The organism is Pseudonocardia halophobica (assembly GCF_027922425.1).
GTDB lineage: Bacteria > Actinomycetota > Actinomycetes > Mycobacteriales > Pseudonocardiaceae > Pseudonocardia > Pseudonocardia halophobica.
This window is the reverse complement of sequence record NZ_BSFQ01000006.1, coordinates 1-55,993: the sequence shown is the minus strand read 5'-3', so window position 1 is coordinate 55,993 and position 55,993 is coordinate 1. Positions and strand designations below refer to the sequence as shown.

Below are 55,993 nucleotides of genomic sequence, written 5' to 3'. Positions count from 1 at the left end.
CCGCTTCCCGATCTCGGAGATCCTGGCCCAGACGCCGCCGATCCCGTCGGGCGCGCAGTGGGGCATCTTCCTGCGCAACCACGACGAGCTCACGCTCGAGATGGTCAGCGACGAAGAGCGCGACTACATGTACGCGGAGTACGCCAAGGACCCGCGAATGAAGGCGAACATCGGCATCCGCCGCCGGCTCGCCCCGCTGCTGGAGAACGACCGCAACCAGCTCGAGCTGTTCACCGCGCTGCTGCTGTCGCTGCCCGGCTCGCCGGTCCTGTACTACGGCGACGAGATCGGCATGGGCGACAACATCTGGCTCGGCGACCGGGACGCCGTGCGCAGCCCGATGCAGTGGACCCCGGACCGCAACGCCGGGTTCTCCATGGCCGACCCGGGCCGGCTGTACCTGCCGGTGATCATGGACCCGGTGTACGGCTACCAGGCGGTGAACGTCGAGGCGCAGTCGAACTCGTCGACCTCGCTGCTGCACTGGACCCGGCACATGATCGAGGTCCGCAAGCGCCACCACGCCTTCGGCCTCGGCGACTTCCACGAGCTGGGCGGGTCGAACCCGTCGGTGCTGGCCTACACCCGCACGCACGGCGACGACACGGTCCTGTGCGTGAACAACATGAGCCGCTTCCCGCAGCCGGTCGAGCTCGACCTCTCGGCCTGGGAGGGGCACGTGCCGCACGAGCTCACCGGCGGGGTGCCGTTCCCGCGCATCGGCCAGCTGCCGTACCTGCTCACCCTGCCCGGGCACGGCTTCTACTGGTTCTCGATCAAGCCCGCGGAGGACACTGCATGACGGCGCTCGCCGAGGAGCTCCCGGCCCATCTGCCCGACTACCTGGCGCGCCAGCGCTGGTTCCCGGCGAAGGGCCGGCCCGTCGAGTCCGTCGCGGTCGCCGGCTCCACCCCGTTGATCGGCGAGGGCGAGCTGCTCCTCGACCTGTGCCTGCTCCGGGTGACCTTCGCCGACGGCAGCGCGCCGGAGCACTACCAGCTGCTGGCCGGGCGGCGCCACCAGCCGACGCCGGACCTGGAGTACGCCACGATCGGCGCGGTCGGCGACCGGATCGCGTACGACGCGATGTGGGACCACGAGGCCACGGCCTTCCTGCTCGACTCGATTCGGGAGGGCCGCACGTACGGGGACATCCGGTTCGTGCCCGAGCCCGGTGTCGAGATCCCGTCCGGCGTCTCCGGCCGGATCCTCGGGGTGGAGCAGTCGAACACCTCCGTCGCCTACGGGGACAAGAGCATCTTCAAGCTGTTCCGGCGGGTCGCGCCCGGGCTCAACCCGGACCTCGAGCTGCACCGCGCGCTGCGCGGGGAGGGCAGCGAGCAGGTGGCGTCGCTGCAGGGCGCGGTCGAGGGCACCCTCGACGGGCAGCCCGCCACGCTCGGCATGCTGCAGGACTTCGCGTCGAACTCCGCCGAGGGCTGGGCGATGGCGCTGACCAGCGTGCGGGACCTGTTCGCCGAGGGCGACCTGTACGCCAACGAGGTCGGCGGGGACTTCGCCGGCGAGGCGCGGCGGCTCGGCGAGACCGTCGCGGTGGTGCACAAGGAGCTGGCCGCGGCGCTGGGCACGGGCTCGCGGGACGCGGACGAGCTGCGGGCCGCGCTCACCGCCCGGCTGACCGAGGCCGCCTCGCAGGTGCCGGCGCTGGGCGAGCACGTCGACGGCATCCGCGCGGTGTACGACGCGCTGACCGGCGAGATCCCCACCCAACGCGTGCACGGCGACCTGCACCTCGGCCAGACGCTCCGCACGCCGCGCGGCTGGCTGCTCATCGACTTCGAGGGCGAGCCCGCGGCGCCGCTCACCGAGCGAACCCGGATGGACTCGCCGCTGCGGGACGTCGCCGGCATGCTGCGGTCCTTCGACTACGCCGTCTACCACCAGGTCACGCTGGCGGACGCGGACGAGCACGAGGAACAGCAGCTCTTCCGCCGCGCCGACGAGTGGGCCGTGCGCAACCGCTCCGCGTTCTGCGACGGCTACGCGTTCGGCGCCGGGCGGGACCCGCGGGCCGAGGCCGCGGTGCTGCGCGCCTACGAGCTGGACAAGGCGGTGTACGAAGTGGTCTACGAGACCCGCTCCCGTCCCACGTGGGCCAGCATCCCGCTCACCTCGATCGCGCGGCTGGTCGAGGAGGCGCAGGACAAGGGCGTCGACACCGCGGACCCGGAGTCCGACCCGCACATCTCGCTCTAGGATCGGCCGCATGGAGGCGGACGCGGAGCTGGTCGAGCGTCTCCGTGCGGCGTGCGCGGAGATCCTGCCCGGCCTGCCCGTGCGGGTGGCCTACCTCTACGGCTCCCGCGTCACCGGGCGTCCGCGTCCCGACAGCGACGTGGACGTCGGACTCCTCCTCGACCGCCCCTCGGCAGGCATCGAGTCCCACGTGGCCGACGCCCTGACGGCTGCGTCGGGTGTGGGCGGGATCGAGGTGACGGTCCTCGACGGCGCACCCCTCCGCTTCCTCGGCCGTGTCCTCCGCGGCCGCGTGGTGCTCTACAGCCGGGACGAGCCGTTCCGGGTCGAGTGGGAGTCGGTGACCGGGCGGATGGCCGACGACGTCGAGATCTGGGCCGCACCGCTCGACCGCGAGTTGGTCGCTCGGGCCGCCGAGGGACGGGGTTGAGCGTGGTCGACCTGCTTCGCGTCCAGACGATGCTCCACCGTCTGGGCCTCGAGATCGAGGCCCTCCGCAGGCTCTCCGGGAGGTCGGCCGACGAGCTCCTCGGGGACGAGGACCTCCTCGCGGCGGTCAAGTACCGGTTCGTCGTCGCGATCGAGGTCTGCGTCGACCTGGGGCGGCACATCGTGGCCTCCGAGGGGCTGCGCGCTCCGCTGGACTACGCCGACGTCTTCTCCGCACTGGCCGAGGCCGGCCTCCTTCCCGCCGCGACCGCGGCCACGCTCCGCGACACGGCGCGCTTCCGGAACCTGCTCGTCCACGGGTACGCGACGATCGACGACTCCCGGGTGGTGGAGATCCTCAAGACCCGGGTGGACGACCTCGCCGGGTTCCGATCCGCGCTCGCCCGGGCGGCGGCCGGCTGACCCGCCGTCCCCGTCGAGAAGTCCGGCCGAAGAGGTTTGATCTAGGGCCACAACCCGTTCGGCGGACCACAGTGGGCGCGTCCGAGCGGTCCGCAATAGGGTTTCGGGGTGGCACACGAGGACACCCGCACGATCGACCCCTGCCCCCCGGACCAGGCGACGACCGACCGGCTCCTGGGTGGTGCCCACCACAACCCCCACGGGGTGCTGGGCGCGCACCCGACGGCCGGCGGCGGCACCGTCGTCCGCGTGCTGCGCCCGCACGCCGACGAGGTGTGGGTGCTGCGCGGCGGCGACCCGGACGACGCGCACCCGCTCGTCAAGGTGCACGACGCCGGCCTGTTCTCCGGCGTCGTCGACGGGCCGGGTGGGGACTACAAGATCCGCGTCCGCTACGGCGACCGCGTCGACGTCACGGACGACCCGTACCGCTGGCTCCCGACCCTCGGCGAGGTCGACCTCCACCTGATCGGCGAGGGCCGCCACGAGCGGCTCTGGGACGTGCTCGGTGCGCACGTGCGCACCTACGACACCGCCCACGGCCAGGTCATCGGCACCAGCTTCGCCGTCTGGGCGCCCAACGCCCAGGGCGTGCGCGTGACCGGCGACTTCGACGGCTGGGCGGGCTGGGCGCACCCGATGCGCTCGCTCGGCAGCGCCGGCGTCTGGGAGATCTTCGTGCCCGACGTGGGCGTCGGGACGCGGTACAAGTACCGGATCCTGGGCCGCGACGGCGTGTGGCGTGACAAGGCGGACCCGCTGGCGTTCGCCACCGAGGTCCCGCCCGCGACGGCGTCCGTGGTCACCGCCGCCACCCATGAGTGGGGCGACGAGGAGTGGATGGCCGCACGCGCCGTCCGCCAGCCGCACGCCGAGCCCATGAGCGTCTACGAGCTGCACATCGGCTCGTGGCGGCAGGGCAACGGCTACCGCGAGATCGCCGACCAGCTCGTCGAGTACCTGGACGAGACCGGCTTCACCCACGTCGAGCTGCTCCCGGTGGCGGAGCACCCGTTCGGCGGCTCCTGGGGCTACCAGGTCTCCGGCTACTACGCCCCGACCTCCCGCTTCGGCACCCCGGACGACTTCCGGTACTTCGTCGACACGCTGCACCGGCACGGCTACGGCGTGATCGTCGACTGGGTGCCCGCGCACTTCCCGCGGGACGAGTGGGCGCTGGCCCGCTTCGACGGCTCGCCGCTGTACGAGCACGCCGACCCGCGCCGCGGCGAGCAGCCGGACTGGGGCACGCTCGTGTTCGACTTCGGCCGTCGCGAGGTGCGCAACTTCCTGGTCGCCAACGCGCTGTACTGGCTCGAGGAGTTCCACATCGACGGGCTGCGGGTGGACGCCGTGGCCTCGATGCTCTACCTCGACTACTCGCGGCCGGACGGGCAGTGGCTGCCCAACCAGTACGGCGGCCGGGAGAACCTCGAGGCCGTCTCCTTCCTGCAGGAGATGAACGCGACGGTCTACCGGGAGCACCCCGGCGTCGTCACGATCGCCGAGGAGTCCACGGCGTGGCCGGGCGTCACGCGGCCCACCTACATGGGCGGGCTCGGCTTCGGGTTCAAGTGGAACATGGGCTGGATGCACGACACGCTCGACTACATCGGGCGCGACCCCGTGCACCGCAGCTACCACCACAACCAGATGACCTTCTCGCTGATGTACGCGTTCAGCGAGAACTACGTCCTGCCGATCAGCCACGACGAGGTCGTGCACGGCAAGGGCTCGCTGTGGACCCGGATGCCGGGCGACGACTGGAACAAGGCCGCCAACGTCCGCGCGCTGCTCGCGTTCATGTGGGCGCACCCGGGCAAGCAGCTGCTGTTCATGGGCCAGGAGTTCGGCCAGGTCCGCGAGTGGTCGGAGGAGCGCTCGCTCGACTGGGACCTGCTCGGCAACCGGCTGCACGGCGGCATCAAGACCCTCGTCGGCGACCTCAACCGCACCTACCGGGACCACCCGGCGCTGTGGACCGCGGACCACTCGCCCGAGGGCTTCTCGTGGATCGACGCCAACGACGCCGCGGGCAACGTGCTGAGCTTCCTGCGGCAGGGCACCGACCACGACGGCCGCCCGGCGGTCCTGGCCTGCATCGCGAACTTCTCCGGCCAGCCGAAGGAGAACTACCGCGTGGGGCTGCCCTTCGCGGGCAAGTGGCGCGAGCTGGTCAACACGGACGCCGAGAACTACGGCGGCTCCGGCGTGGGCAACCTGGGCGGGGTCGAGGCCGAGCGGGCCGCGTGGCACGGGCGTCCGGCGTCGGCCGTCCTGCGGCTGCCCCCGGCGGGCGTGCTCTGGCTGGTGCCGGAGGAGACGGGCGGCCCGGTGCACCCGAAGCGGCCCGTCCAGTCCGCCGCCACCGAGCCGGCCGTCGAGGCACCGCCCGCCGGCGCCGCCCACACCCCGGACCTGGTGCGGGGCGTCCAGCCCGAGGTCGGCCCCGCCGACGAGGATTCCCGCGACGTCTGACCGGCGGCAGTATGGTTCCCTAACGCTTGCCACAGACCGCCATGTCGGCGTTATGGAACCATACTGCTGCTCGCCCGCGTCCTTTTCGGCGTTATGGAACCGTACTGCGGAAACAGCGTCCGAAAATGCGCGTTATGGTTCCATAGTGCGGTCAGCGTTGCGGAGCAGCGTGACCCAGTAGGCCAGAAGGATCGCGCAGTAGAGGCTGCGGCCGAGCGGCGTCCACGGGTCGTCCGGCGTCCACAGCTCGCCCCAGGAGACGGGGACCAGCGGCAACGCCAGCAGCGCGGCCACCCACGCCCGGCGCACGCTGCCCGCCGCCGACGCCGCCACCACGGCGAGCACGCCCGGCCACAGCAGCAGCAGGTAGTTGTGCCAGGAGATGGGCGACATCAGCAGGCCCGCCGCGATCACCGCCCACGGTGCCGTGCCGCCCGGGTCCACCGTGCCGGTGCGGGAGCGGCGCGCGAGCCAGACCAGGGTGCCGACCAGCGCGACGAGCCCCAGCACCGTCCCGACGCCCGACGGCAGTCCCAGGCGCAGCGCCTCGCCGGGCAGGGCGGCGTTGTCCAGGACGTCGGGCACCGGCTCGCCGAACCCGATCCGCAGCCACTCCAGGGCGCTCGACGGCCCCGCGGCCAGCGCACCCACGAGGGTCGCGACGACGGCGCCGCCGACCCCCGCAAAAAACGGCCGCCACCGCTGCTGCACGGCGGGGAGCAGCAGGACCGGGGCGAGCGAGGGCTTGAGCGCGACCGTGACGCCGTAGAGCACGCCGGCGAGCAGCGGGTGCCCGCGGCGCTCGGCGATCCAGCCCGCGACCAGCCCGACCAGCAGCAGCCCGTAGATCTGGCCGAGGTAGAGCGTGCCGTGCAGGGGCGAGGACGCGAGCATCGCCAGCGTGGCGCCCGCCGTCCACCACCACGGCAACCGCAGCTCCCGGCACACCAGCAGCACCGCGCCGGCGATCAGCAGCAGGGTGACCGCGGCGAACACCCGGTACGCGACGACCACGTCGAGACCCGCGAGCGGGGCCAGCAGCAGGCTGAGCAGCGGCGGGTTGAGGTTGCGCAGCTTCGCCGGCGTCTCGTAGATGTCGCCGCCCTGGGTGAGCGCGACGGCGGAATGCCAGAACGTGTCGAAGTCCGCGTGCAGCTCCCGCATGTCCGTCGACGACAGGCCGAGGACCAGCAGGTTGTGGTGCGTGGCGTGCAGCACGGCGGTCAGCGCGAGCGCCGCCACCGCGAGCACGGCCGCGCCGACGCGGGCGGCCGTCCACCGCCGGGCCGGGGGCCGCGGCGGATCGGCGACGGGCTGCGGGCTGGTCGTCGACACGGCTGCCGACCGTAGTCGGCCGGGATCCCTCCCGGCCGCGCGCCCCGCGCTCAGAACAGCGCGCGGGCCAGGGCGCGACGGGCGGTGCTCACCCGCGGGTCGTCCGCCGGGAACAGCTCGAACAGCCCGACGAGGTGGCTGCGGACCTTCTCCCGGTCGTCCCCGAAGGTCCGGCCGACCGCGGCGACCAGGCGCCCGAAGGCCGACTCGGCCCGGTCCTGGGCGACCTCGGCGTCCGCCGCGGCGAGCTGGGCGTCGACGTCGTCGGGTGCGGCGTCGGCCCGGGCGATCGCCGACGGGTCCGCCTGCTCGGCCCGGGCCAGGAAGCGCACCTGCGAGAGCGCGGCCAGCGCCATCTCGTTGGCCGGCTCCTGGTCGAGGATCCGCTGGTAGGCGGCCTCGGCCTCGGCGTAGTCACCGCGCTCGAGCGCGTCCTCGGCCTCGGTGAAGCGCGGGTCCTCCGGCTCCTCCTCGGGCGCGGCCGTGCCGCCCGCGGCCGCCCGGCGCTCGCCCTCGGCGATCGCGGGCATGCGGTCGCGCAGGGCGTCGAGGATCCGGGCGATCCAGTCCTTGACCTGCGGCTCGGGCAGGGCGCCCTGGAACGCGTCGACCGGCTGACCCGCGACGACCGCGACCACCATCGGGATCGACTGCACGCCGAAGGCCTGCGCGATCCGCTGGTTGGCGTCGACGTCGACCTTCGCGAGGAGCCAGGCGCCGCCGCTCGCGTTCGCGAGGCGCTCCAGGACCGGCGAGAGCTGCTTGCAGGGCTCGCACCAGGTGGCCCAGAGGTCGACGATCACCGGCACCTGCAGGGACGCCTCGAGCACGTCCCGCTGGAAGCTCTGCTCGGTGACGTCGATGACGTACCCGCCACCGCCGCCACCGTCGGGGGAGGCCGCCGGGGCCCCGCCCTGGGCGCCGCCCGCCGCCTGCTGGCGGGCCGCGGCCTCCGAACGGGCCTTCAGCGCGGAGAGATCGACGGCGCCCGCCAACGCGGACGACAGGGCCGCCGTCTGGGCTGCCTGACGAGGATCGGGTCGCGACACGCCGTCCATCCTGGCACGATCGCCACCCGGCCCGCCCGTCGCCCGTCCCCTCGGGTGCCGGCGGATCAGCCGGGGCCGGCCGCCACGAGCGGGCGCATGCCCATCGGGTTCTGCGGCAGGAAGTCGCCCGCGGCGAGGACCCGCTCCACCAGGGGTCCCGCCAGCCCGACCAGACGCTCGGCCCGGGCGTCGCCGAGGGCGCGCCAGGCCTGGTCGGCGAGCGCGTCCGTGCGGGCCTCGACCTCGGCGCAGAGCTCCCGCCCCGCGTCGGTGAGCACGGTGTCGGTCACGGTCTCCCCGGCGTTCGGTTCGACGAGGCCCCGGTCGCTGAGCCGGGCCCGCGCGGCCTCCCACTCCTCGACGGTCCAGCCGCGCCGCTCGCGCAGCCAGTCGCCCGGCAGGCCCTGGGCGCCCGCGAACACCACCAGCGCCTCCACGGGGTCGACGCCCGCGCTCACCAGGGCGGCGACGTGCCCGTCTCCCCGCTGCTCGCGCAGGACCGTCTGGGCCTGCCAGAGGACGAGGTGCGGCGCGTCCGGCCACGGCAGGGCGGCGTTGGCGGCGGCGAGCGCCCGCCCGGCCGTCGACACGGAGGTCGCGGCCGTGCGCGCCAGCTCGGCCGCCTCGGCGACGTCGGCGGACCCGGTGAGCTCGCCGAGCGCGCGGCGCAGGGCGGCGTCGACGGCCGCCAGCCGGGCGTCGAGCAGCTGCGCGGGCGTGGCGACCGACCAGACCTCGGGCACCGAGCGGGCGACGAACCCGGGCGCGAAGTTGTAGAACAGCGCGGTCACGACCTCGGCCGGAACCGGCCCGAGCGGTGCGGCGCGCTGCCCGAAGTAGCCGCGCCAGAAGCCCCGCAGGCCCAGCGACTCCCCCGCCGAGCGCGCCTCCGGCGCGAAGTAGGTCACCGCGTGCAACGGCTCCAGCGCGCGCCACAGCCGGCGCGCCCGGTGCTCCTCGCCGGCGGCGTCCGTGCTGGTCGCAGCGGTGGTCCCGGTCGTCATGGCGCCTCCCGTCCTCGTTCCCCCCACGACCGTAGGACGTCCGACCATCGTCGATCCAGCGCCCGGCGTTGCGCCGATCCGGTGGCGGCGCGCACCCGCGGTCCGCGGTCGCGGACGCGCCGATCACCGGACCGGCGGAGCACCAGCGGCGGCGTGCGCTCGTTGACCTCACGGAAGTGACGTCGCGTCACGTGCGTGCACGCCGGACGGATCCGCGCCGGGACCGTCCCCCTGACCGGAGGATCTGATGAGCCAGGAGAACACCGTCGCCGACCGCCTGCTGGCGGAGGCCCGCAGGAAGACCGCGCGCGAGCAGAACCCCGTGCTGGGCAAGGTCGCGCTGATCATCGGCATCGTCGCGCTGGTCGCCAGCCCGATCTCGATCGTCGGCTGGGTCGGCGGGCTCGCGGCCCTCGGTGTCGGCGTCGCCGCGGTCCGCAACCCGGACACCGCGAAGCTCGCCAAGATCGCGATGGGGCTGGGCTTCGCCGCGATCCTCGTCGGCGTCTTCTTCTTCACGCTCAACATCGCCTGACCGACCCCGCACGACGGCCGGCGGGGGCTCCCGCCGGTCGTGAGGGTGCGTCACAGGCCGACGAGCAGGTCGGCCAGCTCGGCCGGGCGGGTGAGCATCGGGAAGTGCCCACCGGGCAGCTCGCGGACCTCGAAGCCCAGGTCGGCGGCCAGCCGGCGGGAGGTCTCCGGGTTCACCACGCGGTCCTGCGCGCAGACGACCAACACCGTCCGCACCGCCGGCCACGCGGCCAGCGGCGTGACCTCCTTGCCGATCGCCCACGCCTGCGGGCGGAGGCCCGCGACCGCCTCCCGCACGAGGTCCGGCGCGCCCAGCTCCTGGGCCACCCCGGCGTACAGCGACGCCTCGGCGGCTTCTGCCGGCCAGCTCGTCGTGCCGCCCGGGCCGCGCTCCTGGCCGGGGCCGAACCCCGGGGCCATGATCGTGCGGTCCTCGCGGAGCAGGTCGTTGTGCGCCCGGCCGGGCGCCGGGAGCATCGCCGCGACCAGCACCAGGGCACGCGTCCGCGGGCCGAGCTCGGCGGCGACCAGCGGCGCGGTGAGTCCGCCGAGCGAGTGCCCGACGACCACGACCGGCCCCTCGGCCGGCGCCGCGGCGAGCGCCGCCGCGGCGTACTCGGCGGCGCCCGCCCCCGGCTCGTCGGCCGGCAGGTCCGGAGCCACCGAGCTGCGCCCCCGGGCCCGCAGCTCCTCCTGCAGCGGCGTCCAGCTCGACCCGCGGTGCCAGGCCCCGTGCAGGAGCAGGAACGCCGGGTCAGCCATCCGAGCCGAGCGCCTTCTCGATCCGCTCCACCTTCGCGCTGAGCTGGCCGGTGTACCCCGGGCGGATGTCGGCCTTGAGCACCAGGCTCACCCGCGGGGACCGGGCCTGCACGGCCTCGACCGCGCGGCCCACCACGGCCATCGCCTCGTCCCAGGTCTCGGCCTCGATGGTGGTGAACATGGACGTCGTCTCGTTGGGCAGCCCGGACTCCCGGACCACGCGGACGGCCTCGGCGACGGCGTCGCCCACGCTCCCGTCGTCGGAGGAGCTGCCGGACGGCGCGATGCTGAACGCTACGAGCATGCCGCCAGCCTGCCCCATGATCTCGGGCCGCGGGTGTCCGCCCTGCTAGCGTGCGTGGCCATGGCCTCGCGCGACCCGCTCCCCTTCGACCCGATCGACCGGGCGGCGGAGCTCTGGGCCGAGCGCATCGGCCCGTCGGACACCATGGCCGCCGTCACCAGCGTGATGCGCGTGCAGCAGATCCTGCTGTCGGCCGTCGACGCCGCGCTCAAGCCGCACAACCTCACCTTCGCCCGCTACGAGGCGCTGGTGCTGCTGAGCTTCTCGCGGGCCAAGAAGCTGCCGATGCGGGTGATGGGCGAGCGGCTGCAGCTGCACCCGACCAGCGTCACGAACATCGTCGACCGGCTGCAGGCGGACGGGCTGGTACGCCGGACCCCGCACCCCACGGACCGGCGGGCGACGCTGGTCGAGATCACGCCGGACGGGCTGGAGCGCCTGGAGCAGGCCACCAAGTCCGTCACCGCCGTCGACTTCGGGCTGGTGGGACTCGACGCGGAGGGCAAGGCCACGCTCTTCGACCTGCTCGGCCGCATCCGCTCGGCCTCCGGCGACTTCCGCTGACCCCTGTGAGTGGCGATAGTCGCCATGGCGACTATCGCCACTCACAGGGAGTCGAGGAGCTCGTCCGCCGCCGCGTAGGGGCTCAGCGTGCCGGCCACGACCTTCTCGGCCAGCGCCTCGAGGGCGGCCCCGCCGCGGACGTCGCCGAGCCGCGCGCGGACCTTCTCCAGCCCGATCGCCTCGATCTCGTTCTCCGCCCGCCGCCGGCGCCGCCGCGGACCCTCGCCGGAGGACTCCAGCCAGGCCCGGTGCTCGTCGATCGCCCCGGCGACCTCGTCGACGCCCTCGCCACGGGCCGCGACCGTCCGGCACACCGGTGGCTTCCAGGCGTCCCGCCGCTCACCGAGCGACATCATGTAGCGCAGGTCGCGGACGGTCTGGTCGGCGCCCTCGCGGTCCGCCTTGTTGACCACGAACACGTCCGCGATCTCGAGGATCCCGGCCTTGGCGGCCTGCACGCCGTCGCCCATCCCGGGCGCGAGCAACACGACCGTGGTGTCGGCGAGCGAGACGACGTCGACCTCGGACTGGCCGACCCCGACCGTCTCGACGAGCACGACGTCGCAGCCCGCGGCGTCGAGCACCCGCAGCGCCTGCGGGGTCGCCCAGGCCAGCCCGCCCAGGTGCCCCCGGGTCGCCATGGACCGGATGAACACGCCCTCGTCGATCGCGTGGTCGCCCATCCGGACCCGGTCGCCGAGCAGCGCGCCGCCGGAGAAGGGCGACGACGGGTCGACAGCGAGCACGCCGACCCGCTTGCCCTGCTCCCGGAACGCCGCGACCAGCGCGGACGTGGTGGTGGACTTGCCGACGCCCGGCGAGCCCGTCAGACCGACGACCTGCGCCCGCCCCGTGTGCGGGGCGAGCAGCGCGGCGACCTCCGGCAGGTCCTTCGACCCGCTCTCGACGAGCGAGATCAGCCGGGCGACCGCGCGCTGCTGGCCCTCCAGCGCGCGGTCGACCAACTCCTGCGGGGACTGCTGAGGCAAGGGATCAGGCCGGGACGCGGAGGATCAGCGCGTCGCCCTGGCCGCCGCCGCCGCACAGCGCGGCCACGCCGACACCGCCGCCGCGGCGCTTGAGCTCGAGCGCCAGGTGCAGCGTGATCCGTGCACCGGACATGCCGATCGGGTGGCCGAGCGCGATCGCGCCGCCGTTGACGTTGACCTTCTCCTCGTCGAGGCCCAGCTTGCGCGTGGACACGAGACCGACCGCGGCGAAGGCCTCGTTGATCTCGACCAGGTCGAGCTCCTTGGGGTCGAGGCCCTCCTTGGCGCACGCCTTGGCGATGGCGTTGGCCGGCTGCTCGTGCAGGCTCGTGTCCGGTCCGGCGACCACGCCGTGCGCGCCGATCTCGGCCAGCCAGGTCAGGCCCAGCTCCTCGGCCTTGGCCTTGCTCATCACCACGACCGCGCACGCGCCGTCGCTGATCTGCGACGACGAGCCCGCGGTGATCGTGCCGTCCGCGGCGAAGGCCGGGCGCAGCTTGGCGAGGCTCTCGCCGGTGGTGTCGCCGCGGACGCCCTCGTCGTGCGAGAAGACGACCGGGTCGCCCTTGCGCTGCGGGATCTCGACGGGGGTGATCTCGTCGTCGAACACCCCGTTCTTCACGGCGGCGGCGGCGAGCTGGTGCGACCGGGCCGCGAAGGCGTCCTGGTCCTCGCGGGTGACGTCGTAGCGGCTGTTGTGCTTCTCCGTCGACGCACCCATCGCGACCTGGTCGAAGGCACAGAACAGGCCGTCGTAGGACATGCTGTCGATCAGCGCGGTGTCGCCGAACTTCGTGCCCTCGCGGGACTTGGTCAGCAGGTGCGGTGCCTGGGTCATCGACTCCTGGCCGCCCGCGACCACGATGTCGAACTCACCGGCACGGATGAGCTGGTCGGCGAGGGCGATGGCGTCGATGCCGGACAGGCAGACCTTGTTGACGGTCAGCGCCGGGACGTCCATCGGGATGCCGGCGGCCGCGGCCGCCTGGCGGGCGGGGATCTGGCCGGCGCCCGCGGTGAGCACCTGCCCCATGATCACGTACTCGACCTGCTCGGGGGCCACCCCGGCCTTCTCCAGGGCGCCCTTGATCGCGAATCCGCCGAGCTGCGCGCCCGAGAACCCCTTGAGCGACCCGAGCAGCCGGCCGACCGGCGTACGGGAACCAGCGACGATCACGGACTGCGCCACGACGACCTCCAGCAACTGCGTTGGCACACGGGATTGGTTCCGGACCATACCCGTCGGTCACCTGCGAAGAGACGGCCCGAACGGACGGGTGAGCAGCCACACAGAGGGCCGGGCCCGGTACCGCGCATTAGATTCCCGGACCATGACGGCACAGACGGAATCGGCCCACGGCGCGCTCGGATCCCTGCTGACCCAGATCGACCACGTCGGCATCGCGGTGGCCGACCTCGACGAGGCGATCGCCTGGTACCACGACGTGTTCGGGCTGGTGAACACGCACGAGGAGGTCAACGAGGAGCAGGGCGTGCGCGAGGCGATGCTCGCCGCGCCCGGCGCCGACCCCGCCTCCAGCACGCGCATCCAGCTGCTGGCCCCGCTGCGCCCGGACTCCACGATCGCGAAGTTCCTCGACCGCAACGGCCCGGGCCTGCAGCAGCTCGCCTACCGGGTCACCGACATCGAGGCCGCGATGGAGGCGCTCAAGAACAAGGGCCTGCGCCTGCTCTACCCGGAGCCGCGGCGCGGCACGGCGGACTCGCGGATCAACTTCGTGCACCCGAAGGACGCCGGCGGCGTGCTCGTCGAGCTGGTGGAGCCGGCGGCCACCCCTCACTGACACCCGAACGAACGGCGCTCTTGTGCGGGAGGTCCGCACGCCAGGGCCGTTCGTGCAGCGTCCCGGCCCCTCCGATCAGGCGGTTTCCACCCGATCGGAGGGGCTGCTTCATTGATCCAGTCGGTGGGCTGCGTCACGATCGGCCCCATCGGCGGAGCGCGCAGCCACAATGCCTCGGGTACCATACTGATCGGTAACTGATCGGTATCCCAAGCAAGCCACACGACTCACGCCACCGGAGGCCAGGCCGTGCAGGAGATCCTCGACGCCATTCTCGCCGAGCGTTTCGACGCCGTGGGTGGGCTTCCCGTCCCGGACCACTACCAGGCGATGACGGTCCACGCGGACGAGACCGAGATGTTCGACGGGATCGCCACCCGCGACAAGGACCCGCGCAAGAGCCTGCACCTGGACACGGTGCCCACCCCCGAGCTCGGCCCGGGCGAGGCGATCGTGGCCGTGATGGCCAGCGCGATCAACTACAACACCGTGTGGACCTCGATCTTCGAGCCGGTGTCCACGTTCGGCTTCCTCAAGCGCTACGGGCGCGAGTCCGAGCTGGCCAAGCGGCACGACCTGCCGTACCACATCGTGGGCTCCGACCTGGCCGGCGTCGTGCTGCAGACGGGGCCCGGGGTCAACGCGTGGAAGCCCGGTGACCGGGTCGTCGCGCACTGCCTGTCCGTCGAGCTGGAGAGCCCGGACGGGCACGGCGACACGATGATGGACCCGCAGCAGCGGATCTGGGGCTTCGAGACCAACTTCGGCGGGCTCGCGCAGCTCGCCCTGGTCAAGTCCAACCAGCTGATGCCCAAGCCGGAGCACCTCACCTGGGAGGAGGCGGCCAGCCCCGGGCTGGTCAACTCCACCGCCTACCGCCAGCTCGTCTCGCGCAACGGCGCGGACATGAAGCAGGGCGACACGGTGCTCATCTGGGGCGCGAGCGGCGGGCTCGGCTCGTACGCCACCCAGTTCGCGCTCAACGGCGGCGCCACCCCGATCTGTGTCGTCTCCTCGCAGGAGAAGGCCGACATCTGCCGGGCCATGGGCGCGGAGCTGATCATCGACCGCAACGCCGAGGGCTACAAGTTCTGGAAGGACCCGCAGACCCAGGACCCGAAGGAGTGGAAGCGCTTCGGGGCCAGGATCCGCGAGCTGACCGGCGGTGACGACCCGGACATCGTGTTCGAGCACCCGGGCCGGGAGACCTTCGGCGCCTCGGTCTACTGCGCGCGCAAGGGCGGCACGATCGTGACCTGCGCGTCGACGTCGGGCTACATGCACGAGTACGACAACCGGTACCTGTGGATGAACCTCAAGCGGATCGTGGGCTCGCACTTCGCGAACTACCGCGAGGCGTGGGAGGCGAACCGGCTGATCGACAAGGGCCTGGTCCACCCGACCGTCTCCAAGGTCTACCCGCTGGCCGACACCGGCCAGGCGGCGTACGACGTCCACCAGAACGCCCACCAGGGCAAGGTCGGCGTGCTCGCGCTGGCCCCCGAGGAGGGCCTGGGCGTGACGAACCCGGAGAAGCGGGCCAAGCACCTCGACGCGATCAACCGCTTCCGCGGCGTCTGATCCACCCGCAGCACGGCTCCGCGACGCACCAGGCGACGCGCGCGTCACGGAGCCGTGCTGCGTTCTCCGCGGCCCGGTTCGAGCGGCACGGCCTTACTGCGAATGCTCCACGGGCCACACCCCGGATCGGCCCACGCCCGGACGGGTGACGGAGCGCACCCGGGGCCGCGCGTGACGCTCCGCGAATGCGGTAGCCCGGTACGGTGAAGTTCATGGTCGGTGAACCGGAGAACCCCCAGCCCACCGCCGGTGACCAGCCCACGGCCGGCTTCCGGGTCGTCCGCCGCGGCTACGACCAGGAGCAGGTCGACGGGCACCTGCACCGGATCGACGCGGACGTCCGGCTGCTCGCCGCGGACCGGGACGCCGCCGTCACGCAGGTGACCCGGCTGACCCGCGAGCTCGACGAGACGCGCGGCCGGCTGGAGTCGATGCGCCAGCAGGTGCGGCGGCTGTCGGGGCCGCCGGACAGCGTCCAGGGCCTCAGCGAGCGGATGCGCTCGATGCTCCGGCTGGCCGAGGACGAGGTCGCCGAGACGCGGGCCCGGGCGGACGCGGAGGTGACCCGGCTGCGGGCCGAGTGCGACCAGGAGCTGGCCGAGCGCCGCGCGGACACCGAGCGCCACCGGGAAGCGGTGCTCGCCGAGGCCCGGAACGAGGCGGAGCGGATCGTCGCCCGGGCGAAGGCCCTGCAGGCCCAGGCCGCCCAGGACAAGCTGGCGAACGACGAGGCGATCGCCCGGGTCCAGGCCGAGTCGGCCGCTGCGATCGCCGCGGCGAACTCCGCCGCCGCCGCCGAGCGCGAGCAGGTCGAGGAGGACTTCCGGATCGCGATGGACCAGCGGCGCACCGAGACCCTCGGGGCGCTGCAGGCCGAGCGTACGGCGACGCAGCAGGAGGTCGCGCGGCTCCGCGCCGAGGCGGACGAGTACTCCCGGACCACCCGTGCGGCGGCGGACGACTACGCCCGGACCACCCACGCGGCGGCGGACGACTACGCCCGGGCCACCCACGCGGCGGCCGACCAGCAGGCCGCCGGGATCGTCGCCGACGCCCGCGGCGAGGCCGAGCGCCTCGTCCGCGAGGCCGAACGCCGGGTCACCGAGCTCACCGACCTGCGCGGCCGGGTCGCCGAGCAGCTCGCGCACGCCCGCGCCGCGCTCGTCGCGGACCTGGCGGCCCTGGGCCCGCTGGCCGACGAGGGCGACCGCACGGACGGTGCGGTGCCCGAGCAGGCGAGCGAGCAGTCCCGCCGCCGTCCGCGCCCCCACCCGGCCACGGCCCGCGCCTGACCCCTCGCCGCGGGCGGCCCACGGAGGCCGGCCCGGACGACGGCAGGACCGCGCTCAGCGGGGACGGCGGAGGCCCGGCCGGCGGCGGCCACGCGCGTTCCAGCACGGCAGGTGCCAGTGCCGGCGGTCCTCCACCGAGCCCCACTCCCCCGTCGGCCACGTGACCACGTGCCCGACGCCGGCGGGGATCAGCTGGTCGCAGCCCGGGCAGCGATAGTCCTTCACCGACGATCCGCCGGGGACGTGCCGGACGGCCCACTCGCCGTCGGGCCCCGTCTCGGCGCGGGTCACGATCCCCGACGACAGGGGTGCGGGCACGGCGCGGCCCCGCCCCCGGTCCGAGGGGCGGGGCCGTCGACCGCGTGCCATGGATCCGACCGTAACCGCCCCGACGGCGCCGCGCGGGCGGCACCGGGACGGGTCACAGCTCAGCGGGAGGTGTAGTCCCGGAAGCCCTGCCCGGTCTTGCGGCCGAGCCGGCCCGCGGTGACCAGGTGCTCCAGCAGCGGGGCCGGGGCGAAGCCGGACTGGCGGAACTCGGAGAACAGCGACCGCTCGATGGCGAGCGACACGTCCAGGCCGACCACGTCGAGCAGCTCGAACGGCCCCATCGGCAGCGCACAGCCCGTCTTCATCGCCGCGTCGATGTCGTCCGCCGTGGCGTAGTGCGCCTCCAGCATCTTCACCGCGTCGTTCAGGTACGGGAACAGCAGCGCGTTGACGATGAACCCGGCGCGGTCGCCACAGGAGACCGGCACCTTCTTGATCTTCTGGCAGAGCGCCAGCGCGGTGGCCGCGACCTCCGGCGCGGTGCTGATCGTGGACACCACCTCGACGAGCTTCATCACCGGCGCCGGGTTGAAGAAGTGCAGCCCGATCACGTCGGCCGGGCGGGTGGTGGCCGCCGCGCACTCCACGACCGGCAGCGACGACGTCGTGGTCGCCAGGATCGCGCCCGGCTTGCAGATCTCGTCGAGCGCGCCGAACACGGCCCGCTTCACCTCGAGCTCCTCGGCGATGGCCTCGACGACGAGGTCGACGTCGGCGAAGTCCTCCAGCGAGGTGGTGCCGGTGATCCGCCCGAGCGTGGCGTCCCGCTCGTCCTCGGTGAGCTTGCCGCGCACCACGGCCTTGTCCAGCGCCTTGCGGATCCCGCCGACCGACGCCTCGACCTTGGAGTCGCTGCGGCCGCGGACCACGACGTCGAACCCGGCCTGCGCGAACACCTGCACGATCCCGCTGGCCATGGTGCCCGTGCCGACCACGCCGACCCGCTGGACGTCGCGCGTCGGGACGTCCTCGGGCACGACCGAGCCCGGGGTCAGGGCGTCGGGCACGACCTTGCTGCTGTGCGGCTTCTCGTAGGTGTAGAAGCCGCGGCCGCTCTTCCGGCCCAGCAGCCCGGCGGTGATCATCTGCTTGAACACCGGCGCCGGGGCGTGCATGAGGTTGCGCGACTGCGCGTACATCGTCTCGAGGATCTCGTACGCGGTGTCGAGGCCGATGAGGTCGAGCAGCGCCAGCGGGCCCATCGGGTAACCGCAGCCGTAGCGCATGGCGGCGTCGAGGTCCTCGCGGCTCGCGTAGCGGGACTCGTACATCCGCGCCGCGTGGTTGAGGTAGCCGAAGAGCAGTGCGTTCGCGATGAACCCGGCGCGGTCGCCGATCACGACCGGCACCTTGTCCAGCGTGGCGGCGAAGGCCTGGAGGTCCTCGACCACGTCCGGCTCGGTGACCACCGTGCGCACCAGCTCGACCAGCTTCTGCACCGGCGCCGGGTTGAAGAAGTGCATCCCGACGACCTTGCCCGGGCGCGCGGTCCGCACGGACAGCTCGGTGACCGACAGCGACGACGTGTTCGACGCCAGGATCGTCTCGGGGCCGACGTGCTTGTCCACCTCGGCGAACACGGACGCCTTGAGCTGCAGCGACTCCGGCACCGCCTCGACCACGAGGTCGCACGGGGCCAGGTCGGCCAGCGACGTGGTCGTGGTGATCCGGCCCAGCAGCTCGCCCGCCTGCTCCTCGGTGAGCTTGCCGCGCTCGATCGCCCGCCTCGTCGAGGTCTCCAGGTGCGCCTTCCCGCGCTCGACGGCGGCCGCGTCCACCTCGGCGGCGATCACGTCCAGGCCGTTGCGGGCGAACACCTCCACGATGCCCGCACCCATGGTGCCCAGGCCGACCACGCCGACCGTCCGGAACTCGCGTGCCACGCCGTTACCTCCCGCTGCCTCGAGGGTCTGTACCGAGCGGTAATCCTCTCATCCCCCGCTGCTTGGGAACCCACGCATGAGGCCGGGAACACCCCGTCCGGATGGCGGGTCTACCGGCCGTGACGTGCCCGGACGAGCCCGATCAGGGTGCTCATGTGCTTCGCTGTCCGGGTGAAGCTGGTGACGGGGACGGGCAGCGCGAACCGCTGCCGGGCCACCGCCTGCGGGCGGGTGAACTCGCGCAGGCCGTCCTCGCCGTGGATGCGCCCGAAGCCGGAGTCGCCGACCCCGCCGAACGGCAGCGACGGGATGCCCGCGAACGCGATCACGCCGTTGACGCTCACCATGCCGCAGCGCAGGCCCTCGGCGATCCGCTCGCCCTCCTTCGCCGAGCCGGTGAACACGCTGGCGCCCAGGCCGTAGCCGGTGCCGTTGGCGCGCCGGACCGCCTCGGCGACGTCCGGCACCCGGTTCACGACGATCAGCGGGCCGAACGTCTCCTCGGTGACGGCGGCGGAGTCCTCGGGCACGTCGACGATCACGACCGGCTCCACGAACGGCGGCTGCACGGAGTCCTCGCCGCCGACGACGGCCCGGCCGCCCTTCTCCAGCGCGTCGCGCACGTGCCGGCGGACGACCTCGGTCTGCGACGCCATCGTCATCGGGCCGAACTGGGTGCCGGCCCGCAGCCCGCGCGCCTTGGCCACGAGCGCCGCGGTGAACTCCTCGGCGACCGACTCGACGACGTACACGCGCTCCACCCCGACGCACGTCTGGCCGGCGTTGGACATCCCGCCCCAGACGGCGGCGTCGGCGGCGGCCTCGACGTCCGCTCCCGCGTCGACGATCAGCGCGTCCTTGCCGCCGCACTCGATGAGGACCGGGGTGAGGGTCTCGGCGCAGGAGGCCATGACCCGCTTGCCCGTGGCCGTCGACCCGGTGAAGGCGATCTTGCCGACGCCCGGGGCGCGGCAGAGCGCCGCACCCGTCTCGCCGAACCCGGTCACCACCTCGATCAGCGTCTTCTCCGGCACCGCGTCGGCCAGCGTGCGGGCGAGGATCTCGCCGACGCCCGGGGTGAGCTCGCTCGGCTTGAACACGACGGTGTTGCCCGCGGCGAGCGCGTAGGCGATCGAGCCCATCGGCGTGAAGACCGGGTAGTTCCACGGCCCGATCACGCCGACGACGCCGATCGGCGGGTAGCCGAGGGTCGCGGACTGGTTGGCGCCGAGCAGGCCCGGCGACACCTTCCGCCGGCCGAGCGTCTTCTTCGCGTGCTTCGCCGCCCAGTCGACGTGGTCGATCGCGAGGACCAGTTCGAGCCGGGCGTCGTCGAGCGGCTTGCCGGTCTCGGCGCAGACCACGCCCGCGACCTCGTCCAGCCGCGCGACCAGCGCCTTCTTCCACGCCAGCAGCCGCTCGCGGCGACCGTCGAAGCCCAGCCCGCGCCACCACCGGGCGGCCTCCTCGGCCCGGGCGACCGCGGCGAGCACGTCGGCCTCGCCGTGGACCGGGTGCGTCCCGACGACCTCACCGGTCCGTGGGTCGAGCGAGTCGAAGGTGTCGGTGCTGGTGCTGGCCGGAGCCTCGGTGCTGGCGGTCACGTCGGTCAGGGTAGGGCGGTCGCGAGGGCCCGCGTGTGCCTCCGGCGACCCGGGCGGACCACCTCGTTCCCGCCGGTCAGGGGGCGCGGACGGCGGGACGCGGCGCTGCACGGACCCCTCCTCCGCACAGGGCCGCGCCCCCGCTCCGCGCTCGGGACACGCGGTCCCGGTGAACCCGCGCGGACGGCGAACCTATAACGGGTTCCAGGTACTCCACAACGCGAATGAGCTGGGCTAACCTCCGTCGATGACCGAGAGGCGGCCCAGGCGGCGCGAGGAGCGCAACGCGGAGACGCGCTCGGCCATCCTCCGGGCCGCGGAGCAGCTGTTCTCGGCGCAGGGCTGGCAGGGCACCCGGATCACGGAGGTCGCCACGCGGGCCGGCGTCGCCACGGCGACCTGCTACAACCACTTCGGCAGCAAGCACGCGCTGATCGGGCACCTGTTCGCGCCCCGGATCGCCGAGGCCGTCGCCCGGGTCGAGGGCCGGATCGCCGCCGGCGCGGAGGCGCAGGAGATCGTGCGGGTCGCCGTCGGCGAGACGGTCCTGATGCTGAAGGCCCGGCGCACCCTCACGTTCGCGTTCTTCGCGGCGCTGCAGGAGGACGCGATCCGCAGCGACGGGCCGCCCCGCGGACCGGGTGACGTCCGGGTGATCGCGCCGATCCCGCGGATCCTCGGGACCGCCCTGCAGCACGCCTCCGACGTGCTCGGGCTGGACCTCGACGCCGACCGGACCGCCCGCTACCACACCAACGCCCTGCTCCTGCAGGTCCTGACCCGGCCCGACTCGACCGCCGGCGACATCCGCGACTTCGTCCTGCTCCAGCTGCGCGGGGCGCTCGTCCCCCCGTACGAGGAGACCTCAGAAGAGGCGCAGGTCCTTCGGGTCGAGACCCCGTAGGGCGTCGTAGTCCACGGTCACGCAGCGGATGCCGCGGTCCTCGGCGAGGGTGCGCGCCTGCGGCTTGATCTGCTGGGCCGCGAACACCCCGGCCACCGGCCCGAGCAGCGGGTCGCGGTTCATCAGCTCGAGGTAGCGGGTCAGCTGCTCGACGCCGTCGATCTCCCCGCGCCGCTTGATCTCCACCGCGACGTGCCCGCCCGCGGTGTCGCGGCAGAGCAGGTCGACCGGGCCGATCGCCGTCATGAACTCGCGGCGGACCAGCGTCCAGCCGTCGCCGAAGGTCTCCGGGTGCGCGGCCAGGAGCTCCTGCAGGTGCGCCTCGACGCCGTCCTTCACCAGGCCGGGGTCCACGCCCAGCTCGTGCGAGGAGTCGTGGAGCACCTCGTCGATGGTGATGACGAGCGACTCGTCGGCCTTGTTGCGGACCGTCCAGACGCCCGGCTCCTCGGTGAGCCAGCACGGCGGGCTCATCCAGTTCAGCGGCTTGTAGGCGCGGTCGTCGGCGTGCACGCTGACCGACCCGTCGGCCTTGACCAGCAGCAACCGCGGGGCCATCGGCAGGTGTGCGGTGAGCCGGCCGACGTAGTCCACCTGGCAGCGGGCGATGACGAGGCGCACGGGCCGTCACCCTAGAGGTGCGTTGCGCTCGGCCAGCGCCCGCCCGTGCTCGGCGAGCCTCGTCCGCAGCTCGGGCGGCTCCAGCGCCTCCACCTCCCCGCCGAGCGCCACCAGCTGGCCGGCGGCGACCCGCAGCGACTCGACGTCGAGCAGCAGCTCGCGCCAACCCTCGGCGTCGGGCTCGCCGGCCGCGGCGACGGCGGCGTGCGCGGCGTCGGGGTCGGTCACGCTCGGCAGGGCCCGCAGCCCGGTGGGCGAGACCCGGATCCGCACCTTCTCCCGCAGCATCGACGCGGCGAACCGGGAGGCCGACTCCGCCCACCACGCCGGCAGGTCGAAGTCCGCGGGCCGCGCGAAGGTCGCGTCGAGCGGCTCGGCCTCGGCGATCTTCGCCGCCCGGTAGGTCCGGACGTCCCCGTCCACCCCGGCGACCAGGTACCAGACCCCCGCCTTGAGCACGAGCCCGAGCGGCTCGACCTCGCGGTGGACCTGGCGTGGCCCGTAGACGATCCGGACCCGGCGCTGCTCCCACAACGCCTCGGCGAGCACGGCGAGGTGGGTGACCTCGGCGGGGTTCTGGAACCAGCCCGGCGCGTCGAGGTGCACCCGTTCGGCGACGATGCGGGCGTGCGCGCGCAGGCCCTCCGGCAGCGTCGCGAGGATCTTGGCCTGGGCCCCGGCGAGCGCGGTGCCCAGGCCCAGCTCGGCGAGCAGCTGCGGCGCGCCCAGGGTCAGCATGGCCGCGGCCTCCTGCGCCGTGAGCCCGTCGAGCCGGGTCCGCCAGCCCTCGACCAGCCGGATCCCGCCGCCCGGCCCGGGCTCTGTCCAGATCGGCACGCCCACCTCGCTCAGCGACGCGACGTCCCGGTAGATCGTCCGCTCGGACACCTCCAGCTCCGCGGCCAGCTCGGCCGCGGTGGCCGAGCGGCGCCGCTGCAGCACGAAGAGCAGGGCCATCAGCCGGGACGCGCGCACGGCCCGATCGTCGCAGGTGGGAGGCTGGCGGTGTGGAGACCCTCTCGACCCGGCAGGTCTACGCGAACAACTGGATGACCGTCCGCGAGGACGCCGTGCGCCGCCCCGACGGCTCGGACGGCGTCTACGGCGTGATCGACAAGCCCACGTACGCCCTCGTGATCCCCCGTGACGGCGACCGGCTGCACCTCGTCGAGCAGTTCCGCTACCCGATCGGCCTGCGCCGCTGGGAGTTCCCGGCGGGCACCGCGCCCGACCGCGCCGCCCAGGACCCGGCCGAGCTCGCCGTGCGCGAGCTGGTCGAGGAGACCGGGCTGCAGGCCGGCCGGATGGAGAAGATCGGCACGCTCGACGTCGCCCCCGGCATGTCCAGCCAACGCGGGCACGTCTACCTCGCCACCGACCTCACCGAGGGCGAGGCCCAGCGCGAGCACACCGAGCAGGACATGCGGCAGGCCTGGTTCACCATCGCCGAGTTCGAGGCCATGATCGCGGACGGCGAGATCACCGACGCCCAGTCCGTCGCCGCGTACATGCTGCTGGTCCTGCACGACCGCCGACGCCCCTGAGATCGCGTTATGGAACCATAATGCGCGAAATCCAGCCCCTGAGATCGCGTTATGGAACCATAATGCGCGAAATCCCGGCTCGAAATCGCATTATGGTTCCATACTGCATCATCAGAGGCGGACGGGGAGGGCGGCGAGGCGCCGGGAGCCGGGGACCGGCTGCCACACCAGCTCCTCGGGCGGCACGGCGAGCTCGAGGGACGGGAAGCGGGTGAACAGCGCCCGCAGCGCCACCTCCCCCTCCTGCCGGGCCAGGGCGGCGCCGAGGCAGTAGTGCGCGCCGTGGCCGAACCCGAGGTGCCCCTCCCCCCGCTCGGTCCGCCGCCCGACGTCGAACGTCTCGGGGTCGTCGAACTCGCGTGGGTCGCCGTTGGCGGACAGCAGGATCGGTTGGACGGCGGCGCCGGCCGGGATCTCCACCCCGCCGATCTCGACCGGCTCGGCCGCGTACCGGACGCGGACCTGGCTGACCGGCCCCCACAGCCGCATGAGCTCGTTCACCGCGGTCGGCCACAGGTCGGGCTCGGCCTGCAGCCGCGCCAGCTGCTCGGGCCGGCTGAGCAGCGCGGCCACCGAGTTCGCGATCAGGTGCGCAGTCGTCTCGTGCCCGGCGAAGACCAGCGCGAGGACCATCGTGACCAGCTCGAACTCGGACAGCCGGTCCCCGTCCTCCTCCTGGGCGCGAATCATGGCGCTCAGCAGGTCGTCGGCCGGTTCGGCCCGGCGACGGCCGATCAGGTCGCGGATGTGGTCCACGGTGGCCTGCAGGGCCCCCGGGACGCGCGCGGGATCGGTCGAGACCATCTCCCGACCCCAGACGTGCCAGTTCGGTCGGTCCGCCTCCGGGATCCCGACGAGCTCGCAGATCACCGTGATCGGCAACGGGTAGGCGTAGGCCTCGACGAGGTCGACCGGCTGCTCCGCGACGGCCAGCTCCGCGAGCAGGCCCGCGGCGATCTCCTCGACGCGCGGTCGCAGGTCGCCGACGCGACGGACGGTGAAGGCCCGGGAGACGAGCTTGCGCAGCCGGGTGTGGTCGGCGCCGTCGAAGTCGAGCACACTGCGGGTCATGTAGTCCGCGAGCTCTGGCGTGATCCCGATGGCGGCCATCAGCTCCTTACGCGTGTCCCGGCCGCCCGGGGCGTTCGCCGGGTCGTTGACGAACCGGGGGTCGCTCAGCACCGCACGCACGTCGGCGTAGCGGGTCACGAGCCAGAGCGGCGCCTCGTCGCCGCCCAGCCCGAACCGGCTGCGCAGCACGGGCGCCTGCTCGCGCAGGCGGCCGAACGCGCGCCAGGGGTCGGCGAGGAGCTCCGGGTCGGTGAGGGCGGGCGCGTCGAGCACGGCCATGGTGGTCACCTGGTTCCGCTCAGGGTGGGAATGTCGTCGAGCAGTGAGCGGAAGAGCGCCGCACACTCCGCCGCACACTCGCGGGTGAGCGGTGCGCCCGGGATCTCCAGGGCGCTCCGCAGGGCGTGTTCGAGCAGGTCGGCGCGCGCGTCCGGATCCGTGGGACCGGGCGCGGTCGGCATGCCGTCGAGGAAGAAGAAGCCGGTCGTCACGGCGGAGAACAGGTGCATCTGCGCGTCGATCGGCAGGTCGGTGGGCATCCGGCCCGCCTCGCGCAGCAGGGAGAACCAGCGCCGGCCGACCTCGGTGCGCTTCGCCGTGAGGTCGCCCAGGGCCGCGGCCGCCTCGTGCGCGAGCCGGCCCAGCACCTCGGGGTCGCCGAGGTAGAGCGGCCGGGTCACCGGGTCGTCGAGCAGCTCGCGGTAGATCGAGCGGACGGCGCGCGCCGGCAGCGCCTCGGCGGGATCGGCCTCCATCCGGTCCGCCATCCCCGCGGTCACGGTCCGGTGGCTGCGCATCAGGACGGCGAGGAACAGCGCGTCCTTGGTGCGGAAATGCAGGTAGACGGTGCCCTTCCCGACCCCCGCCCGGCGCGCGACCTCGTCGATCGTCACGCGTTGGTAGCCCCACCGGACCAGCAGATCGGCGGCCGCGTCGAGGAGCCGGTCCTCGCGTGACCTTGTGACTGGAATTGCCGATCCGGTCATGCGGTCACGGTAGACCCGTTCCACCCAGCCGTCCAGGCATTACCGTGGACACATGGGTTACGAGCACCTCCTGGTCAAGGAGGACGGGGAGACCGTCCGCATCACGATGAACCGGCCGGAGCGCCGCAACGCCCTCTCCGAGGACCACCTCCGCGAGCTGCTCGACGCCTTCGAGACCGCCGGCAGCAGCGACGCCACCGGCATCGTGCTCGGCGCCGAGGGGAAGGCCTTCTCGGCCGGACACGACTTCGCCGACGTCGCCGCGCGGGACCTCAAGGGCGTCCGCGAGCTGCTCACCCTGTGCACGGAGGTGATGCAGACCATCCAGGCGGTGCCCCAGGTCGTGATCGCCAAGGTCCAGGCCATCGCGACCGCGGCCGGCTGCCAGCTCGTCGCCACCTGCGACCTGGCCGTCGCGGGCGAGTCCGCCGCCTTCGCGCTGCCCGGCGGCAAGGGCGGCTGGTTCTGCCACACCCCGGCGGTGCCCGTGGCGCGCAACGTCGGCCGCAAGCGGCTGATGGAGCTGGCCCTGACCGGCGACCCGATCGACGCCCGCACCGCCGCCGACTGGGGCCTCGTCAACTACGTCGTGCCCGACGCCGAGCTCGACGCGAAGACGGACGAGCTGCTCGCCCGCGCGACCCGCGGCAGCCGGTTCGGCAAGGAGGTCGGCAAGCAGACGCTCTACGCGCAGCTCGACCGCCCGGAAGCCGACGCCTACGCCGTCGCCGTCGAGGTCATGGCGGCGATGTCGCAGTCCGCGGGGGCCAAGGAGGGCATGGCCGCGTTCCTCGAGAAGCGCCACCCGGTCTGGCCGGACTGAGAAGCCTGCCTGCCCAGCCACTAGTCTTCGGCGCGATGCACCTGGTCTCCCGACGATCGCTGCTCGCCGGGGCGGCCGCGCTCGGGGGCGCCGCCGCGCTGGCGGGGTGCGGGTCGCGCGCGGGCTCGGCGCTCGAGCGCATGCGGGCGGACGGCGTGGCCCGCATCGGGATCGCCGGCGAACGTCCCTACGGCTTCTCGGCGACGGACGGCACGGTCACCGGCGAGGCACCCGAGGTCGCCCGGGCCGTCCTCGCGGGGTTCGGGGTCGGCGGGATCGAGGCGATCCAGGTCCCGTTCGCCGGGCTGCTCGACGCGCTGCTCGACGAGCAGTTCGACATCGTCGCCGCGGGCACCACGATCACCCCGACGCGGTGCGCGCGCGTCGCCTTCTCGCGTCCGGACTTCCTGGCGCCGTTGGCCTTCCTCGTCCCCGCGGGCAACCCGAACGGGATCCGGACGTTCGACGGCGTGCGGCGGGCGGGCATCACCGTCGGCGTGCTGACCGGGTCGGCGGAGCAGGAGTTCGCGCTCGCGGCGGGCGTGCCGCCGGAGGCGGTCCGCACCTACGAGGGGCAGAGCACGTTGTTCCGCGCCGTCGCCAACGGCGAGGTCCCCGCCGCGGCCCTCACCCGCATCTCCCTGCTCGACGAGCTGTCCCGCAACCCGGGCACGCCGCTGCAGGTGACCCCGGGCGTCGCCGCGCGGGTCGACGCGGACGGCCGCCGGGTGTTCCCGGTGGGCGCCTTCGCCTTCCGCCCCGCCGACACCGACCTGCGCACCGCCTTCGACGCCGGCCTGGCCGACCTGCACTCCTCCGGCCGTTGGCTGGACCTCGTACGGCCTTTCGGCTTCGACGCGGAGAACCTCCCGCCCACGGACCTCACCACCGAGGCGATCTGCGCAGGTCAACCGGGGTTGTGAGTGGCAACTGCCCCTCTAGGGGCAGTTGTCGCGCACGGGTCAGTGGTTCAGGACGGCGTGCAGGAAGTCCCGGGTGCGCTGGTGGTCCGGGTCGGTGAAGAGCTTGGCGGGAGGCGCGTCCTCGAGCACCCGGCCGCCGTCGAACATCATCACCCGGTGCGAGAAGTCCCGCGCGAAGCCCATCTCGTGGGTCACGCAGAGGATGGTGATGTCGGTGGTGTCGCCGATGTCCTGCAACAGCTTCAGCACCCCGGCGACGAGCTCGGGGTCCAGCGCCGAGGTCACCTCGTCGAGCAGCAGGACGTCGGGCCGCATCGCCAGTGCCCGGGCGATCGCGACCCGCTGCTGCTGCCCGCCGGAGAGCTGGGTGGGGTGCGCGTCGATCTTCTCCTTGAGCCCGACGAGGTCCAGCAGCTCCTCGGCCCGGCCGTTCGCCTCGTCCCTCGACAGGCCCAGCACCCGCGTCGGGCCCTCGATCAGGTTGCCCCGCACGGTCATGTTCGGGAACAGGTTGAACTGCTGGAAGACCATCCCGATGTGCTTGCGGACGTCCCGCAGGTACTTCTCGCGTGGCGGGCCGAGCTTGCCGCCGCGCATCTCGTGGGACAGGTAGCGCCCGCCCACCGAGATCGTGCCCTCGTTGCATTGCTCGAGGGTCATGAGCAGGCGCAGGATCGTCGTCTTGCCCGAGCCGGAGGGGCCGATCAGCGTGACGTGCTCGCCCGGCGCCACCGTGAAATGGAGGTCCTTGAGCACGACGTTCGACCCGAAGCGCTTCTCCACGCCGTCGAACACGATCATCGGCTCGGTGGTGTCAGGCGTGGACACGGCGGCGCTCCAGTCGTCGGACCAGCATGGACGCCGGGTAGCTCAGCAGCAGGAAGAGCAGGCCGGCGATGGTGTAGGGCTCGGTGTAGCGGAAGGTCAGCGAGCCGAGCTCCCGCGCCTCGTTGACGACCTCGACCACGCCGATCGCCAGCAGCAGCGGGACCTCCTTGAACATCGAGATCACGTAGTTGCCCAGCGCCGGCAGCACGCGCGGGACCGCCTGGGGCAGGATGACCCCGGTCCAGATCCGCAGGCGCGGCAGCGACAGCGCGGTGCACGCCTCCCACTGGCCCTTCGGGATCGCGTCGATGCCCGCGCGGTACACCTCGGACGTGTAGGTCGCGTAGTGCACGCCCAGCCCCACGACGCCGACCACGAACGCGCTCAGCGTGACCCCGAACTGGGGCAGCACGAAGAACAGGAAGAAGACCTGGACCAGCAGCGGCGTCGAGCGGACGACCTCGATGAAGGCCCACAGCACCTGGTCCAGCACCGGGATGTGCAGGCGCCGCAGCACCGCGAACACCAGGCCGAGCAGGAGCGCGACCACCGAGCCGAGCAGCGTGATCTCGATCGTCGTGACCAGCGCCCAGAGCAGGTCCGGCAGGATCTCGAAGGCGTAGTTCCAGTCCCAGAGCGGCATCAGACCGCGACCCCCTCGGTCCCGGTCGGGCCGGCCGCCCGCGCCGCCGCCCGCGCCGCACGGGAGGGCCTGCGGCCCAGCCGCGCCGAGGCCATCCGCTCCAGCAGCCGCATCACCAGCGTGATCAGCGCGGCGAGCACCAGGTAGATCACGAAGGTGACGCCGAAGATCAGCAGGGTGTCCGCGCCGAAGTTCGGGATCAGCACCTCCCGCGCCTGCCGGGTCACCTCGGGCACGGTGATCAGGGCGAGGATCGCCGAGGACTTCAGCAGCTGGATGAACAGGTTGTTGAAGGGCGGCAGCATCTCCACGACCGCCTGCGGCAGGATCACGCGCCGCATCCGCTGCGCCGGCGAGAGGCTCAGCGCGATCGCGCCCTCGTACTGGGCGCGCGGAACCGACCGGACGGCGCCGCGCACGATCTCCGCGCCGTACGCGCCGTGGTTGAGCCCCAGCACCACGATGCCGGCGAAGAGCGGCAGCAGCTGGAAGCCCACCAGCACGGGCAGGACGAAGTAGATCCAGAACAGCTGGACCACCTCGGACGTGCCGCGGAAGCCCTCCACGTACACCCGGGTCACCCCGCGCACCGTGCGCGACGACGAGAGCAGCAGCAGGCCCGCCACGATCGACAGGATGATCGTCAGCAGCACGCCCCCGAGCGTCGCGATGACGGTCTCGGGGAGGCCGTCGGACAGGACGCCGACGATCTGCGGGAGGTTCTCCACCGTGGACCGAGCCGGACCCTCAGGCGGCCGCGCAGAGCTTCTCGGTCGTGACGTCCGCGCCCGGCAGGTTGTCCTCGGTGAACCCGAACGGGGTGACGATCTGCAGCCACTGTCCGCTCTGGTGCAGCTTCGTCAGCTCCGCGTTGAAGGCGTTGACGAGGTCGGTGTCGGCCTTGCGGAACACGAAGGCGCCGGCGGAGACCGTCTGGGCCCCGTCGATCGTGGGGAAGAAGCCCTTGGTCACCTCGACGTTCGAGCCGGGGTTCTTGGCGACGACGTCGTTGAGCGAGATGTTCGTCAGCGCCGCCGCGTCGGCCCGGTCCGAGGTCACGGCCTGCAGCAGCGTGTTCTGCGAGTCGAAGACCTGGATCTGGCTGTCCGGGATGCCGCTCTTCTGGGCGTACCCCTGCTCGACCGCGCCACTGAGAACCGCGAGCCGCAGGTTCTTGTTCTTGATGTCCTCGAAGGTCGCCACGCCGTCCGGGTTGCCGGTCGGGACGAGGAAGGCCGTCGGCGCGGTGTAGTCCGGGGTGGAGAACGCGGCGTTCTGGCAGCGCTGGGCGTTGATGAACATGCCCGCGGTGACCATGTCGAACTGGTTGGCGTTGAGCGCGGGGATGAGGGAGCCGAAGTCCACGGTGGTCGCCTGGATGTCGTTGACACCCAGGTTCTTCATCACCGCGCGGCCGACCTCGACGGACTCGCCGGTCACCTTCCCGGTGCTGTCGGTGAACCCGTAGGGCGCCTCGTTGGCGATACCCACCTTGATCGTGCCGGCGGACTTCGCGCGGTCGAGCGTGCCACCCGCGCCGGCACCACCCGTGCTGGTCTGCGTGCAGGCCGACAGCAGAACCGGGCCTCCGAGGGCGACGGCCCCGGCGATCGCGCTGCGACGGAAGAACTCTCGGCGGGTCCAGGCGGATCCGGACATGGCAGGCACCCCTTCGGCTGTCGACGACGGCGTCTCGAGCTGGCCGGACCGGGCACACCCCCTGCGCCGGTGACCGGCAACGGAGATCGAACCTAGGTGGTCGATCATGACTGGTCAAAGGCTGGCGGTGGTGACGGACGGTCGTTACGGGACTGTGACGAACGGCGACGTACCGCACCGACCGGGGGCAGCGGTGGTGCCGGAGAGTGATCGGCGCGGCCCGACGGGCGCGGGTGGCGCGGCCGTGGCGGCGCGGATACGGGAGGATCGCCGCATGGCACTTCGCATCGCCGGCCTGCCCGTCCCGGGTCCCGCGGACCTGCTCGACGGGGCGCGGGCCGTCGCCGGGTGGACCGGCGAGGCGGTCGGCGTCGCGGCCGGGCTGCCGGAGCGGACCGTCGGGCTGCTCGACGAGGTCTCGACCCTGCTCGCCCGGGTCAACGGCATCGCGGGCCGGGTCGAGGGGCTGCTCGACCGCGTCGAGGGCGTCGCGGACCGTGCCGACGGGCTGATCGGCCGGGTCGAGCTCGTCGCCGGCACGGCGGAGGGTCTGGTGCGGCGTGTGGACCGTGTCGCCACCGAGGCGACGGCGCTGATCACCCGCGTCACCACCACCGCGTCCGACGCCGAGGCGCTCGTCGCGCGCGTCGGTGCGGTCGCGGAGGAGGCCGAGGGGCTCGTCGCGGGAGTCCGCGGGACCGCGGGCACGGCCGACGAGCTGATCGCGCAGGTCACCAGCACCGCGGGCAGTGCGGACGAGCTCATCACCCGGGTCGCCGGCACCGCCGAGTCGGCCGAGTCGCTCATCGGCCGGGTGGGTGGCACTGCGGAGTCCGCCGAGGAGCTCATCACGCGGGTCACCGGCACCGCCGAATCCGCCGAGGGTTTGATCGGCCGGGTGGGTGGCACCGCGGAGTCCGCCGAGGAACTGATCACCCGGGTCTCCGGCACCGCCGAGTCGGCCGAGTCGCTCATCGGCCGGGTCGGTGGCACCGCCGAGTCGGCCGAGGAGCTCATCACCCGGGTCGCCGGCACTGCCGAGTCGGCCGAGTCGCTGCTCGGACGGGTGGGGGGCACTGCCGAGTCGGCCCAGGAGCTCATCACCCGGGTGACCGAGACCGCCGGATCGGCCGAGGAACTGATCACGCGGGTCGGGGCCGTGGCCGCCGACGCCGAACGCCTCGTCGCCTCTGCCGGCTCGGTGGCGGACGACGCGCGGACCATCGTCACCAATGCGGGCTCCGTCGCGGACGACGCCTCCGGGGTGATCGAGCGGGCCGCCGCGGTCGCCGACCGCGCCGACAAGCTCGTCGGCGACGCCTCCGGGCTCAGCGAGCAGGCGGGCGCCCTGCTGGCGACCTACCGCCCCATCGCGGAGCGTGCCGCGCCGCTGGCGACGAAGTTCGTCGACGAGTTCTCCGAGGAGGAGCTGCACGCCGCGATCCGCATGGTCGACCAGCTCCCGGCGCTCACCGAGCACCTCGAGACCGACATCATGCCGATCCTCGCCACGCTCGACCGGGTCGGCCCGGACGTCCACGAGCTGCTGGAGGAGCTCAAGGGCGTGCGGCAGGCCGTCAACGGCATCCCCGGCTTCAGCTTCTTCCGCCGCCGGGGCGAGGAGCGCGAGGAGGCCTGACCGCGGGCGCCCCCGGCGCCGCGCACCAGCGAAACGCCCGACCTCCAGGCGTCCGCCGGGCTCCCGTGCAGGCGGCCGCCGGCAGCAGACCCGGTGGCGCCTGGTACACCCCGGCGAGCGCGGCACACGCCAGCGAGCGCGGCACACCCGCCGTGCCTACTCCCACACCCGCCGGCCTCGCTCACCGAGGGCGACGCCGCCCAGATCGTGATCATGACTCGGCGGTGCCGCCCCACACGCCGTGCGGGAAGCGGAATCCGGACGTTCCGCTCCCCGACCGTGCATCACGAGCTCAGTCCAGCCCGTGCTCCCGGCGGACGAGGGTGACGATCTCGTCCATCATCTCGGTGAGCTGGTAGTCCTTCGGCGTGAAGACCGCCGCCACCCCCTTCTCGCGAAGGGCCGCGGCGTCGTCGGCCGGGATGATGCCGCCGACGATGACCGGGACGTCGTCGGCGCCCTGGGCCCGCAGGCCCTCGACGACCGCCGGCACGACCTCGAGGTGCGAGCCGGACAGCACCGACAGCCCCACGACGTGCACGCCCTCCTGCACCGCGGCCGCGACGATCTGCGCCGGGGTGAGGCGGATCCCCTGGTAGACGACCTCGAAGCCGACGTCCCGGGCGCGCACGGCGACCTGCTCGGCGCCGTTGGAGTGCCCGTCGAGCCCCGGCTTGCCCACCAGCATGCGCAGCCGCGACCCCAGCTCGTCGCCGGTCGCCCGGACCCGCTCGCGCACCTCTGCGATCTCCACGGCCGCCTCCCCCGAAGCGACGGCCGCCGACACCCCGGTCGGCGCCCGGAACTCCCCGAACACCTCGCGCAGCGCCCCGGCCCACTCACCGGTCGTCACGCCCGCCTTGGCGCAGTCGATCGAGACCTGCATGAGGTTCTCGTCCGTCTTGGCCGCGTCCTGCAACCTCGCCAGCGCCTCGGACACCGCGGCCCGGTCCCGCGACGCCCGCCACTCCTCGATCGCCGCGATCGCGGCCGCCTCGGTGGCCGGGTCGACGGTCTCGATCGCCCCGCCCTCGCCCTGCAGCGGGCTGGGCTCGGTGGTGTCGAACTTGTTGACGCCGACCACCACGTCCTCGCCGGACTCGATGCGGCGGCGGCGCTCGGCGAGCGAGGTGACCAGCTCGCCCTTCATGTAACCGTTCTCGACGGCCGCGACCGCGCCACCCATCTCCTGCACCCGGTCGATCTCCGCCTGCGCGGCCTCGACCAGCTCGGACACCTTGGCCTCGATGACGTGCGAGCCCTCGAAGATGTCCTCGTACTCGAGGAGGTCCGTCTCGAAGGCCAACACCTGCTGCATGCGCAGCGCCCACTGCTGGTCCCACGGCCGCGGGAGGCCGAGCGCCTCGTTCCACGCGGGCAGCTGGATCGCCCGGGCGCGCGCGTCCCGGGACAGCGTGACCGCGAGCATCTCCAGCACGATCCGCTGGACGTTGTTCTCCGGCTGGGCCTCGGTGAGCCCCAGCGAGTTGACCTGGACGCCGTACCGCAGCCGCCGTTGCTTCGGGTTCTCGACGCCGTAGCGCTCGCGGGTGATGGTGTCCCACAGCCGGCCGAGGGCGCGCATCTTGCACATCTCCTCGACGAACCGCAGCCCGGCGTTGACGAAGAACGAGATCCGCCCGACGACGTCGCCGAACCGCTCCTGCGGCACCTGCCCGGAGTCGCGCACCGAGTCCAGCACCGCGATGGCGGTCGACAGCGAGTAGGCCAGCTCCTGCGCCGGCGTGGCGCCCGCCTCCTGCAGGTGGTAGCTGCAGATGTTGATCGGGTTCCACTTCGGGATCTCGGTGACCGACCAGGCCACCATGTCCGTGATCAGCCGCAGGCTCGGCGCCGGCGGGAACACGTACGTCCCGCGGGACAGGTACTCCTTGACGATGTCGTTCTGCGTGGTGCCGGCCAGCTTGGCGCGCACCTCCGCGTGGTCGAGACCGGAGGCCTCGGCCTGCTCCTCGGCGACGGCGACGTAGAGCGCGAGCAGCCACATCGCCGGGGCGTTGATCGTCATCGAGGTGTTGGCCTCGGCGACCGGGATGCCGTCGAAGAGCGTGCGCATGTCGCCGATGTGGCTGACCGGCACGCCGACCTTGCCGACCTCACCCTTGGCGAGCTCGTCGTCCGGGTCGTAGCCGGTCTGCGTCGGCAGGTCGAACGCGACGGACAGCCCCGTCTGCCCCTTGGCGAGATTGCGCCGGTAGAGCGCGTTGGACTTCTCCGCCGACGAGTGTCCGGCGTAGGTCCGGATCACCCAGGGGCGGTCGCGCTCTCGATCGGTCGGGTACGGCACCGGACACCTCCACGTCGAAGACCCCCGGATCGTACTGGCCGGTAGCCTCCGCCACCCCCGACGAACGGACGTCGTCACACCTGTCTGGGTGGAAAAGTACGCGACCTGCGCGGAAAAGTACGCACCCGACCGGTCACACCGTCCGATCGGACGGGCCTCAGACCCGGTGGTACTTCGCGTCGAAGAAGCAGAAGATGCCGTAGGCCGCGATCCCGAGCGCCACCAGACCGAGCAGCACGACGCCGAAGGGCTGGCCGGCGAGCGTCTTGAGCGCGCTGTCGAGCCCGTTGGCCTTGGCCGGGTCGAACGTGACGGCCGCGGAGACGATCAGCCCGCCCAGCACGCCGATCGCGATCCCCTTGGCGATGAAACCGACCTGGCCGGTGCGCTCGTCGACCTTCCGCGCGTGCGGGTGGACGCCGGCGAGGTCCTGGTCCTCGGTGAACTTCTTCTTCGCGCCGTGCCAGATCATCACGGCGCCGCCGACCACCACACCGACGCCGATGATCCCGACGATCACCTGGCCGCCGGGCAGCCCGAGCACGCCCGCGGTGGCCTTGCTACCCCCGCCGCCGCCCGCGTTCCCCTGCATCGCCGCGCGCACGGTGAGGACCGCCAGCGCGGCGTAGACGACCGCCTGGCCCGCGCTGACCAGGCGCTTGACCAGCTTCTTCTTCTTGTCCTCCACGTAGCCGAAGCCGAAGAGCGCGGTCGACAGCCGCCACAGGACCACGGCCACGAAGCCGACGAACAGCACCCAGAGCAGCACCCGCCCGAAGGGCTGCTGCGCGAGCGTGGTGATCGCGCCGCTCTGGTCCGCCTGACCGCCGCCGCCCAGCGCCACCTGCAGCGCCAGCCACGCGATGAGCAGGTGCAGCACGCCGTTGGCGGCGATCCCGACCCGGGCACCCTTGCGCACGGGCTCGCTGCGGGCCGCCTTCGCCGCGTGCCGGTGCGCGCCGCGGGCGGCCGTGCCGACGGACCCGGCGACCTCGCCCACCTTCTCGCCGACGCCGCCCGTCGGCTGCCCCGACGACTGCCCCGACGACTGCGGCGACGTCGGCTCTGCCGACCGGTCCGACGTCCCGTCCGGACTCCGCCCCGCCCCGTGCCTGCGCAAGGATCGGGACGATCGGTCCGGGCTGACGTCGGTCATCGGTTCCTCCGGCGGTCATGCGTCCGGGTGAGGGATCACCCGGAGGTGACGCGGACTGTCGCACGCCAGGAGGGATCCGGCATCCCGAACTGCTCCGTCAGGGGGAACTCCGGCTGCTACCGCTCGGGGTCGGCCGAGACCCGCCGGATGTCGGCGCCCAGCGACGCCAGGTTCTCGATGAACCGGGGGTACCCGCGGTCGATGTGGTCGACGTCCCAGACCTCGGTCACGCCGTCCGCGCACAGCCCGGCGAGCACGAGACCGGCCCCGGCCCGGATGTCGCTGGCCCACACCGGGGCGCTGGAGAGCTGCTCCACCCCGCGGACGACGGCGTGGTGGCCGTCCGTGCGGGCGTCGGCACCCAGCCGCACCATCTCGTCGACGAACCGGAACCGCGCCTCGAACACGTTCTCGGTGATCATGGAGGTGCCGTCGGCCACCGCGGACAGCGCGATCGCCATCGGCTGCAGGTCGGTGGCGAAGCCCGGGTACGGCAGGGTCACGAAGTCCACGGCCAGGGGGCGCCCGGCCATCGACACCGAGAACTCGTCGACACCCGCGCGGGTCTCCGCGCCCGCGCTGCGCAGCTTGTCCAGGACGAGCTCGAGGTGGTGCGGGTCGACCCCGCGGACGGTGACCTCGCCGCGGGTCATCACCGCGGCGAAGGCCCAGGTGGCGCCGACGATCCGGTCGCCGATGACGCGGTGGGTGGTGGGCTGCAGGCCGGAGACGCCGTGCACGGTGAGCGTCGACGAGCCGACGCCCTCGAGCTTCGCCCCCATCTGCTGCAGCATCACGCACAGGTCCACGATCTCGGGCTCGCGTGCGGCGTTGTCGATGACCGTGGTCCCCTCGGCCAGCACGGCCGCCATGAGGATGTTCTCGGTGGCCCCGACGCTCGGGAAGTCCAGCCAGATCTGCGCGCCGTGCAGGTCGTCGGCCTGCGCGACGACGCGGCCGTGCTCGATCTCCGTGGTCGCGCCGAGCTTCCGCAAGCCGTTGGCGTGCATGTCCAGCGGCCGCGAGCCGATGGCGTCGCCGCCGGGCAGCGGGACGACGGCCTTGCGGCAGCGGGCCACGAGCGGGCCCAGCACGCACACCGACGCCCGCAGCCGCGACACCGAGCGGTAGTCCGCCTGGGCGCCCGGCTCGGCCGGCACGTCGATGGTGACCCGGTCCCCCGCCACCTCGACCGTGCAGCCGAGGCTGCGCAGCACGTCCGCCATCAGCGGGACGTCGAGGATCTCGGGGCAGTTCGTGATGGTCGTCGTGCCCTCGGCCAGCAGCGCCGCCGCCATCAGCTTCAGCACGCTGTTCTTGGCCCCGACGACGTCGACCGTCCCGAACAGCCGGGCGCCACCGCGGACCGCGAAATGCTCCGTCACGACGCCCGACGGTATCGGCTCCCGGGTCAGCTCCCGCCCTCGGGCCCACCCGGCTGCCACAGCACGTCGCCGTCCGGGTTCGCGGCGCGGCAGAGGATGAACAGCAGGTCGGAGAGCCGGTTCAGGTACTTGGCGGTCAGCGGGTTGGTCCGCTCGGCGTCCGTTTCCAGGAGCGCCCAGACGCTGCGCTCCGCCCTCCGCGCGACCGTGCGGGCGACGTGCAGGTACGCGGCGCCGGGCGTGCCGCCGGGGAGGATGAACGACGCCAGCTTGGGCAGGTCGGCGTTGAACTCGTCGCACCAGCCCTCGAGCCGGGTGATGTACTTCTCGTCGATCCGCAGCGGCGGGTACTCCGGATCGGGGACGATCGGCGCACAGAGGTCGGCGCCCACGTCGAACAGGTCGTTCTGCACCTGCCGCAGCGGCGCGAGGAGCCGCTCCTCGAGCTGCCCGACGGTGACGGCGACGCCGACGGCCGCGTTGCACTCGTCCGTGTCGGCGTAGGCCGCGAGCCGGCGGTCGGTCTTCGGGACGCGGCTGAAGTCGCCGAGCGCGGTGGTCCCGTCGTCGCCGGTCTTGGTGTAGATCCTGGTCAGGTGCACGGCCATGGGCCGAGCCTAACCCGCCGAGCATTATGGAACCATACTGCGGTTCATCGCCCGAAATCACAACATTATGGTTCCATAACGCTTCGAAAGAGGCGCGGAAATCGCATTATGGTTCCATAGTGCGAGTAGTCAGCTGGCCTGCCGGTAGCCGGTGCTGCGGCCCGGCGGAGTGGCCTCGAGCCAGGCCAGGAAGCCGGTGAGGACGTCCTGGGACATGGCCAGCTCGACGTCCTCGCCGTGGTCGCGGCACCGGAGCACCGCGGTGGCGTAGGGGATGGCGAAGGACTCCTCGGGCAGCGGGGCCCGCCGGTCCACGATCTCGACCTCGGTGCGGTCGATGGCGACGGTCGGGCCCACCCGGAAGCTCGTCAGCCGGTACCAGGCGAACTCGTCCCCGCGGTAGCGCCCCACGCCGAAGTGCCAGTCCGTGACGGCGAAGCGGCGGCGCAGACACAGGTCCACGCCGCCGCCCCGCATGAGTCGTACCCGCCGAACGGCGAGCCAGCCCAGCAGCAGGCACGCGAGCAGCAGCACGACCCCGACCACGATCGCCACGGTCCCGGCCACTGCTGCGTCGACGCTCCCGCCTGCTGTCCGGGCCTACTGCCCGGCCGCGGCGGACTCGGCCGCCCGCAGCCGTACCTCGGCCCGCTTGCGCGCCGCCGCGCCCTCCTCGTCGGACGAGTCCGCGCGGTCGAGCGCCGAGCGGGCGCGGCTGACGTCGATCTCGTCGGCCAGCTCGGCGAACTCGGCCAGGATCGACACGCGCTCCGGCGAGATCGACAGGAAGCCGCCGTGCACGGCCACGGTGAGCGGCGAGCCCTCCACCGGGTCGATCCGGACGACGCCCGCCTCCTCGAGCTGCGCGAGCGTGGGCTCGTGGCCGGGCATGATGCCCAGCTCGCCCTCGGTCGTGCGGGCGAGCACGAAGCTCGCCTCGCCCGACCAGAGCCGCCGCTCGACCGCGACCAGCTCCACCGTCATCTCAGCCATATGGTCAGCCCTCGAGCTTCTTGCGGTTCTTCTCGAGGTCCTCGAGACCACCGCAGAGGAAGAAGGCCTGCTCGGGCACGTCGTCGAACTCGCCCTTGGCGATCTTGTCGAACGACTCGATGGTCTCCTTGAGGGGGACCGTCGAGCCGGCCTGGCCGGTGAACTGCTCGGCGACCAGCAGGTTCTGCGACAGGAAGCGCTCGATCCGGCGGGCCCGGCCGACGAGCTGCTTGTCCTCCTCGGACAGCTCGTCGATACCGAGGATCGCGATGATGTCCTGCAGGTCGTTGTACTTCTGCAGGATCCGCTTGACCTCGTTGGCGACGCGGAAGTGCTCCTCGCCGATGTACTGCGGGTCCAGGATCCGCGAGGTCGAGCTCAGCGGGTCCACCGCCGGGTAGATGCCCTTCTGCGAGATGGGGCGGGAGAGCTCCGTCGTCGCGTCCAGGTGGGCGAACGTGGTGGCCGGCGCAGGGTCGGTGTAGTCGTCCGCGGGCACGTAGATCGCCTGCATCGAGGTGATCGAGCGGCCGCGGGTCGAGGTGATCCGCTCCTGCAGCTCGCCCATCTCGTCCGCCAGGGTCGGCTGGTAGCCCACCGCCGAGGGCATCCGGCCCAGCAGCGTGGAGACCTCGGAGCCGGCCTGGGTGAACCGGAAGATGTTGTCGATGAAGAGCAGCACGTCCTGGTCCTGCTCGTCGCGGAAGTACTCCGCCATCGTCAGGGCCGAGAGGGCGACGCGCATACGCGTGCCCGGCGGCTCGTCCATCTGCCCGAACACCAGGGCGGTGTCGTTGATGACGCCGGACTCGGTCATCTCCGTGATGAGGTCGTTGCCCTCACGGGTGCGCTCGCCGACACCGGCGAACACCGACGTACCACCGAAGTTCTTGGCGACACGGGTGATCATCTCCTGGATGAGCACCGTCTTGCCCACGCCGGCACCGCCGAACAGGCCGATCTTCCCGCCCTGCACGTACGGGGTGAGCAGGTCGATGACCTTGATGCCGGTCTCCAGCATCTCGGTCTTGCCCTCGAGCTGGTCGAAGTTCGGCGCCTTGCGGTGAATGCTCCACAGGTCACCGGTCGGCTTGAAGTCCGCATCGTCCAGGCAGTCGCCGAGCGCGTTGAACACGTGCCCCTTGACCTGGTCGCCGACCGGCACCGAGATCGGGCGGCCGAGGTCCTCGACCGTCTGGCCCCGGACGAGGCCGTCCGTCGGCTGCATGGAGATCGCGCGGACCAGGTTGTCGCCCAGGTGCAGGGCGACCTCCAGGGTCAGCGTCTTCGCCAGGTCGCCGAACTCCACCTTCACCTGCAGGGCGTTGTAGAGGTCTGGGACGGCGTTGCGCGGGAACTCGACGTCGACGACCGGGCCCGTGACCCGGACGACGCGGCCCGTTGTCGTGCCGGCGGCCGTGTTCTCAACGGTGGCGGTCATCAGCTCTCACTTCCTGCGCTGACGAGAGCGTCGGCGCCACCGACGATCTCGCTGATCTCCTGGGTGATCTGGGCCTGACGGGCCTGGTTGGCCTCCAGCGTCAGGGTACGGATGAGTTCGTTCGCGTTGTCGGTCGCGGCCTTCATGGCCCGCTGCCGGTTGGCCGACTCCGACGCCGCCGACTCGAGCAGCGCCGCGAACAACCGCGCCCCGACGTACTTCGGCAGGAGCGCGTCGAACAGGACGTCCGCACTCGGCTCGAAGGCGTAGAGCCGCGCCGGGCCGTCGTCGGAGCCCGGGCCCGACTCGCCGGGCCGGACACCGGTCGCGCCGCCGGTCTCCGTCTCCGACGTCGTGGCGTCGACCCCCTCGCCCTCGCCGGCGTACTCGACCTCCATCGGCGCCATCCGCCGCGCCTGCGGCACCTGGTTCACCATGTTCCGGAACTGCGTGTACACCAGGTGCAGTTCGTCGACGCCGCGGACACCGTCGTCGCCGTCGGACTCGTCGGTGTCGTCCGCCCCCGCCATGAACGCCTTCACCAGGGTGCGTGCCACCTCGGCGGCGTTCTCGTAGTTCGGCTGCTCCGAGAACCCGGTCCAGGAGGCCTCGATCTGCCGCCGGCGGAACCGGTAGTAGTTCACGCCCTTGCGCCCGACCACGTAGAGCACCGGCTCCTTGCCCTGGTCCCGCAGGAGCGCCTGGAGCTGCTCGGCCTCCTTGAGCACGTTGGCGTTGTAGCCGCCCGCCTGGCCACGGTCGCTCGTCACGACGAGGACCGCGGCCCGCTTCGGGTTCTCCCGCTCGACGAGGAGGGGGTGGTCGAGCGCCGAGTTGCTGGCCAGCTCGGTGAGCGTGGCCGTCATCTGCTCGGCGTACGGCTTGGCCTCCTCGACCCGCGCCCGGGCCTTCGCGATCCGGGAGGTCGCGATGAGCTCCATCGCACGCGTGATCTTCTTGATGGACTGCGTCGACCTGATCCGCCGCCGCAGCACACGGATCTGTGCCGCCATCGGTCCCTACCCGTCAGCTCGAAGCCGGCGCCGGCTTGTTGACCTTGACCGTCTCCTGGTCGACCTGGTCCTCGTCGAGGGCCTCGGCCTTCTCCTCCTTGACCACGGAGGAGCCGTCGGACGCGGTGAAGTTCCTCTTGAACTCGTCCACCAGGCCCTTGAGCCGGTCGACGTTCTCGTCCTTGAGCAGCCCGGTGTCCCGGATCTCCGCGAGGACGCCCTCGTGGTTGCGGCGGACGTGGTCGAGGAACTCGGTCTCGAAGCGCGAGATGTCCGCGACCGGGACCGTGTCGAGCTGGCCGGAGGTGCCGAGCCAGATCGAGACGACCTCGTCCTCGACCGCGAACGGCGCGTACTGGGCCTGCTTGAGCAGCTCGACCAGGCGCTCGCCGCGGCCCAGCGCGGCGGCCGACGCGGCGTCGAGGTCCGAACCGAAGGCGGCGAAGGCCTCCAGCTCGCGGTACTGGGACAGGTCCAGGCGCAGGGAGCCGGACACCGAGCGCATCGCCTTGATCTGCGCCGAGCCACCGACCCGGGAGACCGAGATACCGACGTTGATAGCCGGCCGGACGCCCTGGTTGAACAGGTCCGACTCGAGGAAGACCTGGCCGTCGGTGATCGAGATGACGTTCGTCGGGATGTACGCCGACACGTCGTTGGCCTTGGTCTCGATGATCGGGAGGCCGGTCATCGAGCCCGCGCCGAGGTCGTTCGACAACTTGGCGCAGCGCTCCAGCAGGCGGGAGTGCAGGTAGAAGACGTCGCCCGGGTAGGCCTCGCGGCCCGGCGGGCGGCGCAGCAGCAGCGAGATCGCGCGGTACGCCTCGGCCTGCTTGGACAGGTCGTCGAAGACGATGAGCACGTGGTTGCCGGCGTACATCCAGTGCTGGCCGAGGGCCGAGCCGGTGTACGGGGCGAGCCACTTGAAGCCGGCCGGGTCGGACGCCGGGGCGGCGACGATCGTCGTGTACTCGAGCGCGCCCGCGTCCTCCAGCGACTGCCGGATACCGGCGATCGTGGAGCCCTTCTGGCCGATCGCGACGTAGATGCAGCGGACCTGCTTCTTGGGGTCGCCCGACTCCCAGTTCTGCCGCTGGTTGATGATCGTGTCGACGCAGACCGCGGTCTTGCCGGTCTTGCGGTCACCGATGATCAGCTGGCGCTGGCCGCGGCCGATCGGGGTCATCGCGTCGATGGCCTTGATGCCGGTCTGCAGCGGCTCGCGGACCTCCTGGCGCTCCATCACGGAGGCGGCCTGGAGCTCCAGCACCCGGCGGGTCTCGGCCTCGATGTCGCCCAGGCCGTCGATCGGGGCGCCCAGCGGGTCGATGACCCGGCCCAGGAACTTGTCGCCGACCGGCACCGAGAGGATCTCGCCGGTCCGCTTGACCTGCTGGCCCTCCTCGATCCCGCCGTAGTCGCCCAGGATCACGGCGCCGATCTCGCGCGCGTCGAGGTTCAGCGCGACACCCCGCACGCCCCCCGCGAACTCGAGGAGCTCGTTGGTCATCGCCGAGGGCAGGCCCTCGACGTGGGCGATGCCGTCACCGGTGTCGGAGACGGTGCCCACCTCTTCGCGGGAGGTCCCGGTCTCCAGCGACGAGACGTAGCTGGAGATCGCACTCCGGATCTCCTCCGGGGAGATCGTCAGCTCTGTCATGGCTGTCGTCAGTTCCTTCTCTTCGAAACGGGGGCGGTCAGCTGGGGATCGACCGGCGGGCCGCGGCGAGCTTGCCGGACACACTGCCGTCGATGACCTCGTCGCCGACCCTGATGACCATTCCGCCCAGCAGGCTCTCGTCGAGCTCCACCTGCAACGCGACGTCCCGGCCGTAGAGGCGCGTGAGGGAGGCGGTGAGCTGCCGCTCCTGCGCCTCGCTCAGGGCGACCGCCGTGCGCACGTAGGCGACCGAACGGTTGCGCCGGGCCGCGGCGAGCTCGGACAGCTCCTCCGCGGCGACGTCGAGGTGCCGGGCCCGCGGGGTCCGCACCAGGTCCCGCAACAGCGCCGCGGTGACCGGGTAGACCTTGGTGCCCAGCACCGAGTCCAGCAGCCCGACCCGCCTGTCCGCCGGCACGTCCGCGTCCGACATCAGGGCCGTGAGCTGCGGCTCGCGCTCCAGGATCCGGCCGAACCGGAACAGCTGGTCCTCGACGTCGTCGAGGGCGCGCTGCTTCTCGGCCGCGGCCAGCAGCGCCGTGCGGGCCAGCGACTCGGTCGCCTCGACCAGGTCGGCGGGACCGGACCAGCGGGCCGCGACCAGGTCCCCGACGCTCTCGAGGGTGGCCGGCGCGACCTTGCCGCTCAGCACGCCGTCGGCGAGCCGGACGCGCTGCTCCGACGAGGTGGCCGGGTCGGAGAGCGCCCGGCGCAGGGTGCGCTCGGCGACCAGCAGCCGGGTGACGGCGTAGAGCTCCTCGCCCAGCTTCTGCCGGTCTCCCGCGGCCAGCGGGCCGAGCCGGGTCTCGAACCGCTGCGCGACCTCGCCCAGCGACTCGCGGCTGGTGGCCGCCAGGACGAGCGCCATCAGCTCGCCCCGGTCGTCTGGGCCGGGGCCATCGCGTCGAGCTCCGAGAGGAAGCTGTCGACGGTGGCCGACCGGCGCCGCGGGTCGGCGAGCTCCGACCCGAGGATGCGCTCGGCCAGCTCGGCCGACAGGCCGCCGATCTCGCCGCGGAGCGACCGCTCCGCGGACTCGCGCTGCGCCACGACCTGCTCCTCGGCACGCGCCCGGATCCGCGCGGCCTCCTCCTCGGCCTCGGTGCGCAGCTCGGCCTTGATCTGCTGACCCTCGGCCCGGGCGTCGTCGCGGATGCGCGCCGCCTCGGCCCGCGCGCCCGCGAGCTGGTCCTCGTACCGCTTCTTCAGCGCATCGGCCTCGGCCTGCGCCGACTCGGCCCGCTTGAGGCCGCCCTCGATCTGGTCCGTGCGCTCCGCGTACAGCTTCTCGAACTGCGGGAACACGGTCTTCGCGAGGACCCAGAACAGCAGGCCGAACGCGACGAGACCGACGATGATCTCGGCGAGGTGCGGGACGAGCGGGTTCAGCTCCTCCGCGGCGATTGTCATGGTGTGCTCCTCCGCGTCACCTGTGGTTCAGGGGGTGCGTCAGAGGGCGAACGCGAGCACCAGGCCCAGAATCGCGAGGGCCTCGGAGAGGGCGAAGCCGATGAACGCGATGCCCTGGAGCTGGCCGCGGGCCTCCGGCTGGCGGGCGACGCCGTTGATGAAGGCCGCGAAGACGATGCCGACGCCGATACCCGGGCCGATGGCCGAGAGGCCGTAGCCGATGGCGTTCAGGTTACCGGTGATCATTGCGCTTTCCTTTCGATCCGGGTCCGCGGCCGTCCCGCGGTTCCGAAGGGTCTCTGGGTGGGACTCGACGGGACCTAGTGGTCGTCCGCGAGGACGGTGCCGATGTACGACGCCGTGAGCATGACGAAGATGTACGCCTGGATGACCTGCACGAACGCCTCGAAGAACGTGAAGACGATCGCCATCAGGAAGGCGAACGGGGACAGCACCTTCAGCTGCCAGTCGCCCGCCTCGAGCAGCATGTACTCGCCGCCGAGGACGAAGAGCAACAACAGCAGGTGGCCGGCGAACATGTTGCCGAAGAGCCGCAGCGACAGCGTGACCGGCCGCAGGACCAGGTTCGACAGGAACTCGATCGGCGTGAGGATGATCCGCACCCACCACGGCACGTCCGGCGGCCAGGTCGACAGGCGCACGTAGCCGCCGAACCCGTGCTTGCGGATGCCCGCGTACGTGAACACGACGTACACGAGCGCGGCCAGCGCGTAGGGCACGCTCGGGTGCGAGAAGGTGGGGAACTGGATGAACGGGATGATCCCGAACAGGTTGTTCACCAGGATGAAGGCGAACAGCGCGGTCAGGAACGGCACGTACTTGACGAAGTCGCGCCCGCCGATCATGTCCCGCGCGATCGTGTTCCGGACGAGGCCGTGGAAGGCCTCGCCGAGGAACTGCGTCTTCCCCGGCACGAGCGCAGGCTTGCGCACGGCCACCAGGAAGAACGCGGCGATGATGACCGCCGCGAGCACGAGCTCCAGGACCGGCTTGGTCACGGGCCCGAAGACCGGCGGCAGCTGGAAGTCCTCGACCCCCGGGGCTTCGAACCCCGGCGCCGGGGCGGTGGCCGTCGTGGTCACCCAATGCTCCTTCCGGTTCCGCCGTCCGGGGAGCCGGAGCCTGCGGAATCGAGACGATCAGGACTTAACGTACCTGACGTAGATCAAGTACATCGAGGCCGCCGTACCGACCAGCAGGCCGGCCACGGTGAAGCCCCGTAGGTCGAACAGTTCGTCCACCCCCCACCCGATTCCCCCGAAGAGGAGGATTCCGGTGAGGAGGTGCGACAGAGCGGTCCAGGCCTCGCCGGGTGGCGGCGTGCGCCCCGACGTCCCGCCGGGGCCGCCGCTCGCCTTGTGCGGCCGTTCCTGCTCCATCACGACGGACCCTATCAGCCGGGTTACGGCGCACTTACCCGGTACGACCTGCCTCGACGGCCCCGGGCGGCCCGATCCTTACCCTCCGGCACCCCCACGGGCGCCCGACGTCGCTCTATCGCCTGTAGAAGTTCCGGGAGCGTGTGACGCAGGTCGCTTTGAGAGCGCCATCACGGACATCTCGGACACCGCGGACAGGATCCGCAACTTCACCCGATCAGCCCAACGAGCGAGTCTCGACGACCTGGGCGAGCAGGTGCGGACGACCCGTCAGACGTCGACGGACGGAGCCTTCGCGCGCACGAACCCGACGACCTCGCCGGCGATCCAGCCGACGGTGACGCCCAGGAGGCTGAAGGCGAAGGTCTGGTTGTCGAAGAGGGTCGTACCCCGGAAGACGAGCAGGAAGACCAGCAGGATCACGAACTTGCCGGCGAAGGACGCCATCGCGCCCACCATCACGCCCCCGGGCGTCGCGCGGGCCGTCCCCTTCATCACCGCGGTGCCGATGAACCCGAGGGCCAACCCGATCACCACCCCGAGCAGGCCACCGATCAGGCCGGGAACACCCCGCAGCAGCACCGACAGGACGATCGCAACCACGCTGACCGCGACACCACCCACGATCGCGGCCTTCTGCATGGCGGCGGCCAGCCGCAGCACGGTGCGGACGTGCGGCTGCTCGGCCGCGGGGGCGGGGTCCGGGTTCTCGCTCATGGTCACTCCTCGTCGGCCGGGACGGGCCGCTGGTGTCAGGTCCGCCCGGTGGCTCGCGGCGGGGCGCCGGGTCGGGGCGGCCCCGCGGACCCGGCCCGCCGCGCGGTGCGGGCGCGCGGCACGGCGGTGGCGAGCACCGCCACGCCCAGGCCGAGCGCGACCGCCCACAGCACGAAGGCCGGGTCGTCGATCAGGGCGAGCGCCACCGCGCCGAACGCGAGGATGCCCGCCCACAGGTAGATCAGGAGCACCGCGCGCCGCTGGCTGTGCCCGATCTCCAGCAGCCGGTGGTGCAGGTGCATCTTGTCAGGCGAGAAGGGGCTCATCCCGGCCCGGGTGCGCCGGACGACCGCCATGAGCAGGTCCAGCAGCGGCACGAACACCACCGCGGCCAGCACGATGAGCGGGGCGAAGAGCGCCAGGACGTCCGTGCCGTCCGTGGTCGTGGTGATCGGGATCTTGCCCGACGCGCTCGTCGTCGCGGCGGCGAGCATCAGCCCGATCAGCATCGAGCCGGAGTCGCCCATGAAGATGCGGGCCGGGTTGAAGTTGTGCGGCAGGAACCCCAGGCATGCCCCGGCCAGCACGGACGCCATCAGCGCGGGCGGGTAGGCCGCCGCGTCGTTGCCGTTCTCGCGGATCAGGCCGATCGCGAAGGCACAGGTCGCGGTGGCGGCGATGAGGCCGATGCCGGCGGCGAGCCCGTCGAGCCCGTCGACGAAGTTCATGGCGTTGACCAGCGCGACGGTCAGCACCACGGTGAGCACGACGCCCTGCTCGGGCCCCAGGGACAGGATCGAGCCGGAGATGCCGGTCCCGCCGCCGCCCCACGGGATCCAGAACACCGAGAACTGCACGCCGAACAGCACCAGCACGCCCGCCGCGGTGACCTGGCCGGCGGCCTTGGTGATCGCGTCGAGCTCGAAGCGGTCGTCCAGGGCGCCCACCGCGACCAGCAGCACGGCCGCGAGCAGCACGCCCTGGACGTCCCGCGAGTAGTCGAAGGCCAGGCGCAGCGCGGGCAGCTGGGCGGCCAGCCCGATGCCGGCGAGCACGCCGCCGAACATCGCCAGCCCGCCCCACCGCGGCGTCGGCGTGACGTGGACGTCCCGGCCGCGCGGCCAGGCCACGGCGCCGAGCCGCAGCGCCAGCACCCGCACCAGGCCGACCAGCAGGAACGTCACGACGGCGGCGGCCAGCCCGACCAGCAGGTACTCCCGGATCGGGAGGCCCAACCCGAAGGAGGACTGGCCGTACGAGGACTGGGCGAGCACCACCGCGTGCGCGCGGGCCGGGTCAGCCGCGCGGGTAGGCGGGGGCGCGCGAGACCAGGGCGGAGACGGCCTGCGCGACGTCCGCCAGCTCGCGATCGCCCGCCGTGGTGCCGTGCTCCGCCTTGACCGCGCGCGCCAGCAGCGAGGCGATCTCCGCCATGTCCGACTCGACCATGCCCTGCGTGGTCGTGCTGGGCGAGCCCACCCGGATGCCCGAGGGCTTCATCGGCGGGGCCGGGTCGTACGGGATGGCGTTCTTGTTCAGCGTGATGCGGGTCAGGTCGCAGCGGGCCTCGGCCTCGCCGCCGGTCACGCCGATCGGGCGCAGGTCGATCAGCGCGAGGTGCGTGTCGGTGCCACCGGAGACGGCGCGCATGCCCTCGGCCTCGAGGCCCTTGGCCAGCGCCTGCGCGTTGGCGATGACCTGGTTCGCGTACGCCTGGTAGGCGGGCTGCGCCGCCTCCTTCATCGCGACGGCCTTCGCGGCCACCGAGTGCATCAGCGGGCCGCCCTGGGAGAACGGGAAGACGGCCTTGTCGATCGCCTTCGCGTGCTCCTCACGGGCGAGGATCATGCCGCCGCGCGGGCCGCGCAGGACCTTGTGCGTGGTCGCGGTGACGACGTCCGCGAACGGCACCGGCGACGGGATCGCCTTGCCGGCGACCAGGCCGATGAAGTGCGCGGCGTCGACCATCAGCTTGGCGCCGACCTCGTCGGCGATCTCGCGGAACCGCGCAAAGTCGATCAGCCGGGGGTAGGCCGTGGCGCCCGCGATGATGATCTTCGGCTTGTGCTCCAGCGCCAGGTCGCGGACCTGGTCGTAGTCGATGAGCTCGGAGTCCTCGCGCACCGTGTAGGACACGGCGTGGAACCAGAGGCCCGAGAAGTTGACCTTGCTGCCGTGGGTGAGGTGGCCACCCTGCTTGAGGTCCATGGCCAGCACGGTGTCCCCGGGCTTGGCGAAGGCCGCGTAGGCGGCGAGGTTCGCGCTGGCGCCGGAGTGCGGCTGGAGGTTGACGTGCTCGGCGCCGAACAGCGCCTTCGTGCGCGCGTTGCCGATCTCCTCGGCCTGGTCCACGACCTGGCAGCCGCCGTAGTAGCGGCGGCCCGGGTAGCCCTCGGCGTACTTGTTCGAGAGCGTGGACCCCAACGCCGCGAGGACGGCCGGGCTGGTGAGGTTCTCGCTGGCGATCAGCTGCAGTCCGCCGCGGAGGCGCTCCAGCTCGTCGAGGACGACGCCGGCGATCTCCGGGTCCTCCTGCTGCAGGGCTCCGAAGTCCGGGCCCCAGAACGGCACGTCCTGACCGGGGGCGTTCTCGCTGTGCGCACTCACGGTGGACCAGGCTACCTGCGGTTCCTCCCCGTCCGACGAGGACCCGCTCACAAATCCACGGTCCTGCGGAGCGTCACCGGGTCGTGCACGGACCGTACGACCCGGGGCGCTTTCCGGATCGGTGCTCGCTGATGTGGACGCCGCTCCGCCAGTGCTGGGAGACTCCTCGCATGACCTCCCCCCGCTCCGCGCCCCGGACGGCCCGCGAGCGCGTCCGCGCGCAGCTCACCGCCGAGATCGTCGACGTCGCCCGGACGCACCTCGCCACCTCGGGCGCGGCGGCGCTGTCGCTGCGGGCCGTCGCGCGGGAGCTGGGGATGGTGTCGTCGGCGGTCTACCGGTACTTCCCCAGCCGGGACGACCTGCTCACCACGCTGATCGTCGAGGGCTACGACGCGCTGGGCGAGGCCGCCGAGCTCGCCGAGGCCGCCGTCGCGCGCGAGGACCTGCTCGGCCGCTGGCACGCGGCCTGCACCGCGGCCCGGAGCTGGGCGCTGGCGCACCCGCACGAGTACGCGCTGCTCTACGGCTCCCCCGTGCCCGGGTACTCGGCGCCGCAGGACACCACGGGCCCCGCGGGTCGCGTCGCGCTCGTGCTGGCCGGTGTGCTGCGGGACGGGATCGCCTCCGGCGCCGTCACTCCCCCACCCGGCGACGACGACGCCACCATCCACCCCGGCCTGCTCGACGAGCTGGGCCTCCCGGAGGGCACCGGGCTCGGCGGACGGCTGGTGCTGGCCTGGTCGGGCCTCTTCGGCGCCATCGGCTTCGAGCTCTTCGGCCACACCCACAACGTGGTCGTGGCGCACGAGGAACACTTCCACGCCCTGTCCACCCGCCTGGCCGCCGAGGTGGGCCTCCCGGCTCGATCATCAGGAGCTGAGGGCTGTCGGAGCATGATCATCGAGACGTGAGCTCCTTCTCGGCGGCGAGGAGCGCGGTGTGGTGGGCCAGCTGGGCACCCACCAGGCGCAGAGTGCGCTCCGGGTGGCGAACGATGTCGGCTGCCTGGAAGCGCATCGTGTGCCACCCGAGCGCACCGGTCCGCAGGTCGCGCTCGCGGTCGAGGGCGTCGTCGTGGTCGCCGCCGTCGTACTCGAGGGCCAGCCTGGCCTGCGGGTACGCCAGATCGAGGCGGGCGATGGTTCGACCGCCGGCCTCGCACAGGACGTACTGCACGACCGGTGCGGCGAGCCCGCCGAGCACCAGGACGAGCCGGAGCCTGGTCTCCATCGGCGACTCGGCGCGCGGCGCGGCGAGGGCGACTACGCGCTCGAGCCGCCGGGAGCCGCGAGCGCCGGGGTTCGCCGCGCGGCGGGTCAGCAGGGCGGCAGGGTCGAAGCACAACGGGCCACCCGGCCGGGCGGTCGGGCCGGCGCGTCGACGGCGACGACCGCTTCCACCAGGTCGAGGCGCCTCGCGAGGTCCCATGCGGTCCGCACCCGCCCGGTGACCACGACCGCGCCTCCACCCGGTGGCCCGACACGGCGGAGGTCGTGCGGCGCGGCCGTGCCCTGGTGCCCCAGCAGGCCGGGGTGGCGCGGGACATGGGCCGGCACCAGCACCTCGGCCGGTGCCCCGCGGCTCACACGACGCCCCCAGCAGCTGTGCCGCCGAGTATCCGGCGAGCACGCCGCCCCGCCGCTCGACGTGTAGGTATGCGGCGCGGCTCGGCACGTCGAAGGTCGGCGCGAGGCCCGCCGGCACGTAGACGTCGGGGAAGACCCGCACGAAGCGCGGGCCGCGGAGCACGCCGCGGGTGATCAGGCCGGCGCGGACGGCGTCCGAGCCGAGGAACGGTGAGTCGAGCACCCTCGCACGCTCACCGCCCCCGCTACGCCGCGGGCCGGAATGCGCACGGCCGGCACCGAGGCCCGCGCTGACCGCGGCTCCCCGCGCCCGAGCATGATCGACAGGAGCTCCAGGTCGATAGGGCGACCGCTGCGAGCCCTCAGCTCCTTCTCGGCGAAGCCGGTCAGCCGAGGGGGACGTCCTGGCCCACGACCTCGGCGACCTGGGCGCGGGTGACCGCGCCCTCGCGGAGGATGCGGGGCTGCTTGCCCGTCAGATCGACGATGGTGGAGGCCACCGGGTCGCCGCTGGGGCCGCCGTCGAGGTAGAGGGCCACGGAGGAGGCGAGCTGGTCGAGGGCCTCGGCGGCGGTGCTCGCGGGCGGGCGGCCGGAGATGTTCGCGCTGCTCACGGCCATGGGGCCGACCTCGCGGAGGAGCTCGAGCGCCACCGGGTGCAGCGGCATCCGCAGCATCACGGTGCCCTTGGTGGAGCCGAGGTCCCACGACAGCGACGGGGCGTGCGGCAGGACGAGGGAGAGCCCGCCCGGCCAGAACGCCTCGATCAGCGCGCGGGCGGTGGCGGGGACGCCGAGGACCAGGCCGTCGATCGTGGACCACGACCCGACCAGCACGGGCACCGGCATGTCCGGGCCGCGGTGCTTGGCGGCGAGCAGGCTGCGGACCGCGGTCGAGGAGAAGGCGTCGCAGCCCAGGCCGTACACGGTGTCCGTCGGCAGCACGACGAGCTGTCCGGCCCGCACGGCGCGGGCGGCGGCGGCCAGCCCCTCGACGCGGGCGTCGGGGTCGGAGCAGTCGTAGACGGGAACGGCCGGAGCAGTCACGTCGGGCACCCTACGACCGAGCCCCGACGCCCGTGTCCGCACCCCCGATGACATGCAGAACTCCCGACTCGCGGTGCCGGTGCTCCCGACTCGCGGTGCCGAACCTCCCGACTCGCGGTGCCGAACCTCCCGACTCGCGGTGCCGAACCTCCCGACTCGCGGTGCCGAAGCTCCCGACTCGCGGTGCCGAAGCTCGCGACTCGCGGATCGGTCAGGCGGGGGTGGTGCGACGGGCGGTCGCGAAGCGGGGGCGGCCGTTGAGGTCGGCGTGCTCCTGGACCTCCGTGAGCACCTTGCGCCGCCGGAGCAGGGCGGGGACGGACTCGCCGTGGGTGTCGTCGTGCTCGATCGCGAGCCCGCCGCCGTACCGCAGCAGGGTCGCGGCGAGCGAGATCACCGCGGGGATGAGGGCCAGCCCGTCCGCCCCGCCGAACACGGCGACGGCAGGGTCCCAGTCCGCGACCTCGGGCGGCACCGGCGTCCCCTCGGGCACGTACGGCGGGTTGCACACCACGAGGTCGACGCGGGCCTCGAGCTCGGGCAGCGGGTCCGGCCAGCGGACGTCCGCGGCGTGCAGCGTGACGCGGTCGCCGTGGGCCGCGATGTTCCGCCGCGCCCAGCTCAGGGCGCCGGGGTCGATGTCGACGGCGTGCACCCGCGCGTCGGGACGGCTCTCGGCGAAGGCGAGCGCGAGCGCCGCTGTGCCGGTGCACAGGTCCACGACCAGCGGGTTCTCGACGCCGCGCAGCTGCCGCAGGCCCCACTCGAGGAGCAGCTCGGTCTCCGGGCGCGGCGTGAACACCCCGCGCCCGACGGCGACCTCGACGGGTCCGAGGACGGCCGTGCCGAGGACGTGCTGCAGCGGCTCGCGGGTGGCGCGCCGGGCCACGAGCCGACGCAGCTCGTCCACCTGCGGCGGGTCGACGAGCGGGTGCAGCATCAGCCGCCCGCGCGGCACGCCGACGACGTGCGAGGCCAGGAACTCCGCCTCCACCCGGGGCGACTCGATCCCGGCCGCCGCCAGCGACCGCTCGGCCTCCGCGATCGCCACCCGCAGGGGCTCCCGGCTCACGCGTGCCTCACGCGCCCTCGGCGGCGGCGATCGCCTCGGCCCGCTCGGCCTTCGTCAGCGCGCCGACGACGTCGTCGAGGTCGCCGTCGAGCACCGCGGAGAGGTTGTGCGCCTTGTAGCCCACCCGGTGGTCGGAGATCCGGTTCTCCGGGAAGTTGTAGGTGCGGATGCGCTCGGACCGGTCGACCGTCCTGACCTGCGACTTCCGCTCCGCCGACGCCGCCGCGGCCTGCTCGGCCTCGTGCAGCGCCTGCAGCCGGGACCGCAGCACCTCCATGGCGCGCGCCCGGTTCTGCAGCTGCGAGCGCTCGTTCTGGCAGCTCACGACGATCCCGGTGGGCAGGTGCGTGATGCGCACCGCCGAGTCCGTGGTGTTGACGCTCTGCCCGCCGTGCCCGGACGAGCGGAACACGTCCACCCGGATGTCGTTCTCGTCGACCTCGACCTCGGCGTCCTCCCCGGTGTCGGGGTAGACGAGCACGCCGGCTGCCGAGGTGTGGATGCGCCCCTGCGACTCGGTGACCGGGACGCGCTGCACCCGGTGCACGCCGCCCTCGAACTTCAAGGCGGACCACACGCCGTCCGGCGTCGGTGCGCGGGACTTGAGGAGCAGGGTGATGTCCTTGTACCCGCCCAGGTCGGAGCCGACGGAGTCGAGCACCTCGACCTTCCAGCCGCGGCGCTCCGCGTAGCGGGTGTACATCCGCACGAGGTCGCCCGCGAACAGCGCGGACTCCTCGCCGCCCTCGCCGGACTTGACCTCCATGACGACGTCGTCGCCGTCGTGCGGGTCGCGCGGGACCAGCAGCTCGGCCAGGCGGGCCTCCAGGCCCGGGATGCGCGCCGCGATCTCCGCCGCCTCGGCGGCGAACGCCTGGTCCTCGGCGGCCAGCTCGCGCGCGGCGGCCTCGTCCGACCGTGCTCCGGCCAGCTCGCGCGCCACGGCGACGACCGGGCCGAGCTCGGCGTAGCGCCGGCCGAGCCTGCGGGCCGTGGTCGCGTCGGCGTGCACCGCCGGGTCGGCCAGCCGCGTCTCCAGCTCGGCGTACTCGTCGATCAGCGCGTCCACGCCTGCCGCGCTGCTGCTCACCGCCACCACGTACCCCGCTCTCCCTGGTCGTCACCCCTGACATGCGAACGGCGCCCGGCCCCTGGTGAGGGGACGGGCGCCGGACGGGGAAGCTACTTGGCGGCCTTGCGCTTGCCGTAGCGCGCCTCGAAGCGGGCGACGCGGCCACCGGAGTCCAGGATCCGCTGCTTGCCCGTGTAGAAGGGGTGGCAGGCGGAGCAGGTCTCGACGGTCATCGAGCCGCTGGTCTTGGTGCTGCGGGTGGTGAACGAGTTGCCGCAACCGCAGGTGACCTGGGTCTCGACGTACTGGGGGTGGATGCCCTCACGCATGGGATGTTCCTCTCGAAGATCGGCCGCCGGGTCTCACACCCCTCGCCGTTCGGGGGCTTCCGGGGGCGGAGCCCCCGGATGTGGGTGAACCGGAGCCGGATGCGTACGGACCCATTCAACCACCCGGCCCCGGCGGGGATTCCCACCGGGGCCGGGCGTCGAGGCGCGGGTCAGTCGTCGTTGCCGAAGTTCCCCGGCGTGGTCTTCTGGACCTGCATGAGGAACTCGATGTTGGTGCGGGTCTTGCGGAGCTGCCCCAGCACCAGCTCGATCGCCTGCTGGTGGTCGAGCGCGGCGAGCACGCGGCGGAGCTTGACGCTGATGGCGAACTCGTCGCCGGACATCAGCAGCTCCTCCTTCCGGGTGCCGGACGCGTCGACGTCGATCGCCGGGAAGATCCGCTTGTCCGCGAGCTTGCGGTCCAGCTTGAGCTCGGCGTTGCCGGTGCCCTTGAACTCCTCGAAGATCACCGTGTCCATCGTCGATCCGGTCTCGACCAGCGCGGTGGCGAAGATGGTCAGCGAGCCGCCGTCCTCGATGTTGCGCGCCGCACCGAGGAACCGCTTCGGCGGGTAGAGCGCGGTCGAGTCGACACCACCGGACAGGATCCGGCCCGACGCGGGGGCGGCCAGGTTGTAGGCGCGGCCCAGCCGGGTGATCGAGTCCAGCAGGACGACGACGTCGTGCCCCATCTCCACCAGCCGCTTCGCGCGCTCGATGGCGAGCTCGGCGACCGCGGTGTGGTCCGACGGCGGGCGGTCGAAGGTCGAGGCGATGACCTCGCCCTTCACCGACCGCTGCATGTCGGTGACCTCCTCCGGCCGCTCGTCGACGAGCACGACCATGAGGTGGACCTCGGGGTTGTTCGTGGTGATCGCGTTGGCGATCGACTGCAGCACCATCGTCTTACCGGCCTTCGGCGGCGAGACGATCAGGGCGCGCTGGCCCTTGCCGACCGGCATGACCAGGTCGATGACCCGGGTGGTGAGCTTCGACGGCTCGGTCTCCAGGCGCAGCCGCTCGTTCGGGTAGAGCGGGGTGAGCTTGGTGAACTCCGGCCGCTGCTTGCCCGACTCCGGGTCGCGCCCGTTGATGCTGTCGATGCGCACCAGCGGGTTGAACTTCTGCCGCTGCTGCTCGCCCTCGCGGGGCTGGCGGACGGCGCCGGTGATCGCGTCGCCGCGGCGCAGACCGTGCTTGCGGACCATCGACAATGACACGTAGACGTCGTTCGGGCCGGACAGGTAGCCGGTGGTCCGGACGAACGCGTAGTTGTCCAGGATGTCGACGATGCCGGCCACCGGCAGGAGGACGTCGTCGTCGCGCACCTCGGTGTCGACGTTGCGCTCGCCGCCCCCGCGGGTGTCGCGGTCGCGGCCCCGGCGGCGGTCCCGGAAGCGGCGCCCGCGGCGACCGCGGCCGTCGCCGTCCTCGTCGCCGTCGTCGTCCGCCCGGGAGTCCCGCGGCTCGTTCCGGCCGTCCCCGCGGCCGTCCCCGCGGTTGTCGGTGCGCTCGTTGCGGTCGGTGCGGTTGCGTCCGCCGCCCTCGCCGCGATCGTTGCGGTCGTTGCGGTTGCGGCCGCGGTTGCGCCCGCCCTCGCCGTCCCGGTCGGACCGCTCGCCGCGGTCGGACTTCTCCTTCTCGGGGGCGCCGACGCTCGCGGCCACCGCCTCGAGGGTGTCCGACTGCGGCTCGCCGCCGGAGCGGCGGCGGGTCTGGCGGCGGCGGCCGCCCTCCTCGCCCTCCGGCGACTCGGCGGGCTGCCCGCCGGCCTGCTCGGGGGCCGGGGCGGCACCGTTGGCGGCCTGCTCGGGCGCGTGCCCGTTGACCTGCCCGTTCGCCACGTCGGCGGCCGGGGCGACCCCGTTGACGCCGGGGGTCGGCTTGGGCTCCGGGGCGCCCGCGGGCCGGGTCGCCGCGCGGCGGCGCCGGGTCGGGGCGGGGGCCTCGGCGGAGGCGGGGG

The 55,993-nt window shown here is 72.8% G+C and carries 57 protein-coding genes (1 of these 57 cut by a window edge); 16 read left to right on the top strand and 41 right to left on the bottom strand.

Features of this window, described 5'->3' with window-relative positions; genetic code table 11:
- The 5 genes from treS to glgB all read left to right on the top strand — a co-directional run.
- Positions 1–802 carry the 3' end of a maltose alpha-D-glucosyltransferase gene (treS, locus tag PKE99_RS09830; protein WP_037044780.1) on the top strand. 938 nt of this gene lie to the left of the window's left edge, so only the last 802 of its 1,740 coding nucleotides appear in the window; its start codon lies beyond the left edge, outside the window; it ends in the stop codon at positions 800–802.
- Entirely contained in the window at positions 799–2,217 is a 1,419-nt protein-coding gene (locus PKE99_RS09825; RefSeq protein ID WP_051737286.1) for a maltokinase N-terminal cap-like domain-containing protein, read from the top strand. The genes treS and PKE99_RS09825 overlap by 4 nt, the downstream gene beginning before the upstream one ends.
- A 10-nt stretch (positions 2,218–2,227) precedes the next feature.
- Positions 2,228–2,647, top strand: coding sequence for a nucleotidyltransferase domain-containing protein (locus PKE99_RS09820; protein ID WP_051737285.1), 420 nt, complete (start codon positions 2,228–2,230; stop codon positions 2,645–2,647).
- A 2-nt stretch (positions 2,648–2,649) separates the two neighbouring features.
- Positions 2,650–3,069, top strand: a complete 420-nt coding sequence (hepT, locus tag PKE99_RS09815) for a type VII toxin-antitoxin system HepT family RNase toxin (RefSeq protein ID WP_051737284.1) — start codon at positions 2,650–2,652, stop codon at positions 3,067–3,069.
- Between the two features lie 108 nt (positions 3,070–3,177).
- Positions 3,178–5,547 carry a 1,4-alpha-glucan branching protein GlgB gene (gene glgB, locus PKE99_RS09810; protein ID WP_231498176.1) on the top strand — a complete coding sequence of 790 codons (2,370 nt, stop codon included), beginning with the start codon at positions 3,178–3,180 and terminating at the stop codon, positions 5,545–5,547.
- A 132-nt stretch (positions 5,548–5,679) separates the two neighbouring features.
- Here glgB and PKE99_RS09805 read toward each other — a convergent pair whose 3' ends face one another.
- Genes PKE99_RS09805 through PKE99_RS09795 form a run of 3 tightly spaced genes read right to left on the bottom strand, consistent with a single transcriptional unit; the run spans position 5,680 to position 8,935 of the window.
- The gene (locus PKE99_RS09805; RefSeq protein WP_037044779.1) at positions 5,680–6,882 is read right to left on the bottom strand and encodes a glycosyltransferase family 87 protein; all 1,203 of its coding nucleotides are present in this window, start codon (positions 6,880–6,882) and stop codon (positions 5,680–5,682) included.
- Positions 6,883–6,932: 50 nt separating this feature from the next.
- Positions 6,933–7,940, bottom strand: a complete 1,008-nt coding sequence (locus PKE99_RS09800) for a tetratricopeptide repeat protein (protein ID WP_197040582.1) — start codon at positions 7,938–7,940, stop codon at positions 6,933–6,935.
- A 56-nt stretch (positions 7,941–7,996) separates the two neighbouring features.
- Positions 7,997–8,935: an SCO6745 family protein gene (locus tag PKE99_RS09795; protein WP_051737283.1), complete on the bottom strand. Its 939-nt coding sequence runs from the start codon at positions 8,933–8,935 to the stop codon at positions 7,997–7,999.
- A 247-nt stretch (positions 8,936–9,182) separates the two neighbouring features.
- Between PKE99_RS09795 and PKE99_RS09790 the strand changes: the two genes are divergently transcribed.
- Positions 9,183–9,470 (top strand): hypothetical protein, encoded by a 288-nt coding sequence (locus PKE99_RS09790; protein WP_037044776.1) that lies wholly within the window; start codon positions 9,183–9,185, stop codon positions 9,468–9,470.
- Positions 9,471–9,520: 50 nt separating this feature from the next.
- On the opposite strand, the gene PKE99_RS09785 is transcribed toward PKE99_RS09790, so the two are convergent.
- Together PKE99_RS09785 and PKE99_RS09780 are read right to left on the bottom strand one after the other, a co-directional pair.
- Positions 9,521–10,231 carry an alpha/beta fold hydrolase gene (locus PKE99_RS09785; RefSeq protein WP_037044774.1) on the bottom strand — a complete coding sequence of 237 codons (711 nt, stop codon included), beginning with the start codon at positions 10,229–10,231 and terminating at the stop codon, positions 9,521–9,523.
- Positions 10,224–10,535, bottom strand: a complete 312-nt coding sequence (locus tag PKE99_RS09780) for a thiamine-binding protein (RefSeq protein WP_037044769.1) — start codon at positions 10,533–10,535, stop codon at positions 10,224–10,226. The genes PKE99_RS09785 and PKE99_RS09780 overlap by 8 nt, the downstream gene beginning before the upstream one ends.
- Before the next feature lie 60 nt (positions 10,536–10,595).
- Here PKE99_RS09780 and PKE99_RS09775 point away from each other — a divergent pair, with 60 nt between their 5' ends.
- The gene (locus PKE99_RS09775; RefSeq protein ID WP_037044766.1) at positions 10,596–11,099 is read left to right on the top strand and encodes a MarR family winged helix-turn-helix transcriptional regulator; all 504 of its coding nucleotides are present in this window, start codon (positions 10,596–10,598) and stop codon (positions 11,097–11,099) included.
- A 41-nt stretch (positions 11,100–11,140) separates the two neighbouring features.
- Here the strand turns inward: PKE99_RS09775 and meaB are convergent, their stop codons facing one another.
- Both meaB and PKE99_RS09765 read right to left on the bottom strand, forming a co-directional pair.
- Positions 11,141–12,088, bottom strand: coding sequence for a methylmalonyl Co-A mutase-associated GTPase MeaB (meaB, locus tag PKE99_RS09770; RefSeq protein WP_037044764.1), 948 nt, complete (start codon positions 12,086–12,088; stop codon positions 11,141–11,143).
- Between the two features lie 4 nt (positions 12,089–12,092).
- Complete coding sequence (locus PKE99_RS09765; protein WP_037045055.1) at positions 12,093–13,277, bottom strand: acetyl-CoA C-acetyltransferase; 1,185 nt, start codon at positions 13,275–13,277, stop codon at positions 12,093–12,095.
- Positions 13,278–13,419: 142 nt separating this feature from the next.
- Here PKE99_RS09765 and mce point away from each other — a divergent pair, with 142 nt between their 5' ends.
- From mce to PKE99_RS09750, 3 genes are all read left to right on the top strand, one after another.
- On the top strand, positions 13,420–13,893 hold the full coding sequence (gene mce / locus PKE99_RS09760; RefSeq protein WP_037044762.1) for a methylmalonyl-CoA epimerase: 474 nt from the start codon (positions 13,420–13,422) through the stop codon (positions 13,891–13,893).
- Positions 13,894–14,142: 249 nt separating this feature from the next.
- On the top strand, positions 14,143–15,474 hold the full coding sequence (gene ccrA / locus PKE99_RS09755) for a crotonyl-CoA carboxylase/reductase (protein WP_037044760.1): 1,332 nt from the start codon (positions 14,143–14,145) through the stop codon (positions 15,472–15,474).
- A gap of 212 nt (positions 15,475–15,686) precedes the next feature.
- Positions 15,687–16,766, top strand: a complete 1,080-nt coding sequence (locus PKE99_RS09750) for a coiled-coil domain-containing protein (RefSeq protein WP_037044757.1) — start codon at positions 15,687–15,689, stop codon at positions 16,764–16,766.
- A gap of 54 nt (positions 16,767–16,820) precedes the next feature.
- On the opposite strand, the gene PKE99_RS09745 is transcribed toward PKE99_RS09750, so the two are convergent.
- The 3 genes from PKE99_RS09745 to PKE99_RS09735 form a co-directional block, all read right to left on the bottom strand.
- The gene (locus tag PKE99_RS09745; protein WP_231498175.1) at positions 16,821–17,135 is read right to left on the bottom strand and encodes an Rv1322 family protein; all 315 of its coding nucleotides are present in this window, start codon (positions 17,133–17,135) and stop codon (positions 16,821–16,823) included.
- Between the two features lie 59 nt (positions 17,136–17,194).
- Positions 17,195–18,979, bottom strand: coding sequence for a 3-hydroxyacyl-CoA dehydrogenase family protein (locus PKE99_RS09740; protein WP_037044751.1), 1,785 nt, complete (start codon positions 18,977–18,979; stop codon positions 17,195–17,197).
- Positions 18,980–19,089: 110 nt separating this feature from the next.
- Positions 19,090–20,583, bottom strand: a complete 1,494-nt coding sequence (locus PKE99_RS09735) for an aldehyde dehydrogenase family protein (protein ID WP_037044749.1) — start codon at positions 20,581–20,583, stop codon at positions 19,090–19,092.
- A 247-nt stretch (positions 20,584–20,830) separates the two neighbouring features.
- Here PKE99_RS09735 and PKE99_RS09730 point away from each other — a divergent pair, with 247 nt between their 5' ends.
- A complete protein-coding gene (locus PKE99_RS09730; protein ID WP_051737282.1) occupies positions 20,831–21,487 on the top strand; it encodes a TetR/AcrR family transcriptional regulator in 657 nt (218 codons plus the stop codon).
- Here PKE99_RS09730 and nucS read toward each other — a convergent pair.
- Entirely contained in the window at positions 21,449–22,108 is a 660-nt protein-coding gene (gene nucS, locus PKE99_RS09725) for an endonuclease NucS (RefSeq protein WP_037044746.1), read from the bottom strand. The genes PKE99_RS09730 and nucS overlap by 39 nt on opposite strands.
- 6 nt (positions 22,109–22,114) lie before the next feature.
- The gene (locus tag PKE99_RS09720; RefSeq protein WP_037044745.1) at positions 22,115–23,083 is read right to left on the bottom strand and encodes a helix-turn-helix transcriptional regulator; all 969 of its coding nucleotides are present in this window, start codon (positions 23,081–23,083) and stop codon (positions 22,115–22,117) included.
- Positions 23,084–23,115: 32 nt separating this feature from the next.
- Here PKE99_RS09720 and PKE99_RS09715 point away from each other — a divergent pair, with 32 nt between their 5' ends.
- Positions 23,116–23,652, top strand: coding sequence for an NUDIX domain-containing protein (locus PKE99_RS09715; RefSeq protein WP_037044743.1), 537 nt, complete (start codon positions 23,116–23,118; stop codon positions 23,650–23,652).
- Positions 23,653–23,763: 111 nt separating this feature from the next.
- On the opposite strand, the gene PKE99_RS09710 is transcribed toward PKE99_RS09715, so the two are convergent.
- Together PKE99_RS09710 and PKE99_RS09705 are read right to left on the bottom strand one after the other, a co-directional pair.
- Complete coding sequence (locus tag PKE99_RS09710; RefSeq protein WP_037045052.1) at positions 23,764–25,002, bottom strand: cytochrome P450 family protein; 1,239 nt, start codon at positions 25,000–25,002, stop codon at positions 23,764–23,766.
- Positions 25,003–25,007: 5 nt separating this feature from the next.
- Positions 25,008–25,709, bottom strand: coding sequence for a TetR/AcrR family transcriptional regulator (locus PKE99_RS09705; RefSeq protein WP_156067470.1), 702 nt, complete (start codon positions 25,707–25,709; stop codon positions 25,008–25,010).
- A 52-nt stretch (positions 25,710–25,761) separates the two neighbouring features.
- On the opposite strand from PKE99_RS09705, the gene PKE99_RS09700 reads away from it, so the two are divergent.
- Together PKE99_RS09700 and PKE99_RS09695 are read left to right on the top strand one after the other, a co-directional pair.
- Positions 25,762–26,532 (top strand): enoyl-CoA hydratase-related protein, encoded by a 771-nt coding sequence (locus PKE99_RS09700; RefSeq protein ID WP_037044741.1) that lies wholly within the window; start codon positions 25,762–25,764, stop codon positions 26,530–26,532.
- Between the two features lie 35 nt (positions 26,533–26,567).
- On the top strand, positions 26,568–27,455 hold the full coding sequence (locus PKE99_RS09695) for a transporter substrate-binding domain-containing protein (protein WP_037044738.1): 888 nt from the start codon (positions 26,568–26,570) through the stop codon (positions 27,453–27,455).
- A 39-nt stretch (positions 27,456–27,494) separates the two neighbouring features.
- Here the strand turns inward: PKE99_RS09695 and PKE99_RS09690 are convergent, their stop codons facing one another.
- The 4 genes from PKE99_RS09690 to ehuB are packed head-to-tail and all read right to left on the bottom strand — an operon-like array spanning position 27,495 to position 30,585.
- On the bottom strand, positions 27,495–28,256 hold the full coding sequence (locus PKE99_RS09690; protein ID WP_037045049.1) for an amino acid ABC transporter ATP-binding protein: 762 nt from the start codon (positions 28,254–28,256) through the stop codon (positions 27,495–27,497).
- Between the two features lie 13 nt (positions 28,257–28,269).
- On the bottom strand, positions 28,270–28,926 hold the full coding sequence (gene ehuD, locus PKE99_RS09685) for an ectoine/hydroxyectoine ABC transporter permease subunit EhuD (protein ID WP_037044736.1): 657 nt from the start codon (positions 28,924–28,926) through the stop codon (positions 28,270–28,272).
- Complete coding sequence (gene ehuC / locus PKE99_RS09680; RefSeq protein ID WP_037044727.1) at positions 28,926–29,654, bottom strand: ectoine/hydroxyectoine ABC transporter permease subunit EhuC; 729 nt, start codon at positions 29,652–29,654, stop codon at positions 28,926–28,928. Before ehuC ends, ehuD begins: the two co-directional genes overlap by 1 nt.
- Before the next feature lie 19 nt (positions 29,655–29,673).
- The gene (gene ehuB, locus PKE99_RS09675; RefSeq protein ID WP_081924049.1) at positions 29,674–30,585 is read right to left on the bottom strand and encodes an ectoine/hydroxyectoine ABC transporter substrate-binding protein EhuB; all 912 of its coding nucleotides are present in this window, start codon (positions 30,583–30,585) and stop codon (positions 29,674–29,676) included.
- Positions 30,586–30,859: 274 nt separating this feature from the next.
- On the opposite strand from ehuB, the gene PKE99_RS09670 reads away from it, so the two are divergent.
- On the top strand, positions 30,860–32,224 hold the full coding sequence (locus tag PKE99_RS09670; protein WP_051737280.1) for a methyl-accepting chemotaxis protein: 1,365 nt from the start codon (positions 30,860–30,862) through the stop codon (positions 32,222–32,224).
- 292 nt (positions 32,225–32,516) lie between these two features.
- On the opposite strand, the gene PKE99_RS09665 is transcribed toward PKE99_RS09670, so the two are convergent.
- The 17 genes from PKE99_RS09665 to glyA form a co-directional block, all read right to left on the bottom strand.
- Positions 32,517–34,532 (bottom strand): protein meaA, encoded by a 2,016-nt coding sequence (locus PKE99_RS09665; protein ID WP_037044726.1) that lies wholly within the window; start codon positions 34,530–34,532, stop codon positions 32,517–32,519.
- Between the two features lie 157 nt (positions 34,533–34,689).
- Positions 34,690–35,532, bottom strand: coding sequence for a DUF1206 domain-containing protein (locus tag PKE99_RS09660; protein WP_037044724.1), 843 nt, complete (start codon positions 35,530–35,532; stop codon positions 34,690–34,692).
- Positions 35,533–35,804: 272 nt separating this feature from the next.
- Positions 35,805–37,073, bottom strand: coding sequence for a UDP-N-acetylglucosamine 1-carboxyvinyltransferase (gene murA, locus PKE99_RS09655; RefSeq protein ID WP_037045042.1), 1,269 nt, complete (start codon positions 37,071–37,073; stop codon positions 35,805–35,807).
- 26 nt (positions 37,074–37,099) lie between these two features.
- The gene (locus tag PKE99_RS09650) at positions 37,100–37,681 is read right to left on the bottom strand and encodes a cob(I)yrinic acid a,c-diamide adenosyltransferase (protein ID WP_037044720.1); all 582 of its coding nucleotides are present in this window, start codon (positions 37,679–37,681) and stop codon (positions 37,100–37,102) included.
- 129 nt (positions 37,682–37,810) lie between these two features.
- Positions 37,811–38,248, bottom strand: coding sequence for a DUF2550 domain-containing protein (locus tag PKE99_RS09645; RefSeq protein ID WP_051737279.1), 438 nt, complete (start codon positions 38,246–38,248; stop codon positions 37,811–37,813).
- A 33-nt stretch (positions 38,249–38,281) separates the two neighbouring features.
- The gene (locus PKE99_RS09640) at positions 38,282–38,674 is read right to left on the bottom strand and encodes a F0F1 ATP synthase subunit epsilon (protein WP_037044719.1); all 393 of its coding nucleotides are present in this window, start codon (positions 38,672–38,674) and stop codon (positions 38,282–38,284) included.
- Between the two features lie 4 nt (positions 38,675–38,678).
- The gene (gene atpD / locus PKE99_RS09635; RefSeq protein ID WP_037044717.1) at positions 38,679–40,115 is read right to left on the bottom strand and encodes a F0F1 ATP synthase subunit beta; all 1,437 of its coding nucleotides are present in this window, start codon (positions 40,113–40,115) and stop codon (positions 38,679–38,681) included.
- A complete protein-coding gene (locus tag PKE99_RS09630; RefSeq protein WP_037044714.1) occupies positions 40,115–41,128 on the bottom strand; it encodes a F0F1 ATP synthase subunit gamma in 1,014 nt (337 codons plus the stop codon). Before PKE99_RS09630 ends, atpD begins: the two co-directional genes overlap by 1 nt.
- Positions 41,129–41,141: 13 nt before the next feature.
- Positions 41,142–42,788 carry a F0F1 ATP synthase subunit alpha gene (gene atpA / locus PKE99_RS09625; RefSeq protein ID WP_037044711.1) on the bottom strand — a complete coding sequence of 549 codons (1,647 nt, stop codon included), beginning with the start codon at positions 42,786–42,788 and terminating at the stop codon, positions 41,142–41,144.
- 37 nt (positions 42,789–42,825) lie between these two features.
- A complete protein-coding gene (locus PKE99_RS09620) occupies positions 42,826–43,656 on the bottom strand; it encodes a F0F1 ATP synthase subunit delta (protein WP_037044708.1) in 831 nt (276 codons plus the stop codon).
- Positions 43,656–44,198 carry a F0F1 ATP synthase subunit B gene (locus PKE99_RS09615; RefSeq protein WP_037044704.1) on the bottom strand — a complete coding sequence of 181 codons (543 nt, stop codon included), beginning with the start codon at positions 44,196–44,198 and terminating at the stop codon, positions 43,656–43,658. Before PKE99_RS09615 ends, PKE99_RS09620 begins: the two co-directional genes overlap by 1 nt.
- 39 nt (positions 44,199–44,237) lie before the next feature.
- The gene (gene atpE, locus PKE99_RS09610; protein WP_037044700.1) at positions 44,238–44,444 is read right to left on the bottom strand and encodes an ATP synthase F0 subunit C; all 207 of its coding nucleotides are present in this window, start codon (positions 44,442–44,444) and stop codon (positions 44,238–44,240) included.
- A gap of 74 nt (positions 44,445–44,518) precedes the next feature.
- Entirely contained in the window at positions 44,519–45,301 is a 783-nt protein-coding gene (atpB, locus tag PKE99_RS09605) for a F0F1 ATP synthase subunit A (protein ID WP_037044698.1), read from the bottom strand.
- Between the two features lie 57 nt (positions 45,302–45,358).
- Positions 45,359–45,598 carry an AtpZ/AtpI family protein gene (locus PKE99_RS09600; protein WP_063739738.1) on the bottom strand — a complete coding sequence of 80 codons (240 nt, stop codon included), beginning with the start codon at positions 45,596–45,598 and terminating at the stop codon, positions 45,359–45,361.
- A gap of 270 nt (positions 45,599–45,868) precedes the next feature.
- On the bottom strand, positions 45,869–46,315 hold the full coding sequence (locus PKE99_RS09595) for a Cg1360 family ATP-synthase-associated protein (RefSeq protein WP_051737277.1): 447 nt from the start codon (positions 46,313–46,315) through the stop codon (positions 45,869–45,871).
- 35 nt (positions 46,316–46,350) lie between these two features.
- Entirely contained in the window at positions 46,351–47,589 is a 1,239-nt protein-coding gene (locus PKE99_RS09590; protein WP_051737324.1) for a glycosyltransferase family 4 protein, read from the bottom strand.
- Positions 47,590–47,611: 22 nt separating this feature from the next.
- Positions 47,612–48,886 (bottom strand): serine hydroxymethyltransferase, encoded by a 1,275-nt coding sequence (gene glyA / locus PKE99_RS09585; protein WP_037045032.1) that lies wholly within the window; start codon positions 48,884–48,886, stop codon positions 47,612–47,614.
- Between the two features lie 206 nt (positions 48,887–49,092).
- On the opposite strand from glyA, the gene PKE99_RS09580 reads away from it, so the two are divergent.
- Positions 49,093–49,836 carry a TetR/AcrR family transcriptional regulator gene (locus PKE99_RS09580; protein ID WP_051737276.1) on the top strand — a complete coding sequence of 248 codons (744 nt, stop codon included), beginning with the start codon at positions 49,093–49,095 and terminating at the stop codon, positions 49,834–49,836.
- Here the strand turns inward: PKE99_RS09580 and PKE99_RS09575 are convergent.
- The 6 genes from PKE99_RS09575 to rho form a co-directional block, all read right to left on the bottom strand.
- Complete coding sequence (locus PKE99_RS09575) at positions 49,823–50,269, bottom strand: DUF559 domain-containing protein (RefSeq protein ID WP_051737275.1); 447 nt, start codon at positions 50,267–50,269, stop codon at positions 49,823–49,825. The two genes, PKE99_RS09580 and PKE99_RS09575, sit on opposite strands and share 14 nt — an antisense overlap.
- Positions 50,270–50,897: 628 nt before the next feature.
- Entirely contained in the window at positions 50,898–51,557 is a 660-nt protein-coding gene (locus PKE99_RS09570; protein WP_037045027.1) for an L-threonylcarbamoyladenylate synthase, read from the bottom strand.
- Between the two features lie 211 nt (positions 51,558–51,768).
- The gene (gene prmC, locus PKE99_RS09565; RefSeq protein ID WP_037044695.1) at positions 51,769–52,629 is read right to left on the bottom strand and encodes a peptide chain release factor N(5)-glutamine methyltransferase; all 861 of its coding nucleotides are present in this window, start codon (positions 52,627–52,629) and stop codon (positions 51,769–51,771) included.
- Between the two features lie 7 nt (positions 52,630–52,636).
- The gene (gene prfA / locus PKE99_RS09560) at positions 52,637–53,719 is read right to left on the bottom strand and encodes a peptide chain release factor 1 (protein WP_051737323.1); all 1,083 of its coding nucleotides are present in this window, start codon (positions 53,717–53,719) and stop codon (positions 52,637–52,639) included.
- Between the two features lie 92 nt (positions 53,720–53,811).
- Entirely contained in the window at positions 53,812–54,030 is a 219-nt protein-coding gene (gene rpmE / locus PKE99_RS09555; RefSeq protein WP_037044689.1) for a 50S ribosomal protein L31, read from the bottom strand.
- A 170-nt stretch (positions 54,031–54,200) separates the two neighbouring features.
- On the bottom strand, positions 54,201–55,993 hold a 1,793-nt coding region (rho, locus tag PKE99_RS09550; protein ID WP_271214869.1), incomplete at its 5' end, for a transcription termination factor Rho.

Bases quoted from the DNA above. Each gene is read 5' to 3' on its own strand.
- PKE99_RS09825 (WP_051737286.1), top strand. From the start codon at position 799: ATGACGGCGCTCGCCGAGGAGCTCCCGGCCCATCTGCCCGACTACCTG.
- PKE99_RS09820 (WP_051737285.1), top strand. From the start codon at position 2,228: ATGGAGGCGGACGCGGAGCTGGTCGAGCGTCTCCGTGCGGCGTGCGCG.
- PKE99_RS09800 (WP_197040582.1), bottom strand. From the start codon at position 7,940: ATGGACGGCGTGTCGCGACCCGATCCTCGTCAGGCAGCCCAGACGGCG.
- PKE99_RS09795 (WP_051737283.1), bottom strand. From the start codon at position 8,935: ATGACGACCGGGACCACCGCTGCGACCAGCACGGACGCCGCCGGCGAG.
- PKE99_RS09790 (WP_037044776.1), top strand. From the start codon at position 9,183: ATGAGCCAGGAGAACACCGTCGCCGACCGCCTGCTGGCGGAGGCCCGC.
- PKE99_RS09785 (WP_037044774.1), bottom strand. From the start codon at position 10,231: ATGGCTGACCCGGCGTTCCTGCTCCTGCACGGGGCCTGGCACCGCGGG.
- PKE99_RS09780 (WP_037044769.1), bottom strand. From the start codon at position 10,535: ATGCTCGTAGCGTTCAGCATCGCGCCGTCCGGCAGCTCCTCCGACGAC.
- PKE99_RS09775 (WP_037044766.1), top strand. From the start codon at position 10,596: ATGGCCTCGCGCGACCCGCTCCCCTTCGACCCGATCGACCGGGCGGCG.
- mce (WP_037044762.1), top strand. From the start codon at position 13,420: ATGACGGCACAGACGGAATCGGCCCACGGCGCGCTCGGATCCCTGCTG.
- PKE99_RS09750 (WP_037044757.1), top strand. From the start codon at position 15,687: ATGGTCGGTGAACCGGAGAACCCCCAGCCCACCGCCGGTGACCAGCCC.
- PKE99_RS09745 (WP_231498175.1), bottom strand. From the start codon at position 17,135: ATGGCACGCGGTCGACGGCCCCGCCCCTCGGACCGGGGGCGGGGCCGC.
- PKE99_RS09730 (WP_051737282.1), top strand. From the start codon at position 20,831: ATGACCGAGAGGCGGCCCAGGCGGCGCGAGGAGCGCAACGCGGAGACG.
- PKE99_RS09710 (WP_037045052.1), bottom strand. From the start codon at position 25,002: ATGGCCGTGCTCGACGCGCCCGCCCTCACCGACCCGGAGCTCCTCGCC.
- PKE99_RS09705 (WP_156067470.1), bottom strand. From the start codon at position 25,709: ATGACCGGATCGGCAATTCCAGTCACAAGGTCACGCGAGGACCGGCTC.
- PKE99_RS09700 (WP_037044741.1), top strand. From the start codon at position 25,762: ATGGGTTACGAGCACCTCCTGGTCAAGGAGGACGGGGAGACCGTCCGC.
- PKE99_RS09695 (WP_037044738.1), top strand. From the start codon at position 26,568: ATGCACCTGGTCTCCCGACGATCGCTGCTCGCCGGGGCGGCCGCGCTC.
- PKE99_RS09690 (WP_037045049.1), bottom strand. From the start codon at position 28,256: ATGATCGTGTTCGACGGCGTGGAGAAGCGCTTCGGGTCGAACGTCGTG.
- ehuD (WP_037044736.1), bottom strand. From the start codon at position 28,926: ATGCCGCTCTGGGACTGGAACTACGCCTTCGAGATCCTGCCGGACCTG.
- ehuB (WP_081924049.1), bottom strand. From the start codon at position 30,585: ATGTCCGGATCCGCCTGGACCCGCCGAGAGTTCTTCCGTCGCAGCGCG.
- PKE99_RS09670 (WP_051737280.1), top strand. From the start codon at position 30,860: ATGGCACTTCGCATCGCCGGCCTGCCCGTCCCGGGTCCCGCGGACCTG.
- PKE99_RS09650 (WP_037044720.1), bottom strand. From the start codon at position 37,681: ATGGCCGTGCACCTGACCAGGATCTACACCAAGACCGGCGACGACGGG.
- PKE99_RS09640 (WP_037044719.1), bottom strand. From the start codon at position 38,674: ATGGCTGAGATGACGGTGGAGCTGGTCGCGGTCGAGCGGCGGCTCTGG.
- atpD (WP_037044717.1), bottom strand. From the start codon at position 40,115: ATGACCGCCACCGTTGAGAACACGGCCGCCGGCACGACAACGGGCCGC.
- PKE99_RS09630 (WP_037044714.1), bottom strand. From the start codon at position 41,128: ATGGCGGCACAGATCCGTGTGCTGCGGCGGCGGATCAGGTCGACGCAG.
- atpA (WP_037044711.1), bottom strand. From the start codon at position 42,788: ATGACAGAGCTGACGATCTCCCCGGAGGAGATCCGGAGTGCGATCTCC.
- PKE99_RS09620 (WP_037044708.1), bottom strand. From the start codon at position 43,656: ATGGCGCTCGTCCTGGCGGCCACCAGCCGCGAGTCGCTGGGCGAGGTC.
- PKE99_RS09615 (WP_037044704.1), bottom strand. From the start codon at position 44,198: ATGACAATCGCCGCGGAGGAGCTGAACCCGCTCGTCCCGCACCTCGCC.
- atpE (WP_037044700.1), bottom strand. From the start codon at position 44,444: ATGATCACCGGTAACCTGAACGCCATCGGCTACGGCCTCTCGGCCATC.
- PKE99_RS09600 (WP_063739738.1), bottom strand. From the start codon at position 45,598: ATGGAGCAGGAACGGCCGCACAAGGCGAGCGGCGGCCCCGGCGGGACG.
- PKE99_RS09595 (WP_051737277.1), bottom strand. From the start codon at position 46,315: ATGAGCGAGAACCCGGACCCCGCCCCCGCGGCCGAGCAGCCGCACGTC.
- PKE99_RS09580 (WP_051737276.1), top strand. From the start codon at position 49,093: ATGACCTCCCCCCGCTCCGCGCCCCGGACGGCCCGCGAGCGCGTCCGC.
- rpmE (WP_037044689.1), bottom strand. From the start codon at position 54,030: ATGCGTGAGGGCATCCACCCCCAGTACGTCGAGACCCAGGTCACCTGC.